The following is a 42104-nucleotide window of genomic DNA, read 5'->3' on the forward strand; positions in this document are numbered from 1 at the left end:
GCTAAATTGCCAAGCTTCGATGCTGCCTGGCACGGATTTTTTGCTGGGGTTTGTCATGGTGTTCTCCTAATTGGTGTTGAAAAATTACTGAACGGTGTTGGGTTTCTCGGTGGCTGCCGCCCGCTCAAACGACGCAACCAATTCTCTGATTTTAAGCTCGATCTGCCGCCAGTTTTTCAACAAATTAAAGTCAAATTCATAGCGGACATAAATCTCATCGTTATATCTTAAAAAACTTTCGCAATGTTGGCTTGTTCATGGCGAATGATCGCTTTCTGCTCCATCACATCTAACAGAATAAAGGCAATGTCCCTTGTCTATAACCGCATATTTATTAGTCCGTAGTAAGGTTGAAACCACCGTAAGCGCCGATGTGGTTGCCGCTATCCGTAGCGAGATTTTAGGGGTTGCCGGGTAATGTCTGAATTACCATCCGCCCTTTTGCCTTACCAACAACGTTGGATTGCCGACACTGCGCCCTTCAAGATCGCCGAAAAAGGCCGCCGCACGGGCTTGACCTGGGCGGAAGCGGCGGATGATGTGCTGATTGCCGCCGCTGCCAAATCAGCCGGAGGCCAAAACGTGTATTACCTCGGCACTGACAAGGAAATGACCGAAGAATACATTGATGCTTGCGGCATGTGGGCCAAGCAATTCAACCGCGCGGCCTTGGCGGTTGAGGAAGGCTTATGGGCCGAAGATGCCGAGGATAAGCACATCAAAATGTTTACTATCCGGTTTCCTGATTCGGGTCATAAGATTATTGCTTTGGCTTCGCGCCCTCGCAAATTGCGGGGGCGGCAAGGGGTTTTGGTGGGTGATGAATCGGCGTTTCAGGATGATCTGCCTGCCTTAATAAAAGCCGCGATGGCTTTTTTGATTTGGGGCGGCAAGGTACGGCTGATTTCCACCCATGATGGTGACGATAACGCCTTTAACCAACTCATTCAGGAAATCCGCGCAGGCAAGCGTAAGGGCAGCATCCACCGGATACCTTTTCGTGAAGCGGTTAAGGAGGGTTTATACCAGCGCGTTTGTATGCGGATGGGCAAGGTCTGGACGCAAGCCGATGAAGATGCGTGGGTGGATGAAACCTATGATTATTACTCGGAAGATGCCGACGAGGAGCTGGACTTGATCCCCTCAAAAGGCGGCGGGGTGTATTTGTCGATGGGCTTGATCTTATCGCGCATGGCGCACGGCATCCCGATTGTACGGGATAGCTGGAAGCCTGAGTTTGCTTATGAATCGGAAGAATCGCGTTATCTGACCATTAAAGATTGGTGTATTGAAAACTTGTTGCCGCATTTGCAAGCCCTAGACCCGACTTTGTATACCGCGATTGGCGGCGACTACGGGCGGGTGGGCGATTTGACGGTGTACCCGATTTTGCAGGAAGGCAAGGATTTGGTGCGCCGTTGCAAGCTGTGGGTGGAGCTAGGGCAATGCCCCTACCGCCAGCAAGAGCAGATTTTCAATTTCATTTGTGAGCGTCTGCCTAAGTTTAAAGGGGCTGGACTAGATTCCTTGGGTATTGGTTCGGCCTTGGCGGAATTTGCGCGGCAAAAGTATGGCTCGATCATTGAAGAGGTAAAATTGTCTGAGACGTTTTATCTGGAGAACATGCCTAAGTTTAAAGCGGCGTTTGAGGATGGTTTGCTGGATGACATCCCTCAAGATGACCAAATCCGTGATGATTTACGCGCTATCAAGAAAATCAATGGCGTCCCTAAAATGCCCAAGGAAAAAAGCCAGCAAAAAAGTAAGGATGGCAAGCGTATACAACGGCATGGCGACGGGGCGATTGCGTTGTTTTTGGCGGATCGGGCATTATCGTCTGAGGTGGTGCCAATAGAGTTTGAGTCTAGCGGGGCTAGGGCGTCTTGTCGGTATTTGGAGGATGTCCGCAAGTTACATGAGGACAGAGGTTATGGCTCAGTGTCGGGCGGCAATGATTTTAGGGGTTGGTGATGGCTAGATTTGTCCAGTTAAACAGCGGTATTGTTATCCCTGAAGCACAGTATAGCGAGGCAATCGGCACCAAGCCCAGCCTGAACGAAATCGCCACATCAAACGATGGCCGCGACATCACGCGCGGTTTTATCCCACAAGATTTGTTGATGCAGCCATCTGATTCGGTATTGATGAGCAAAGGCAGTGGTAATTTTAAGATTTATGAAGAGATTGCCCGTGATGACCAAGTAAAGACGTGCCGCCAACAACGCGAGTTGGCGTTGATCGGCAAAGAATGGAAGGTAGAACCTGCCGATAACACCCGCAAGGCCAAAGTTGCCGCTGACCGTTTAAGGACGGTGCTGGAACGTATCTGTTGGGATGATAAAACTCAAAAGATGATGGCGGCCTTGCTCTACGGCTATGCGGTGGCCGAGGTGATTTGGGCGACGGATGGTTCGGAAATAACCATTGATGCCATCAAAGTCCGTAACCGTTCACGTTTTGGCTTTTTGCCGACCGGCGAGTTGCGGATGATGACCTCTGGCGAGATGACCAAGGGCGAAGCCTTGCCCCCTGCTAAGTTTTGGGCGTTTGCCTGTGGTGCTGACCACGATGACGAACCGCATGGTTTGGGGCTTGGGCATTATCTGTATTGGCCGACATTTTTTAAGCGCAATGGCATTAAGTTTTGGCTATATTTTTTGGAGAAGTTCGGACAACCGACCGCATTGGGTAAGTATCCGGTCAATGCTTCGGAAACCGAGAAAAAGCGGTTGCTGCAAGCGTTGATGGCCATCCAAATGGACAGCGCCATCCGTATCCCTGATGGGATGCAGGTGGAACTGCTGGAGGCGGCACGTTCCGGTACCGCCGATTACACGGCGTTGATTGACCGGATGAACGCGGCGATATCTAAAGTTTGGCTGGGGCATAGCGGGGCGGCGGACAGTACGCCTGGCAAGTTGGGCGGAGAGGACAACGCGGGCGAGGTGCGTGAGGATTTGGTCAAGGCGGATGCGGATTTGGTTTGCGGCTCGTTTAATGAGTCGGTATCGCGTTGGTTGACGGCCTATAACGACCCGACCGCGCCGCCGCCTAAGGTTTGGCGTAAGGTTGAACCGCCCGAAGACCTGAAAGCCGCCGCCGAGACCGATAAGGTTATTTTTGATATGGGCTATCGCCCGACGTTGAAATACGTTAATGAGCGGTATACAGGCGAGTATGAGCCTAATCCCTCCGCTGCTGAGCCGTCGGCAATGCTTCAGGGTGCAAGCCAGGGTAATACTGCAACGGCCGGTGATGCGGATGGGGAGGCCCCGGTGGTGGATAATCCGCCGGGTCCGGCTAATTTTGCCGAGGCGGGGCAGGATGCCAATGTGGATGTTACGCCCATTTCTTCACAAGTTGACCAACTAGCGGCAGATGCGGCGCCCGCCATTAAAAGCTTGGTGGATGTGATCAAGGCCAAAGCCGATAAAGCGGAAAACTTGGAGGCATTACGGGATGATCTGCTGGCAAGTTATGGGGATTTGGATGCGTCTGATTTGGTTAAGGTGATGACCTTTGGCTTCGCGGCGGCGGATTTGGCTGGTCGGTTTGATGTTAAAAATGAGTAATGGAATGAATAAGAAATTGAAAACAATAATATCTTTTTTGTTACGTTTGTTTTTATTTACTCCATTTTCACTTGCAGCGTACTTTTTTGATGGGTTGGGCGATTTTTTTAAACGGTTGGCAGATGGTTTGTTCGATATTTCTACCGCCATGCGAGAAATTACCGAAGCACCTTATATAAAGGATATTTCCCGCAAAATAGATGAATTAAAAGCGGATAATAAACTAAAGATTATGGAAAATATGCGGGAACATTTGAAATAAGATGCCGTTAATCCTATCCCCCTCTCAATTAGCATTCAACGCCCGTGGTGACGGCAAATTCAATAAGCCGTTTGAAGAACAACAGGCGTTCTTTCGGCAAAAAGAGAACCTGCCTACCCAATGGTGGGATGATATTCTTTCTTCAGCCCATGACCGCGCCTTTATTGTCGCCGGTGCGGCTAAAGCGGATTTGCTGGCGGATTTTCGCGGCGCGGTGGATAAGGCGATTGCGGAAGGGAAGTCTATCCAAGCGTTTAGGCAGGAGTTTGACAGCATTGTTGAAAAGCATGGCTGGCAAGGGTGGACAGGCAGCGATACCCAAGCAGGGCGAGATTGGCGGACGCGGGTGATTTATGACACCAACATGCGCACCAGTTATGCAGCAGGGCGTTACGCGCAATTGACCGACCCTGATCTGTTAAAAAACCGGCCATATTGGAAATATATCCACAGTGACTTGGTGGCGCATCCGCGCGAACTGCACCAAAGCTGGAACGGTGCGGTGCTGCGTTATGACGATCCGTGGTGGCAGGCGCATTATCCGCCGAACGGCTTTGGTTGCCGTTGCCGCGTTAAGGCGGTTACCGCTGATGAGTTTAAAGGCCATGCTGCTCCAGATGATGGCGATTATACGAAAACTGTGCGGGGCGAATCCGTTGTGCTGCCTAAAGGGGTGGATTATGGGTGGGATTATGCGCCTGGACAGGCCAATGCCGAGTTGGTTCGGCAAGTTATCAATAAGCAAGAGGGGGCGGCGTGGCAATTGGCACGGGCAAATACCCAGTATTTGGTCAATAGTGAGGTTTTTACTCATTTTTTTAACGGTAAATTGGCAGGTGAATTTCCGATTGCGGCATTGGATGATGCGGAACGGTCACTGCTGGGTTCTGACAGTAATACGGTGTTGCTGTCCAGACAATCCATCGATGATCATATTGCCAAGCACCCTGAAATTACGGTGGATGATTACCGCAAAGCCCAAGAAATAATAGACCGTGGCGACATTTATCAAGTGGGTGATAGCCGTTTGGTTTATTTGCTGATGGATAAGGTATGGTACAGGGCGGCGTTAAAGCGGACGGGCGATGGGAAGAAAAACTATTTTTTGACGCTATTCAAAAATGAACGCGGAAAGCCGCCAGGCGGTGCAGTAAAAATTGATCGGTGACCCACCGCACGGAAGGCATCCGCGCTTGCCCTCATCAACCGCACAAGCGGAAGGGGTCGGCAGCCGAGCCGATGGTGGGTATCTGAAGTATAGTTTTAAGGGGTTGGTATGGCAAGTATTGAAATTGATGATGCCGAGATACTGAGGGTATTACGCCGCCTACAGGATGCAAGCAGTTATTTACGGCCCGCGCTTTTAGAAATTGGCGAGGATTTGGTTGAATCGACTAAGCAACGGTTTGAAACGTCAACAGCACCGGATGGCAGCGATTGGTTATTAAATAGCGCGTTGTCCACCTTATTATATAAGGCCGGTGACAAACCGCTGGTGGATGGCGGAACCTTAAGCCATCAAATCAATAAAGATGTGACTGGGGATACGTTGGAAGTCGGCAGCACGATGGAATATGCCGCTATGCAGCAATTTGGTGGCACAAAAGAGGAGTTCCCATATCTATGGGGAGATATTCCAGCAAGGCCGTTTTTGGGCGTGTCGCAGGAAGATAAAGATAATATTTTGGCTGTTTTGAATCGCCATATTGAAGCAGTATTGCGGTAAAAAAGAGAGCGTCACGGATATGTTAGCGCATACCCATGACCTCAATACACAGTGAAGTTACCACCGTGAACCGAGCAAGGCTCCCTGCCAGTCGACCGGCAGTGTAAGCCTAGCAGTTTTTTTATAAACTTAAAGGTGTTCACATGATTAAAAGTCCGTTGTCAGGATGGATTGGTGGTAAATATCAGTTATCAAAACAGACTTGTGATTTGATTCCGGCTCATGAATGTTATTGCGAGCCGTTTGCGGGCGCAGCGTGGGTGTTTTTTCGGAAAGACCGTTCAAATGTGTAGGTATTGAATGATATCAATACCAATATCATCACTTTATATAGAGTGGTGCAGCATCATTTAGAAGAGTTTATCCGTTATTTTAAGTGGGTTTTGGTTAGCAGAAATGAGTTTGATCGGCAGCTTAAATCAAAACCTGAAACTTTGACGGATATTCAAAGGGCGGTCAGGTTTTTTTATTTACAGAAAACGTCGTTTGTAGGGCGTATCGATAAACCAACGTTTGGCTATGCTCCATCTAGTGCGTCAAGGCTAAATTTGCTTCGGGTTGAAGAGGATTTATCTCAGGCGCATTTGAGGTTATCACAGGTTTATATCGAAAACCTTGGCTATAGTGATCTGATCAAACGCTATGACCGGGATAAGACGTTTTTTTATATTGATCCTTCCTATTACGATTGTGAGAATTACTACGGTAATGGGGTTTTTGCTAAAGCGGATTTTTATTTGTTGGCGGTTCAATTAGCTAAGATCAAAGGTAAGTTTTTATTAAGCTTGAATGACACCCCAGAGGTGCGGAGTATTTTTTCTGAATTTATTATTGATCCTGTTTCTCTTCGCTATTCGTGCGGAAAAAAGAACACGATTGCAAGAGAGGTGTTGATTCGTAATTACGAACTCGAAGTCGCTTAATGATATGAGAAATGGTGGTAATTAATACCGCCATTTTATATTTTATATTTTGAAAATTATTTTTATTTTACCGTTTCGTTTTATTTCTATTTGTACCTTTTCATTTCATTTATGTCACCGTTGCTGGTTTAAATATCTCACTCCCGTTTACCACCGACTTTTAGTCGGTCAGATTTATCTATGATTTTTTGACGTATGATATTGCCCTGAATCGAAAAGAAGGGGGGGCTTATGGATTACCGTTATGGAAGCCATACAGTATTTAAAATTCAATATCATTTTGTCTTTGTCACAAAGTATCGCTACAAGGTATTGAAAGGTGATGTTGGCTTGAAAGTTCGTGAGCTGATTAGGCAGACGTGTGAAGCCTTTGAGATAGGGATTCTGAAAGGGGTTGTCAGCCAGGGCCATGTCCAGTGTTGGTTTCTGCGCCGCCCAATCTGGCACCGAGTGAAATAATGAGGCGGATTAAGGGAAGAAGTTCGAGAGTTTCCCGGATTTGAAAAAACGCTATTGGGGGCGTCACTTCTGGGCGCGGGGCTACTTTTGCGTGACTTCTGGTGAATTGACAGAAGAGATGATAAAAAATTATCTGGAGCATCATTTCGAGCCCAAAGGGGATGATAATTTTAGGGTAGTCCTGCAATCGGAATGATTTGTAAAAAGTCAAGCCTACCGATTTATTGGGTCGAATGCCCGTACTTCAAGGCGTACAGTCATCGCAATATTTTATTGACAAATCTATTATCATTCCGATTGCAGGACTACCCGCCAGCGAAAGTTTAGCCCGCGCTTATAGTGATGAAGCGCCTGAATATTCGCCCGCACCGGGGCATATCCTGGCCTTGCCGCTGTACCTGAGCTTTTTTGAGTTTGTCCATAATGTCAGGATGCGGTAAAGGCTTACTTTCTTCGTCACCGGCTGTTTTGGTTAAAAAGACCCCGAAACCCATATAGAGCCTTGAGTTTAATTAGTCGTAGCCTGTATGAAGCGCGAGCGGAATACAAGTTACACCAACAAATTCACCAAAATCTGCTCATAAATCGCCGACAACGTTTCCAAATCATCCAGGCCGATATGCTCGTTGATTTTATGGATGCTTTCGTTCAACGGCCCCAGTTCAATGACTTGTGCTCCGGTCGGTGCGATAAAACGCCCGTCTGAAGTGCCGCCGCCCGTGTCATCTTTAGGTCCGTAGCCCGTGACGGTTTTAATCGCGGCATGGGTGGCGGCAAGCAGTTCCCCGGAAGCGGTCAAAAACGGCTGGCCTGATAATCGCCAAGCCAAGTTATAGTTGAATCCAAAACGGTCAAGTATCGCATGGGTGCGTTGTTGGATGGTTTCGGCATCGAGTTCGGTGCAAAAACGCAGGTTGAACTGCACTTCCAGTTTGCCAGGAATAATGTTTTCCGCGCCTGTGCCGCCGTTGATGTTGGAGACTTGCAAACAGGTGGGCGGAAAAAACGCATTGCCGTGATCCCAGATTTCGTCGGTCAAGGCTTTCAACGCCGGGGCAAACGTGTGAATGGGGTTTTCCGCCAATTCAGGGTAGGCGACATGACCTTGGATGCCGAAGACCGTCAAACAAGCACATAAAGACCCACGCCTGCCGACTCGAACCACATCGCCGATGCGTTGGTCGCTGGAGGGTTCGCCCACTAGGCACCAAGCAATTTTTTCCCCACGTTTCTCCAGCACGTCCACCACTTTAACCACGCCGTGCGTTGCGATGCCTTCCTCATCACTGGTCATCATGACCGCAATCGAGCCTTGATGGCCTGGGTGCTTGGCGACAAACCGTTCCACAGCGGTGACAAACGCCGCGATGCCACCTTTCATATCCGCCGCGCCGCGTCCGTATAATTTGCCGTCTTTTATGGTGGGTTCAAACGGTGGCGAATTCCAAGTTACTAAAGGACCTGGCGGCACCACATCGGTATGCCCCAAAAAAGTGAATAAGGGTTTTGCTTGTCCACGCCTGAGCCATAAATTTTTGGTATCGGCAAAATCCAGGTGTTCGATGGCAAAACCTAATGACGCTAAACGTCCAGCCAGAAGTTCTTGGCATCCGGCATCTTCGGGGGTGACTGAGGGGCGGCGGATCAGATCTTGCAGTAACGCGAGGGTATCGGTCATAGTGCGCTGGCGTAACGTTCGGGGGTAAAACCGACTAGCAATTGCCCGCCCGTGTCCAGGACAGGGCGTTTCATTAGGGTAGGGTAGGCCAAAAGTAAAGCCATTGCCTTGTCTTGGTCAAGATCGGCTTGTTGTTCGGGGGACAATTGCCGCCACGCGGTGCTGCTGCGGTTAAGCAGCAACTTCCAGTCAGTACGGGCGACAAAATCGTCGAGGTGTGCAGAAGTCAAACCATCCACGCGGACATCGTGGTAACGGTAAGCTTTGTCGTGCTGTTCTAGCCAGGCCCGCGCTTTTTTTACGGTTTGGCAAGTTTTAACGCCATATAAGGTGATCGTTGTCGTCATAGTAGGGTGTTTAAAGCTGGCTGTTGAGTAATTCATCAAGCGTTGGCAATTCAGGGTCGGCGTTGCAGCGTACTTTGTAAATATCAATAAACTCCATAAAAGCCTGTTCCAGATCAGCCAAAATGTCTTCTTCATTTTCGCGTTCATCTTCAGGAACATCATCGGATTCCAGATATTCGCGTTGTAAGGCCACTTCACTGTTCAGGGCGAGGGTCGCATAAATGACGGCGTTATTTGAGATAGTGTCGCTCATAATCGTTAGCTCCAAGGTTGGGAAGGTGATTTATCGCATTAGTGTAGCGTAACTGGGTATTTTTAGTATGAGTTTATTGGTGCAAATTCGGGATATGCGGCATTGCCCGGTTACAACATCTGCTGTAGCGGTTGAAATCAACCGGCTATCGGTGGATTTGCCCGTAAGTTTTCTTTTTTACCAGATAATGATACGGAATTTATTAAAAATACTATTTAAAATCATGTTGTTAAAAAAATAATGACAATTGGCACATAAATCGCTTATTGCACAAGTGACATTTTATAAATGAGGAAACAGTCATGAGTGAAGTTAATTTATCCGTTTTACCCAAAACCGGTTTGGCCGGTTTGAAAGAAAATTGGCGCAGTGATTTGCTGTCGGGTTTTCTGGTTTTTTTGATTGCCATGCCTTTGTGCCTTGGCATTTCTATGGCTTCCGGTTTTCCGCCGTCGGCAGGCATCATTTCGGCGGTGATCGGTGGTGTGTTGGTTTCGCGTATCAACGGCTCGTTCGTCACCATCAATGGCCCGGCGGCGGGTTTGATCGTCGTGGTGTTGGGTGCGGTGCAAGAGTTGGGCGAAGGCGATGCGATGGCGGGTTACCGCTATACCTTGGCGGCGATTGTGATAGCCAGCGCGTTCCAAGTTTTGATGGGCTATTTTAAATCAGGCCGCCTCAGTTCGTTTTTTCCGGCTTCGGTAGTCCACGGTATGTTGGCGGCTATCGGCATCATTATCATGGCGAAACAAATCCATGTGGTGTTGGGTAATGCACCGGAAAAAGGCAGCAGTCTGTTTTCGACGATTGCCCAAATACCGCATAGCCTGATCAATATGAACCATGAAATAGCCATTATCGGTTTTTCGGGGTTGGCTATTTTGATCCTTTGGTCTGTTGTAAAGAACAAGTATTTAAAAATGATTCCCGCGCCGCTGATCGTCGTGTTGGTGGGTATCGGCCTGGGTAAACTGTTCGATCTTGACCACGAGCACATCTATCTGTTTTTGCCTGACGCGACGTTTTTGCCGCATCATGAAGAAACCGTCGGGCCGAAATTTTTAGTGTCCATTTCCGACAATTTTATGTCCAGCTTTTATTTCCCTGACTTTTCTAAAGTCGCCACCTTGGAGTTTTGGGAAGCGGTGGTCAGCATTTGCTTGGTCGGCAGTTTGGAAAGCCTGTTGAGTGCGATGGCGGTTGACAAGTTAGACCCGTATAAACGCCAATCAAATTTGGATAAGGACTTGATGGCGGTGGGTACGGGTAATTTGGCGGCGGGTCTGGTCGGTGGCCTGCCGATGATCGCAGAAATTGTCCGCAGTTCCGCCAACGTCACTAACGGCGCGAAAACCAGTTGGGCGAACTTCTTTCATGGCTTGTTCTTATTGATTTTTGTCGTGGTGTTCCCGCGTTTGATCCACAGCATTCCCTTGGCGGCTTTGGCTTCCTTATTGGTGTTCACGGGCTTTCGTTTGGCTTCGCCAAAAGAATTTGGCAAAGTGTTTGAATTGGGTAAAGAACAGTTTTTTATGTTCGTCATCACTATTATCGGCGTGATCGCCACCGATTTGTTGATTGGTGTTGCTATTGGTATTGTCGTCAAGTTGCTGATCCATATCAGCCGTGGCGTTAAGTTGAACAATTTGTTCAAAATCCATTTTGAAATCCAACAACCTGACAGCAACACCGTGTTGGTGAAAATCAGCGGGGCGGCCATTTTCTCCAACTTCATGGCGTTAAAAGATGCGATGATGGCTGTGGAACCAGGCAAGATGGTTATTTTCCAGTTAAACGATGCCTATTTGCTTGACCATAGCGTCATGGAATTCATGCACCATTTTCAGCACGACTATGAAGCGCAAGGTGGAAAGTGTGACTTTTACGGTCTGGAATATCATGATGCCTACTCAAACCATCCGTTAGCGGCACGCAAGCAAAAAATGGTTTCTGGATATAGCTAGAAACAAGGGATTGGGCTTTGATGCATGCATCAAAGCCCAATTCATCCGGTCTATGCCATCACAATTGTAGTGCCGGGGTCTTCCAAAGACTGGCTTATGAGATTCATATCCCGGCAATGCCCATACTCAGGGGCAAGCACTTCGTGTCGCCTTTCGTAAGCTTTTAAGCATACGCCATACGCCCCCATCACATCACTTAAGTAGTGAAAACCAGAAAAAAACAGGTAAAACCATATGAAAAAAATTAAACGTTTGGCAATGATCATTATGTGTTTGGACATAATGTTCTTATCATCTACAGCAATGGCGGATGATGGCAATTTAGTTGAAAATGACGGCAGTTGGCTGCAAATGGTCGGCGAAGGCAGTTTAAAAATCCTCGATCCAAGATTGGAAAAAACCCGTATCTGGCTGGAAGGGCAGTCCCGTTACGATGGTGATTTCAGCCATTGGTATCAAGGTTTGGCGCGGGCCGCCATCGGGTATTCGCTGAGTGAGCACGCCACAGTTTGGGCCGGTTATACTTGGTTGCCCACCCAAAACCTTCCTGCTAATAAATTTGTTTCCGAACAAGATGTGTGGCCTGGTTTCCGTTATGTGTTGCCGACCAGTTTCGGTACCTTGTCCTATAGGATACTGATTGAAAGCAATTTTTTACAGGATAGCAATGTGCGTGTCCGGCCACGGCAGATGTTGCGTTTCATGCACCCTATGGCATTTGAGCCGCGCTTGAGCCTGATCGCTTGGGATGAACTTTTTATCCGTGCCAATTCCACGCCTTACGGCGGCCAATCCGGTTTTGACCAAAACCGTGCTTTTGCGGGTCTGGGCTGGACGTTTAATAAAAACGTGCGTACTGAATTGGGTTATTTGAACCAATATTTGGATGATGCCTCGCATACCAACAATACCATGCACAATTTGGTCATGGGTTCTATCTTTATTAATTTCTAACAAGCTTAGGCGATTTCCAAGAATGAATGCACTGAATGCACTCAAATCACGCAGGTTTTTTGTTCATTTTCAACGACTGCAAGGATGCCACCACAAGGGTGGTTTATGGACGGAGCGGTTGCCGAGGCGTAAAAATAGGCGCATAGCAAGCTATGTAACTATTTTTACAACGCAGACGCTGTTCATGGATGAACAAGGATCGCGGGAGGCAGGACGCCGTAAGCGACAAATAAACAAAAAGACCAGTGAGTTGGGTATATTCTTCGCCGGAAATCGCCTTAGTGTTGGACACGGACAGAAACCTTGCGCATTCTCTGTATTTTAGTGCTAATTGTTATCACGCTACTCGAAATTGGCCCGATACCGATTTCTGGAATCATGTTGCTTTGGATTGTGCTGTTTCGGCCTAAGTGGTTTTATCAACTGGTGCAAAAAATATACAAAATAAAATAAGTCCGTGTCTGCCATACCCTCAGTGGTCAAGTTTTCTTTTTGGGGGCGAGGTCATCTTGACCGCAACCAGTAGGCAGGATGCCTTTATTAAGGGGGCGGCAAACCCGCCAAGCCGCCGACCAATCGGAGCGCGTACCCTTCAGTATCTTACTCACCATCATGGCTGGCACCCTCCAAATGTTCGGACAAGTTGTAGCAGGTGTAGTTGAGGGGGGGCTGATCAGGTATCCTATGTATCTTTGCTTCGTTATCATATCCCTTAAAATATGCTATTTTGCCCAGGGTAGCGAAAGTCTTATATTTATGTACACATAATTTGGAGTTAGAAATGATTCAGTTGAAAAAGAATCCGGCTTTTGCCGGCCCGGAAGGCCCGGTGGTATTGGTGATTATGGATGGGGTAGGCATTGGTAAAAATCCTGAAAGCGATTTTGTGAAACAGGCAAATACGCCGAATCTCGACTGGCTGCATGACAATGCCCTGTATACCGAGTTGCAAGCGCATGGCGTGGCGGTAGGACTGCCGGATGACGGGGATATGGGCAATTCGGAAGTGGGGCATAATGCCATCGGCTGCGGTCGTATCTTTGAACAAGGCGCGGCCTTGGTCGGCAAGGCGATAGCGTCGGGCGCGATGTATGCCGACGGTTCCGTCTGGCAAGAACTGATAGCTAACGTCAACGCCAAATCGTCTACCTTGCATTTTATCGGGTTGTTGTCGGACGGCAATGTCCATTCCAATATCAACCATTTGGAATCCATGTTACGCATGGCGAAAGCGCAGGGTGTAAAAAAAGCACGTATCCATGCCTTGATTGACGGACGCGACGTGCCGCCAACTTCCGCACTGGAATATATTGACCGTTTCGATGCGTTCTTGAATGACATCAATGCCGATGGCACTGTCGATTATTGCGTGGCCTCCGGTGGCGGGCGTATGAACATCACGATGGACCGTTATGATGCCAATTGGGATATGGTCAAACGCGGCTGGGCAACCCATGTCAAAGCTGAAGGCCGGATGTTTGCGTCGATGAAAACAGCGGTGGAAACCTTCCGTAGCGAAAATCCAGGCATTTTAGATCAGGATTTGCCCGCGTTTGTTATTGAACGCGACGGGCAGGCGGTAGGGCCGATTATGGATGGCGACAGCGTCATTTTCTTTAATTTCCGTGGCGACCGCGCCTTGGAAATTACCAAGGCTTTTGAAGCCGATGAGTTAAAAGAATTTGACCGTGGCGGCAAACCGGATGTGCTATACGCGGGCATGATGCAGTATGACGGCGATTTGGGCGTTCCAGCCCGTTATCTGGTTACGCCGCCAGCGATTGACCGCACCATGAGCGAATATCTCTCGAATGCAGGTGTCAAGCAATTGGCTATTTCAGAAACCCAAAAATATGGTCACGTCACCTATTTTTTCAACGGCAATAACTCTGGTAAATTTGCGACCGAGACATGGCAAGAAATTCCGTCCGATGTCTGTCCGTTCGAGGATGCGCCACGGATGAAAGCGGATGAAATCACCGATGCCGTGGTGCAGGCGATTGAAAGCGGCGACTATCAATTTATCCGCCTGAATTTCCCGAATGGCGACATGGTGGGCCATACGGGCGTGGTGGGCGCGGTCAAATTGGCGGTTGAAGCGGTGGATGAAAGTGTCGGCAGGATTATGGACGCGTTGAAGAAAGCCAATGGGATTATGGTTTGCTCGGCTGATCATGGCAATGCGGACGATATGTGCGAACTGGATAAAAAAACGGGCGCATTGGTATTGGACGGGCAAGGCAGATGTAAACCCAAGACGGCGCATTCGTTAAATCCGGTGCCCGGCATTGTTTACGATCCGTCCGGGGCAGCTAACGCCCGTTTGGCGGATGTGCTGGGAGCGGGCATTGCCAACCTGTCGGCGACCTGCATCACCTTGTTGGGCTTTGAACCGCCCGAAGATTATGCGGCGAGTATTGTGGAAGTCGGTTGAGACTTCCGGGTGGCGGGACCGACAAGGTGATTTTCGAGAAAGAACAGACCATCAAAAATCTGATTGGTAGAATAACTAAAGTCCACGAAAATCACGAAAGGCACGAAAACTTAACAACCACCTGCTAAAAGCAGGTGGGTTAGCGCGGGACACAGAGGACTAAAGTCCACCCAGATTGTGTCCCGCGCTGTCGAGTTGTTTTTTTGAACCTTGATGCTAAAGCTAACCGGCTAAAACCGATGGTTTTAACCTTAAGGATGGAAATAACTTGGAGACGTTTTTTTCGTGTTTTTTGTGTCTTTCGTGGACAGATTTTTTGGGTAAATTCATCGCAGCTCAGAGGTTGTGGTGAGGTAAGAACCCCAACAATCCCAAATGCAACCTTCGTTGGGGTTCCTGTAGTCACCCCAACCCACAGATCTTTTTATAGATAAAATACGGTGACATTTTGGACTTAAAACCCGATACCAGCATGATCATGAAATGCGTCGCTTATAAACACGGCGTCAGCCAGGGGGATGTCACCATTGAAGACATCAGCGAAGCCGTCAAACAACCGGATACGTTTGTCTGGCTGGGCTTGCGTGAGCCAGACACCGAATTACTGCTGAAAATCCAAGAAGAATTTAGCCTGCATGAATTATCCATAGAAGATGCCTGCACCGCGCATCAGCGGCCCAAAATAGAAGAATACGGTGATTCGATATTTATAGTGTTGCACACCGCCAGCTTGACCGAAGACAGTGTTGATTTTGGCGAAACCCATATTTTTGTCGGCACCCACTTTGTCGTGACGGTTAGGCACGGTTCCTTGCTCGACCACCATAAAATCAGGACAAAATGTGAAGCCATACCGCATCAGTTAGCCAAAGGTCCGGGGTTTGTGTTGTACGCGATCATGGATTTCATCGTTGACAATTATGTCCCGGTCATTGACGGATTGCAGGCACGTTTTGAACTGCTGGAGCTGGCGATTTTTGAGAACCGCCCCAGCCGTAAAACGATGGAAGATTTATACGAACTAAAGCGCGAATTGCTGCTGTTAAAAGGCGCGATCATGCCCGTGATTGATATTTGCAATGAATTGATGCGCTTCCATAGCGGCATCATCCCCAAAGACGTGCGGGTTTATTTCCGCGACGTCGCCGACCATATCAAACGCATAGACCAGGCCATTGATAGCACCCGCGAAATGCTGATCTCGGCAATGCACGTCCATTTGACCTTTGAAACTGTCAGGCAAAACGAAGTGGTCAAACGGCTGGCGGGCTGGGGGGCGATCCTCGCCATCCCGACGATGGTGTTCAGTTGGTACGGCATGAATTTCAAACACATGCCGGAACTGGATTGGGAATATAGTTACCCCTTGGTCGTAGGTGGTGTCATCGTTGGCAGCGCACTGTTATTCCTGCGTTTGAGGCGGGCCAGATGGTTGTGATTGGCCGCTTTGAACGTCGCTGACTGATGCTATGTCCGAATAAAACCGGACTTTTCCCGTTTCTATGTCGTACATGCCGCCAACAATACCAATTTCCCCGCTTTCTAACATGCCATTGAGCAAGGGGCTGCGGGTTTTAATGTGCTCGACGGTCAACAACACATTTTTATCCGCCACTAACTGCACCAATCCGTAATCGTCCGCCGTAATGTCACAACCCGTTTCGGCTTGCACCGCCGCCACGGCGGGTTGGATTTTCTCCAGCAAGCCCGTGAGATGGTCGAGCTGGACATGGTTGCAAGCCCCTTTGATCGCACCGCAGTGTGAGTGCCCCAATACCACAATCAGTTTGGAACCGGATATTTTGCAGGCAAATTCCATGCTGCCAAGGATGTCGTCGTTGATGATATTGCCCGCCACCCGTGCGCTGAATATGTCACCTAAGCCTTGGTCGAAAATCAGTTCGACCGAGGTGCGTGAATCCATACAACTTAAAATAATCGCGATGGGGAATTGGCCTTGGCGGGTGTCGTTGACTTGTTCCAATAAGTTGCGGTTGGATTCCAGGTTATTGACGAAATGTTCGTTGCCCTCCTTGAGTATTTCCAGCACTTTGGCAGGGGTCAACGATTGCTGCGAATCTAGCGTCTGTGGCCTGGCGTTGGTCACCGGCGGCAATGGGCCGTAACCGCGCAGGTTTTGCAAGGTCAATTCGATGTGCCTAAGAGGTGCTTCCTGGCGGAAGTTTTCGATCATTTCATAAACGTCATAATCAATGTATTTTGAGCGCGTGGCGTCAATGACGACTTGTGAATATGCCGGCAAGTCTTGAAAAGTTTGCTGGATATTGGCTTTGTTCAGGAAGGAGACGTGTTCGGACAAGCGCAGGATGATCTTATTGCCGATGCGCATTTCTTGGAAATATAGCGAGCTTTTATAGTTTTCCAGCAGTATCGAAATCAGTGCGGTACTTAAACCAATGGCTAAACCGAGCAAAATATCCGTCAACACCATGCCCAGAATCGTCGCCCAAAAGGGGATGAAATGGTAAACACCGGCGCGGTACATATTTTTAAAAATTTGCGGACGCGCCATTTTGTAAGCGACAACGATCAGGATCGCGGCAAGGCAGGCCAGCGGGATTTTATGCAGCAATTCGGGGATCAGGATCACGGTCAGCAACAGCAAAAGGCCATGCAGGAAAGCCGAGGCTTGGGTCTTCGCACCGGATTGGAGATTGAAAGAACTGCGGACAATCACCTGGGTCATCGGCAAACCTCCCATCAAGCCGGCGCTGATATTGCCTATGCCTTGCACGATCAATTCGCGGTTGGCGGGCGTGGTGCGTTTATAGCTATCGAGTTTGTCGATGGCTTCCGTTGCAATCAAGGTTTCCAGGCTGGCGACGATTGCCAGCGTGAACGCAACCAAATACACTTTAGGTTGGGTGATTGCGCCAAAATCAGGGGCGTTGAGTTGTTTGATAAAATCCTGCATGCTGTCCATGATGGGCAAAATGACTAAATGACCACCGCTTAAGGCCAATTCTGGCGAATGTTCCAGCAAGATTTGGTTAATGGCGACGGCGGCAATAACAGAGGCTAAAACCCCTGGGAACAACTGGAAAAAGCGGTGACGTTTGATGAACGGCAATTCCCAAGCAATCAGGATCACCAGCGAGATGAAAGCAATGAACATCGCGGTGGGCGAAGTGAATTCGAGCATGTGCAACAATTCACTGAACGATGAATAGTTATCCGACTGCACGAACCTGAAATCACCTTCAAAATCACGGTCATAACCTAGGGCATGGGGGATTTGTTTAAGAAACAGGATAATGCCGATGCCGGACAACATGCCGTTGATGACCGAGGACGGGAAATAATAAGAAATGACCCCCGCCCGAATCACGCCCATCAGGATTTGCAGGCAGCCTGCGAGGATGACCGCCAGCAAAAACGCATGGAATCCTAAATCTTGTATTGACGACAGCACCATGACCGCAAGCCCCGTAGCGGCTCCGCTGATGCCCAGCGCGGAACCGCTCAATGGTGCGACGACCATGCCGCCGATGATGCCGGTGATCAAACCGGAAAACAGCGGTGCGCCAGAAGCCAAGGCGATGCCCAGCGATAGCGGCACGGCGACCAGAAATACGGCGACCCCGGCGGGGACGTCATCTTTCAGATTGGCGAAGACATTGCCATTGAATGTGGCGCGGTGTTTGTCAAGCATGGTGCGGTATCCTTTTCCAGATGTCGGATCAACTTTTGATAATGATGGTTTGATGTTCACGTATTTTTTCTTTTCCATATAAATCAACCAGCTCTACACTGATATTGTCGTCTGTTGCGGCGATCAGGAACTCCTCCAGGGTTTCCATAATGTCATGGTCGATAAACTGGGCCCTGCTGGCATCAATGGTGACGTTGCTATTGGCGGGAATATGCAAAATCAGTTTTCTGAGCAAAGCCTTATTGATGAACGACACGTCTTTGTTCAAGCGTAAAGTGAGCTTGCCACCCTCTTGAATCAAGGTGATGGCGGTGTGGTAATCGGCTTTGATGACAAAAAACAGGCCAATGACCAAACCTATCGCCATGCCTATCAACAAGTCCGTAACCAAAATCGCCATGACGGTTATGGCAAAAGGTAAGAATTGGTTCATGCCTTTTTGGTAAAAATGCTTAAAAATACTGGGGTTGGCAAGTTTAAAACCGGTATGTAGCAAAATCGCCGACAAACAGGCCAGCGGGATAAAGTTTAAATAGTAGGCCAGATAAACGATGCTTAACAACAAAAACAGGCCGTGGCTGAAACTGGCAATGCGGGTTTTGCCGCCCGCATTGATATTGGCGGCGCTGCGGACAATCACCGCCGTGATCGGCAATCCGCCCAGCAAACCGCTAAGGATGTTGCCGACACCTTGCGCCTTTAGCTCACGGTTAGTCGGCGCCAGCCGTTTCATCGGGTCGAGCTTGTCGGTCGCCTCCAGGCTTAATAAGGTTTCCAGGCTGGCGATGATGGCGATGGTGGCCGCCGTCATATAAACCTTTGGATTCACCAAATGCACTAAATAGCTGCTGTCGGGCAGTGCCAAATAAGTGAAAAAATCACTGGGTTTTGCCGATATGGGCAAATTGACCAAATGTTTATCAGTCACCGCCCACTCAGGTGCATACTGGGTGCTGAGCAAATGGTAGCCCACGCCCCAGACGACGGCGACCAATGCGCCGGGTATTGATTTTAAAACTGGCAGGCGTTTTATCAACGGTGTCGTCCACAGGATCAACAGCAATAAAGCGACGGAACTGATGATAACCGCGCCCGGGGTGACGCCATTGAATGCGGCAAAAAATTCTTGCAAGCTAGACCTAGCGGTTTCATTCATATAACTTTCATCGCCCTCGAAGCTGGTATCGTAACCCGTGGCGTGGGGCAACTGTTTGATAATCAAGATTAAGCCTATCGCCGCCAACATGCCTTCAATGACGGAGACAGGGAAAAAAGCCCCGATGATGCCCGCCCTCAAATACCCCAAGGCGAGCTGGATCATGCCCGCCAACACCCCGGCGACCAGCAGGGCCTGGAAGCTGCCCAAGGTTTCGATGGCGGTCAAGACAATGACGGTAAGGCCAGCCGCCGGGCCGGACACGCACAATTGCGAGCCGCTCAGCCACGACACCACCAAGCCGCCCACCAAACCTGCAATCAGGCCGGAAAATAAGGGTGCACCGGAAGCCAGGGCGATGCCTAAGCACAGCGGCAAGGCGACCAGAAACACGACAATACCTGCCGGAATATCGTCTTTTAAATGCTGTAAATAATACCGGGTGTGTTTGTGTATCATGTCATCGCTCCTGAAATGTATGGGGGATTATGTCCGTTGCGGGACAGACCATTGCCACCGAGTGAAATCATCTTAATGTGTAAACCTTTCAAGTACCTTTCAACCCATGAACATTTTATTGATAGAAGACGATGCCGTATTAACCGATGGCTTGTTGCACACGCTAGGGCGTGGCGGTTATTCGGTCAGTTGCGCCACGACGGCAATGGCTGCCGGGCAACTTGTCGAGAGCCAGGATTTTGACCTTATCGTCATGGATTTGGGTTTGCCGGATATGGACGGCTTGCAATTGTTGCGTAATTTCCGGCATCGTAAATTGTCGCTGCCTATCCTCATTCTGACGGCAAGGGATAGTGTCAATGACCGGATAGATGGCATCGAACAAGGGGCGGATGATTATTTGACCAAACCGTTTGAATTGCGGGAGCTGGAAGCACGAATCCAGGCTTTGATCCGGCGTTGTTACGGGGGGTTTGACCGTCATATCCGCATCGGGCGTTTGAGCTTGGACACGCTACAGCAAACGATTTTAGCGGATGGCAAGGCTTTTATCTTGTCGGCGCGGGAATATGGGGTGCTGGAAATACTGATGATGCAGGCGGGGAAAGTCGTTGCCAAAGACCGGATAGCCCAACGCTTGTCCAATGACGGCGAGGGTTTGAGTGATAACGCCATTGAAATCAACATCCATCGGCTGCGTAAACATCTGGAAACTTATGGTGTGGTGATACGCACGCTGCGTGGTTTGGGTTATTTACTGGAGTGCGCCGATGGATAAGCTGCAAATGCATAAGACCAAAAGCCTGAAAACCGAAATATTGTCCCGTCTGGTTATCCCGCTGATTTTTTTTGTCATGGTCGATGCCGTGCTCTCGTATTTTGTCACCGTGCATTATGTCGATCAGGCGTATGACCGCTGGTTGCTCGATTCAGCCCGTTCGTTGATCCAGGAAATCAAAGTCCGGCAAAACAAGGTCGTGGTTGATTTGCCCCAGGAAGCGTTGGAAATTTTCAAATGGGACGAACAAGACAAAACCTATTTTAAAATCATCTCGTCCGGGCAGGAGATGCTGGCAGGTGATGCCCAAGTGCCGGAACCCTTGTCAGTAGCAACCGATTGGTCGTTGCCGGTCTATATTGATGAGTCCATGTATGGCGAACCGGTGCGGGTCATATCGATGCGGGCCAGTCCTAGCGGCACCCAGGAACAAGTATTTATCCATGTCGCTGAAACCTTGAATAAACGCCGTGCCATGATGACCGATATATTGTTGGCGGATTTGATCCCGCAAATCGTGTTTGTGGTACTGACGGGGATTTATTTGTTGTCAGGTCTAAAACGTGGCTTACACCCCTTGCATACCCTAGCCCAACACATCGCCGGACGTTCTTCCCGAGATTTAAGCCCTATCCCTGAAAGCCATGTGTTTTTGGAAGTGCGCACCTTGACCGACACCATCAACGATGTTTTGGAACAATTGACGCTGGCGATAGCCACCCAGCAACGTTTCATCGCCAATGCCGCCCATCAATTGCGTACGCCGTTGGCGGGTTTGAAATTACAAGCGGAACGGGCCTTGCGTGAGCAGGATATTGCCGCCATGCAACCCGCTTTGATGCAGGTGCAAAGCAGTGCCGACCGCATGTCGCACCTGACCGCCCAACTTTTGGTGCTGGCCCGTTCTGAACCTATTGGTGGCGAGTATGAATTAAGTCCGGTTGATTTATGCGCCTTGGCTAAAAAAACCTGCATCGATTGGGTGCCCAAAGCCTTACAACGGGATATGGACATCAGTTTTGAATCTAGCGAAGAGACATTGTGGGTGCAAGGCGATGAGGTGTTGTTGCGCGAATTGTTGGTCAATTTATTGGATAACGCTGTGGCCTATGGACAAGGCCAGATCACGGTCAGTTTGCAGCGGGAACCGGAACCGGGTTTGACGGTGAAGGATGAGGGGCCGGGCATACCCGATACTGAAATCGCCAAGGTGTTCGAGCGTTTTTACCGCATTCCCGGCAGCCCTGGTAACGGTTGCGGTTTGGGCCTGGCAATCGTCAAGGAAATCGCCGAACTGCATAATGCCCAATTGAAATTGGCTGGGGCAGGGGGGACGAGTGTCCAGTTGCTGTTTAATTGTTCTTAACGCATTTTACGCTAACAATACTTCGGACAGTTTTTGAAAAGATAGGGGGAAAATGTCACTGGCTTTAAATATACTTTAAACGGTCAAGTTTTCGGCTTTTAAGTAGGTGTGCATAAGTCTTTTAACATTTTTAAAAAGAAGCCGTCATTCCGGCAGGGATTGCCGGAATCCAGATTACAGGGATGTATACGCGTGTAGATTGCCGTCCGTGGCCCTTGGATTCCGGCAATCCCTGCCGGAATGACGATGCTTTTCTTGGCTTTATGGTGAAGGTGTAGGCACCGGATTTTACAAATTGTAATGTTAAAAGACTTTTGCACTACTACTTATTAAGGAGGGGGGCAAACCCGCCGACCAATCGGAGCGCGGGCATCCTGCCCGCTGTGCGGTCAAGAGACCTAAGCTCCAAAAACCGAAAACTTGACCGTTCAGAGTATCATTTTAAGTCCCCCCAGCTTTGCTGGAGGGTAAAGATTGGCTTTACGCAGTGATTCTTGCGAAATTAAGAACCATGATAATAACCACCAGATGAACCCTTACGGTTTTGCACCTGTTTGATACTGGTAGGTTTAACCGCTGTTTTGGCTTTGGTCAGTTTTACCGCTGGAGCTTTGGTGTTGCTTGGCTTGGTTTTTGCTTTTTTAGCGGTAACGGATGCGGTAACGGATTTCGTTGCAAGGGCCTTGGCTTTTGCTGGTTTGACGGCAACAGCTTGGTTTTTTGCAAGTTTGGCTGTCTTCCCCAGTTTGGCTACCGCTGGTTTAGAGGCGGGAATAGATTTGGCTTTGACCGGCAAAGGCTTGGCTGGTGCTGGCTTCACTGGAGGCAATGTAACCGGCAAGGGTGCGGTAAGGCTATCTGGAGCGGATGGCATGACTTCTTCCAGCGGCGGTAAGCGTTCGAACAACGCGACCGGATCGCCGTCCAGTTTTTTCAGTGCTTCGTTGAGGATGGTTTGGTCGAAGTCGGGTATTTCGTTGTTATTGGCTTTTTGGATCAAGTCCAATGCCACGGCATAACGTTGGTCCAAGGTCATTTCTTCGCCTTCCAGATCAGGATGGGCTTCGATATACAGCACATTATCCAGCCAGCCGACTTTAATCGGTTGCTTGACCAGATAAACCGGAGTCCCTACCGATACGGTTTTGTACAATTCTTCAATATCTTCAGGATACATACGCACACAACCGTGGGTGATCTGCATGCCAATACCGTAGATTTTGTCGATGTCCGTACCGTGGATACGATATTCGCCAGGCAGGTTCAGATACAGCGCGTAAGCACCGAGCGGATTGTGCGGGCCGGGCAACACGGTTGCCGGGAGTGGGTCGCCATTAGCCGCGTGTTCGCGGCGGATGGATTCTGGCGGATGCCAAGCCGGGTCTTTGACTTTGCGGGCGACACTGGTTTTGCCTAAAGGTGTTTTCCAATCTTGCCTACCTACGCCATGCGCAAATGACATCACGACCCCAGGTTGGCCCGCTGGATAATAATACATGCGGTATTCGGAAATGTTCAGCGTGATGCCTTCGTGCGGGGTATTTGGCAAGATGCGTTTGTTGGACAAACGCACTATTTCACCTTTTTTGACATGCCAACGGTCCAGATCCTGGTTAAGCCTGACGATTTCGGTTTGGCCTAACAAAAAGCGTCTGGCGAAATCCAGCAGGGTTTCATCCTGATTAGCGCGTGCCAAGGGCACATCGTCATGGTATTGCGTAATTACGGTGTCACCTGGTGTGGGTGGCAACGTGTAAGTGGACGCATAAGTATTGCCGACGGTGACGCAATAAAATAGCGCACAGGCAAAAAGTTTGCATATTTTCATCAAGATAGTTTCTCAAGTGGTGGTGAAGATAACATTAGCCGGGTGGCCTGTGTTGTTGAAAAGTGTTGAAGAAGCGTTAGCTAATTGAAAGGCTTACATTTTATCATGGGTCAACGTATTTAACCATTACCGATAGTGGCAGGGTATTTCGTACCGGTTGCCAAAACCAACATTCGATTTTATATACGTTATTACAATCCCATAAGTTCTTGCACTACATCCTAATAATACTAAAGCAAGAACTTATGGGATTGTAATATCCATTCAATAAGTTATGTGTGTTTCATAAGTGCTTGCCTCAAAAGTTTGGTTAATAAATATTATGCCCAATGCAATCACTTATGAAACAATCAATATAATCGCTTAACTTCAATTCACAGGGATTTACCATGTCTTTGCAATCTTTCCGCGCGCTACAGATTTTCCGCACCAAGCATATTTCATACGATCTGCCTGAACATGGGCTGAAGCGTTGCCTTTCTTCCTGGGATTTGGCTTTTCTGGGCATAGGCGCGATTATCGGTACGGGCATTTTTGTGTTGACCGGGATTGCCGCCGCTACACAGTCCGGCCCTGCGATTGTTTTGTCATTTTTTATCGCCGGTTTTGCCTGTGCCTTTGCCGCCTTGTCTTATGCGGAACTGGCGGCTGCCGTGGGTGGTTGCGGCAGTGCTTATGGTTACAGCTATGCGGCTTTTGGTGAATTGGCGGCGTTTATCATCGGTTGGGATTTGTTGCTGGAATATGCCATTTCGGTAGCCGCCGTTGCCAATGGCTGGTCGGGTTATCTCAACAACGCCTTGACCAATATGGGTTTTGGCCTACCAGACGTATTGACCAAAGCGCCGCAATTGGGCGGCATCATCAACCTGCCGGCGGCGGGGATTATTTTATTGCTGATGTGCGTGTTGATCATGGGGGTGAAACAGAGCGCCAAAGCGAACAATGCGATGGTCGCCGTCAAGCTGATCACCATCCTTATCTTTATCTGCGTCGCCGCGTTTAACGTCAATCCCGACTTGTGGCATCCCTTCATGCCGTTCGGTTGGTTCCAAACCTTACCCGATGGCAAAACCACGGGCGTATTGGCGGGGGCGTCGCTGGTTTTTTTCGCTTATGTCGGCTTTGATGCCGTTTCAACCGCCACCGAAGAAGCGCAAAATCCACAACGGGACTTGCCGTTTGGCCTGATTGGTTCGCTGGCTTTTTGTACGTTCATTTATATTGTGGTTTCCGCTTTGTTGACCGGTGTCGTGCCCTATACTGATTTGAACGTCTCTTCGCCCGTTGCCCATGCCCTGACTTTGCTGGGTTTTACTTGGGCGTCGGCATTAATTTCCACCGGCGTGATCGCCGGGTTGACCACCGTGATGTTGGTGTTGTATTACGGTTTGACGCGGATTATTTACGCCATGTCGCGTGATGGTTTGCTATCACCGTTTTTTAGCCAAGTTCATGAGAAAACCCAAACGCCAGTGCGGGTGATCGTCCTTTGCGGTGTGCTCATTTCCTTGATTGCGGGCTTGATTCCCTTGGGTGAATTGGCTGAATTGGTCAATATCGGCACCTTGGCGGCGTTTGTGCTGGTTTGTTTTGGCGCGATTGTCTTGCGTATCACCCAACCGGATTTGCCGCGCCCGTTCCGCACCCCGTTCAGCCCCTTGCTGCCGGTGTTGGGCATGTTGTCCTGCGGGGCATTGATGGCATTTTTGCCAGCGATAACGTGGTTGCGTTTTGTGGTTTGGCTGGTGATTGGCCTGATCGTGTATTTCGTGTATTCCATCCATAACAGCAAATTGGCGAAAGCGTCTTGAGCCACGTCTGGCGCGGTTTGCTATCATAGCCAGCTTTTACTTTTATCAGGAACATTTATGCACAACCGCGTTGACCGTCAACAATTGCAAACTGATCTTAGGCTGCCGTGGCTGCTTGTGGCGGTTATGGCAGTGATGCTGTTAGTGTCAGTGACCATTTGCCAAACCCAGGGTGAAAGCTTGCAATACGCCTTGCCGGACGCCTTGTCGGATTCCCGGCGTGAACTGATTAGGACGCTGCTGTACAGTGTCGCCATCGTAACCTTCCCTTTCACCAATTTGCTCCGGCATATCCAGTTGCGCTTGAACCAAACCATGCCGATAGGGCAGGTGGCTTACGATAAAGCCGCCAAAAACCGTTATCTAGTCACGGTATTGGTTTCCATGTCATTAATCCAAAGCCCTGGCATCTATGGTTTTGTCATGTTCCTGCTCGGCGACCAATTTAACACCTTAACTATCTTCACCCTGATGTCCGTCTTGGGCTTGTATTTGTACCGCCCCAAACTGGACGAATATACACAAATCATGGACGCACTCGCCAATCAACATCATGAATGATTTACTGAAAGACGCGGATCTATGCGTGAAGTGTGGCTTATGCTTGCCGCATTGCCCGACTTACACGCACACGCAGAACGAAAACGAATCACCACGCGGGCGTATCGCCTTGATCCAGGCATGGGCGGGGCAAAAATTGGCAAGCTCGGAAAAACTGGTCGAACATATCGATAATTGCCTGTTATGCCGGTCTTGTGAACGGGTGTGTCCGGCTGTCGTGCCATACAGCCGTTTGATCGACAATTTCCGCAACCAAATCCAAACAGGGCGCAAAAGCTCGGTGCGGGTGTCGCTGATAAAAAAAGTCGCGCATAATCAAAACGCCAGGCGTTTGCTGCAAAAATCCTTGCGGTTTTATCAAACCAGCCATTTGCAATCCAGCGCACGCTGGTTGAAACTGCCGCAATTATTGGGCTTCCAGCCAATTGAACGCCTGTTGCCTGAAACTAAGCAGCCCGCCGTGCTAGCAAACTTTTATCCGGCAAGCGGTGAAAAACACGGCAATGTCGGCCTGTTTGTTGGCTGCATGGGCGCATGGCTAGATCAAAAAACCATCCATGCCGCCATCCAGGTTTTGACCACTGTCGGTTGCGATGTGTATTTGCCCAAGCAACAGACTTGTTGCGGTGCCTTGGCTTTGCATGACGGCGACCAAACCATCGCCGCACAATTGGCGGAAGACAATGTCCGCAGTTTCGGCGGGCTGGAATTGGATGCAATCATCAGCATCGCCAGCGGTTGCGGTAGCCAGTTGCGTGAATACTCAAATAGTGGTTTTGCCGGTAAAGTCATGGACATCAGCCAATTTTTAAGCCAATTCGCCAGTGATTTATCGAAACGGCTTAAGCCCTTGCCCAAAACCGTCTGTGTACACACGCCTTGTTCCTTAAAAAATGTCCTGCGTAGCGAGCAAAGCGTTTTCAAACTATTAGGGCAAATCCCTGGCCTCACCCTCGCCCCCTTGCCGGAAACCGTGCAATGCTGCGGTTCGGCGGGCAGTTATATGCTCGACCATCCCAAGATGGCGCAAACCTTGTTGAACGATGTGTTGGAGAGTGTTTTGCAAAAGCAGCCGGACATCTTGGTCAGTTCCAATATGGGTTGTGCTTTGCATATCGCGGCAGGATTGCGGGAGCGGGGAATTAAACTGGACGTGGTGCATCCGGTGGTGTTGGTTGCCGGGCAGTTATGAGTTGAGCTATGTAAGGAATGTGCATGGAATAAATTCGCGGATCAAGACCTGCCAGGTTTTTTGTGCCCCAGAGATACAGCGTACCCTACTTAAAAAAACCGAAAACGTGATGGAAAAATTAATAATAACTGCGGTTAAGTTATGAACGGCTACCTACTACTTCTACTCCGCCTTGGATTGTGACCCGTGTCCATCAAACCACCCCCAGCATCTGAACATAGCGCCCGGAATCCCCGTAAATTAATGTCTCGTCTGGTCATGGCGGGTGTCATTGTCCTGATGATTATTGGCTTGGCGGTCTGGTGGAAGCGTTCGTTTATGATGCAGTTGGCATTGCAGCAATTTCTCGACCGGACGGCTTTGTTATCGCCGAAAATTTCGGGTTTCCAGTTGGGTTTTACCCAGGCTGGACTGTCAGAAATGGAATTCGGCATTGAGACGGGGGCAGGGTTGTTGGTTGCCAGGCTGGAAGATGTAAAGATTGGCTACCACTTCAATGTCTATGACTTCAGTGTTCCCAAAGTAAAGGCTATTTCCGTGGGCCATGCACGGCTGAGGTTGGCATTCCCGTCGGCTGGAAAGCCTGCCGCTAAAGGCGGTAACGGGTCTGGTGCAATGGTTTTTCCGCTCGACCAATTGACCATCGAAAACCTCGATTTTGAAGCCAGCACCGCATTGGGTTTGACCCGCTTTGCCGGAAGTGCACAAATCAAGCGCGGAACAGCGGAGGTGATCGAAGCAAAATTTGAAGATGCCAAACAATCCATCCAAATTGAACTGGAATCCGGTTTCCGCACCGCCAAGGTAGTTGTCGAACAACCACCGGGCGGCAAGGTTTTTGAGTTAATTACCGAACAGTTGGATCAACCCGTCCAGCAAGCCAGGGTACATGCCGGCGTTGGCGCACTCGTCCAATGGTTGGGCACAAGTTCCCTGCTACCGGAGACTTTGCAAGCGGCAATAACAACATCGGTTAAACCCTGGATAATGCCCAACATAGCGATGATGCAACTGGATTTTAACGGCAGGGCATCTGACCATTTCGGTATTGTGCAAGGTAAGGCATTCCTGTCCCGGGACAACCGCTATCTCGCCAACACGGACTTGTCGATGGCTAAATCCGGTGCAGTTGTTGTCGATGGGCGACTGGATATGGCTGCTACGGAAGTGCTCGAATTGGTGCAGCCGTGGTTGCCCGAAATGACCCGTGAGTGGCATCTTTCCAGCGGACAAATCCAGGGCGTGATCAAGTTGCGCTGGCAAACTGGGCGCATCGTTTCAGGGGCGGCGCACTTCAAAGCTTTTGATGTGGCTTTGGCAACGGGTTCGGTGCAAATTGAAAATGGCACTATCAATGTCGATAGTGATGACCTTGCCAGCCGTTCCGTGGCTTTGTTTGCGGATGTCCCCAGCCTTGCCATCGGCAAGGGGATGACCGCCCGCAATCTGATTGCCAAAGTACGCTATTCGGGGCACGAATTGACGGTGGAACAAGGTATGCTGTCGATTTATGATGGTCTTGTGGAGGTGTTGCCAGCTACGGTCAATGTCGGTCAACGTCCGGTATTGTTGACGTTGCGGGTGAGGAACGTCGATTTGTCGCAATTGTTGTCCAGCCTTCACTACAAAGATTTGACCGCCACGGGCACGGTCAATGGGGAACTGCCGTTAAAACTCGGCGTGGATTCCATTGAATTGCTGGCCGGCTCATTGAACGGAACGCGCCCCGGCGTGTTACGCTACCAAGGGCCGGTTGCCGATAAGGAAAATCTGGCTTTTAGGGCTTTGCGCAATCTGGAGTACCATAGTTTGCAGGCCAAGGTAAATTATCGGCCCAATGGCGACTATCATCTGGGTTTACGCATGGAGGGCGGCAATCCTGAAGTGTTATCAGGGCATCCGCTCGCATTCAACCTGAACCTTAGCGGGCATTTGCCGGAGCTTCTACAAAGAGGCTTTATGGCAGGCGATTTCGAGCGGGTCATTTTGGAAGAGGCGAAACCTAAGCCGGCCAAGACTAAAAAATCAGCAAAACCGCTGCTGAACCCCCCGGTCGGGGAACAACAACCTAAGCCGCCGCCAGCGGATCGGAGAAGTCAATGAACTGCAATGCAATAAAGTGTACAGGCATCTTATGGAGTGTTTGTTACCTGTCAGGATGTACGCCATCCGTCAGGTTTGAAGCACCGGAGAAACCCATTGAGATTAATATGAACATAAAAATCGATCACGAGATCCGCTTGAAAGTGGAAAAAGACGTGGATGAACTGATTTCCAACAAGAAAGGGCTGTTTTAGGAGAGATTGATGAACAACAAAAAGTTGATGGGGTTTCTGGCCCCGCTGTTTCTAGGCTTAATACTGGTCTCTATGGATGTCCTTGCGGTCGATCTGGCCCAGGCTAAATCCTCTGGTATAGTGGGCGAGCAGATGAACGGTTACTTGGGGCTGGTTAATCCTGACGCGCCTGCCGATGTAAAGGTGCTGGTACAAGACATCAATGCCCAACGGCAGGCGGAATACCAGCGCATAGCCGCCAAAAATGGCGCATCTGTGGAAGATGTCGCACGGCTCACCGCGCAAAAAGTCATAGGACAGACGCCGTCAGGGCAATATGTGCAGACCACTTCCGGTTGGCAGAGGCGTTGATTTTGTCCGCGCGGTTGGAGCGCAAACTTCCAGTCCGCCTAGTGTGGTCAGGATGACCGCGATTCAAACCCAAACCTGATAAGCACAGACTCGGGGTCGAAACTAAAAATCATGGTAAACAAACCTTTTTCGTTTTTTTTCGCGCCTTTAAAACACGTTCTAAGTCTCAGCTACTAAACCAAGGTCCCCCATGCGCAACTTACTGCTATTTTCCCTGTTATTGTTGCTGGCAAGTTGTGCAGCTTATACCCGCCACCTACTCGACCAACAATACGGCGTTGCCGATCCCGCCCGTTTCGACCATCCCATCACCAGCCTTACCACCGTCAGCTACCGACGTGATGTCAAACCCATCACCGATAGCCGTTGCGCGGTCTGCCACGGCTGTTTCGACGCGCCTTGCCAATTGCAAATGGGCAGTTACGAAGGCATCACCCGTGGCGCGAGTAAAGAAAAAATTTATGATGAAGTAAGATTGTCGATGATGACACCGACACGGCTGTTTACCGATGCCCAGGACAACAGCCAATGGCGGCTAAAAGGCTTTGGCCCGGTACTTAATGAACGCAACGACGATCCGGCCACGAATCGGGAAGCCAGTGTCATGGCGAAAATGTTGCAACTGAAAAAGCAGCATCTTTTCCCGAAAGCAGGCTTACTGCCCGCCGAGCATTTCGATTTTGACTTGTACCGGGACGAATCCTGTCCGGTGCTGGAAGAATTTGCCGATTACGCCGAAGACCATCCAGAATGGGGGATGCCTTATGGTTTGCCCGCACTGACCAACAAGGAACAGCAAACCTTGGTGCGTTGGCTGGAAGCGGGTGCGCCTATTGAAAAACCTCAGCCCCTGGCAAAAAAACAACGTGATCGCGCCCTTAAATGGGAAGTGTTTTTAAACGGCGATAGCCTCAAAGCGCAATTGATGGGCCGTTATATTTACGAACACTGGTTCCTCGCGCATTTATATTTCGATGAGCTGCCAGAACACAATTTTTTTGAACTGGTGCGTTCGAAAACGCCGCCAGGCCAACCCATCCAATTGATTAACTCACGACGACCGTTTGCCAATCCGCAAGTGGCACAGGTTTACTACCGTCTGCGTCCGGTGCGGGGTACGATTTTGGCAAAAACCCACATGCCTTACGCGCTGAATGATGCCAGGATGCAGCGTATCAAAAGCTGGTTTCTTGACGCACCTTACGAAGTCACGCACTTGCCCTCCTATCAACCGGAAGTCGCCACTAATCCGTTTGTCGCCTTTGAACAAATCCCGGTGCGTTCGCGTTATCGGCTGATGCTCGATGAGGCCCAATTCACCGTGATGGGGTTTATCAAAGGCCCGGTTTGCCGTGGGCAAGTGGCGATCAATGTCATCAATGATTATTTCTGGATAGGTTTTGTCCATCCCGACCATCCGGCTCAAGAAAGCCAAAATTTTTTGGCGAGCGCACTCAAGCAAGTTGACCTGCCGATTAGCGACCAGGATTTGACCAGTTTGTTGAAATGGCAATCGTTCGCGGATCAAGAGACACGCTATCTCCGTGCCAAAAGTCAATTGTTAAATAAAGTGCTGGTCGGGCAAAACCTGCCCAATCTTTCCCTGTTATGGGATGGTGACGGCAACAACCAAAATGCCGCGCTGACCGTGTTTAGAAATTTCGACAATGCCAGCATCGTCCACGGTTTGGTGGGCGAACAGCCACAAACCGCGATGATTCTCGGCTACCCCTTGCTGGAGCGCATCCATTACTTGCTGGTGGCGGGTTTTGATGTCTTCGGCACGACCGCCCATCAATTGCAAGCCCGCTTGTACATGGATTTTTTGCGCATGGAAGGCGAACAAAATGTCCTCGCATTTTTGCCGATGTCAATGCGGGAGACGGTACAGAATAAATGGTACCGCAATGCCCCCGATACCGTGTTTGAGCATTTGCACGATAGCCAGCGTTTGTATTTTCAAAACACGGGCATCCTCTATAAAACCCAAGACCCGTGGCTTGAATTTACCGGACTGTGGAAACAGCATCTCAAACCCGTGCTGGATAACCGTTACGAATTGACGGAAACATCGTTGCCAGACGCATTGGGTTTGCTAAAACAGCTCGCCAGTCTTAAAGGCAAAGCCGTTTCGTACCTGCCTGAAACCGTGTTCATCACCCTCATCGACACGCAACAACAAAGCCACCACTTCACCTTGTTACGCAATAGTGCGCACAGCAATGTATCTGAATTATTCAAAGAAGAAGACCGCCGTTTGTTGGACGAAGATACCTTAACGCTAGTGCCAGGTTTTCTGGGAGCTTACCCGAACGCGTTTTATCGCTTGGGTGTTTATCAATTGCCAATGTTTATCGAGACGGTGAAAAAGCTAAATTCCAAAGCGGCTTATACCGATTTGAGCGCACGGTTTGCAATTAGGCGGACGAACCCGCAATTTTGGGCGCATACCGACACGCTACATGCGGCGTATCGCAAGAAGTTTCCGATTGAGGCGGGGTTGTTTGATTTGAATCGGTTTGAGAATAGGTAAGTCTTTGCATTTTGCATGGCAAAGTGGATTGCTGCAACATGCCGTTTGAAGGCAGTTGGATTGATTATTTGAACCTGGGCTTCCAATCCTGGGAATTGACTGACACCTCCGTTCAAGCCTATTCCGTCGCCGAATACGGGTCAGAAGCAGTGGCCAATGGGACACTAACAATGCCCAGCCGTATTCTGTGGCATCAAAATATTCCCTAACAGTAATATTGTTTTGTGAAAGTTAAGTTATTCTATAAAATATTACTTATCGGTAATAATCGTAGGCATTAACATGGATTCAGATAATAAAATACCTTACGGGAAGGTCTCAACGGCGGAAGAATTAGGGGCGCTGATACGCCGTCATCGTAAAAGCCAACAGGTACGCATTAACGACGTGTCTGAAATTTCCATGCTGGGCGAACGGTTTATTGGCGAATGTGAACGCGGCAAAGCCACCTGCCAAATTGGCAAAATATTCAAATTATTGGCCTGCCTTGGGCTTGAAATACGCGTGGTGCCGAGGGGCGGCAAGTAATGGATGATGAGCTGAATGTATGGTTTGAAGATCAGTTAGTCGGCTATTTATGGCGGAATAGCTTTAATATCATGGCCTTCCGCTATGCAGAAGAATGGCTTGCCAGCGGTTTTCCCCTATCTATCAGCTTGCCGTTGCAAAATGCAGCCTTTTCAGCCCAAGCATTCATTGCCCATCGTTTTTTTGCCCATTTGTTACCGGAAGGGCAGGCGCGGGAACGGCTTGCGTTAAGCATCGGCCAGCAGAAGAATCCTGATAATATGGGCATCACAACCGTTTCTAGCAGGGAATTTAACCAAGATGCGAGCAGGGTAAAACGGGCTGTCGTGAATGGGCCTGTCTTTATTACCGACCGGGGTCATCCGTCGCATGTTTTAATGACCATTGAAGACTATCAAAAAATCACGGGCAAGCAGGAAAGCATTGTCGAGCTACTGGCAATGCCGGACGCTGCCGACATTGATTTTGAACCGCCACGCTTAAATAAAGGGCTTCATCTGCCAGCGGACTTGTCTTAATGGTCATGTATTAATTGTTTCATAAGTGCTTGCACTGGAAATGGTCTGTGTTCGCTAAATTTTTTGGCAAGCACTTATGAAACACACATAACTTATTGAATGGGTATTACAATCCCATAAGTTCTTGCTAACAGTACCATCAACATACTGTGCAAGAACTTATGGGAAAATTAATACTTGCTGGACACCCACATCGTTTCTGAATTGAGAAAAGCGAAGTCAGGTAAAGCGGATAAAAACGTGGTGGCGTGGGCCAATACTGTTTCGGCAGCCAGCCTTTTTCTATCGGTGATTTCTATTTTGGGAATCGAAACAGGTTTGCTTTTGGTTGAACGGCGGGATCCGGCACAAGGGGCAATGCTCCGTTCCTGGCTCAACAGCCAGGTATTGCCGGCGTTTTCTGAACGCATTCTTGCGTTTGACACCGCTGTCGCATTTTGTTGCGCCAAACTTCATGTGCCTGATCCCCGCTCAGACCGAGATGCCATCATCGCAGCCACGGCGCTGGTTCATGGGATGACTGTGGTGACCCGAAATGTGGGTGATTTTGAGTCTACCGGTGTTGGACTCTTGAATCCCTGGGAATTTATCGGTTCCGTCGAATAGGTAAAGCAAGTCCTGGCAGTTCAAGTATCTGGTAAGGATAACGCTGGAAACCGTCCGGCTATTTGGGTCGAATCCAACTAAAAGCCAACAAAACCCATTCTATTTTTCTGTTTTACGCATTCATGAATATCATCCATGGCATCTGGTTGCCACAAGCCACTCAAGATTTTATCCAATCCGGCGCGTTTTATCTGTGGATAGAAAGCGACGAGGTTCGCACCAAAGTCCCCGATACCGAACATCCCCAGCATTTAAAAGAAAAAGCCTGCCTGGCGTATTTAACAACCGAACTGGCGGTGGTTGGCGTCAAGCCGAATCTGGGGGCGATGGTGCCGCTGTTATTGCCGACTTACGCAGGCAAACCTTTGCCGTCGCCTGAATTGCAAACTGTCGATAGTGATGGCGCAATCACTTTGCAAGCGTGGCAGGTCTACGCCTATCCTTTGTCCAACCCGCTGAAGACCATCAACAACATCCATTTCTTGTCCTGTTACCAAGTCAGCAATGTCCGGCTGGGTAGTGATTTTTTATTTTGGTATTGGTTTAGCCAATCCTTGAAACCATTTCTGGCAAAAGACCAATACCTGCCGATGCTACTGAGCCAGAAATCGGGCAAAAACATCAGCTTCTATCGGCGCTGGCAAATCGTATCCAGCGGCTACGAAAGCCTGATCCAAAGAGCGGTTGCTTCCATGCCTTTGGTTTGCAGCCAACAACTCGAACCCGAATCCCTGTTGCGGCATTTTGCCGAGGTGCTGGTTGACGACATACTGGCGGCTGCCGCTAAAGACATGCCGGACGTGTTTGTGAAAAAAGTCCGCTATGACTTTTTGGAAACGATGTTGTTTCATAAATTAAGCGAGGGAACTATCAAGACCTGCCAGCAAGTGCCGGATGAGTTTACGGCATGGCGGCAATGGCAACAAAAACTGCTGGGGACACCGTCGCAAAATACTTTGCAGCTAGGTTTGCAATTAATGGAAGCGGATGCCGAGCGCGTTGACCACTGGAGTTTGGGGTTCTTTTTGTCTTCGCAGCAAGACCCATCCCTGAAAATCGATTTGGCGGATTTTTGGGCGCATAAAAGCCACTTTTATCAATTCTTGCAACCAGCTTCCGGGGCAACGCTTGAACAACAGATATTGGTCAATTTGGCGCAAGCCGCCCGCATCTATCCCAAACTCTGGCAAGGCATGGAAGGCAGCGAACCGGACAGCGTGCAACTGACTTTGGATGAGGCGTTTGAATTTCTGCAAGAAAGCGCGTGGCTACTGGAAGATGCCGGATATAAAATCATTATTCCGGCCTGGCTCACGCCCAAAGGCCGCCGCCGCGCCAAGATCCGGCTGCGTACCGGGAAAAGTACAAGCAAGCCAGCGGCGGCAAAGGGCTATTTTTCCATGGACACCCTGACCGACTACCAGTACGAGCTGGCTTTAGGTGATGAGACCTTAAGTCCCGAAGAATGGCAACAATTGGTCGAGTCCAAAACGCCGCTGGTGTATTTCCGTGGCCAATGGATGCAATTGGATAGGGATTCCATGCAGGAGATGCTGGCGTTTATGCAGCAACCTCAAGATAGGCCGGATTGGGCTATGCAGGATTTGCTCAAAAAATTGGCGGAAGAGGCCGATAGTTTTGAATTGGATGTCCATGACAGCTTGGCGCAAATGCTGGCGAAATTGTCCGACACCAGCCAGTTGGAGTTGATAGACAATCCGGCAACCCTCAACGCCCAGTTGCGCGATTATCAAAAGCGCGGTGTGGCGTGGTTGCGCTATTTAGAGAGTTTAGGGCTGAATGGTTGCTTGGCGGATGACATGGGCTTGGGGAAAACCATGCAAGTCATTAGTTTATTGCTGTTAGAGCGCGAACAAGAGCAAGATAAACCCGCCCCGTCCTTGCTGATCGCCCCCACTTCGGTGATTGGCAATTGGCAAAAAGAACTGGAAAAATTCGCCCCGCAGTTGACCGCTCTGATCCACCACGGCAGCCGCCGCGAACAAAATACCGCCGCTTTCACGGAATTATGCGGGCAGCATGATGTGCTGATCACCTCGTACACCTTGGCCCGTAAAGACAACAAACTGCTGGAAGCGCAGAACTGGCGGCGGATCGTCTTGGATGAAGCGCAAAACATCAAAAACCCCACCGCCGCGCAAACCAAAGCCATCTTAAAACTGCCCGCCAAATCGCGTCTGGCCTTAACGGGTACGCCTGTGGAAAACCGCCTGATGGATTTATGGTCGATATTCAACTTCCTAAATCCCGGCTATTTGGGCAAACAGGCGCAGTTCCGCAAAATCTATGAATTGCCCGTGCAGCGTGACAATGACCCTATCCAATCGGCGGTACTGAAACGGCTCATCCAGCCATTTATTTTACGGCGTTTGAAAACCGATAAAAACATCATCAAAGACTTGCCGGACAAAATCGACAATAAAATTTACTGTAACCTCAGCAAGGAACAGGCTTCGTTGTATGAAGTGGTGGTGCAGGACGTGGTCAAACAATTGGAAGCAAGCGAAGGCATCCAACGCCAGGGCTTGATGCTGTCCACCTTGATGAAACTGAAACAAATCTGCAACCATCCCATGCAGTTTTTACAAGATGGCAGCGCGTTTACGCCGGAGCGTTCGCATAAACTGGAGCGCATCGGCGACATGCTCGAAGAAGCGATGGCGGAAGGCGACAGCGTCCTGGTATTTACCCAATTCACCGAAATCGGCGAGCATCTGAACCGTTACCTGAGCCGCGACAAACACCATAAAACCTATTATCTGCACGGCGGCACGCAACGTAACAAACGTGAACAAATGATAGCCGACTTCCAAAACCCCGACAGCGAGCCAGCGGTGTTTATCCTCTCGCTGAAAGCGGGCGGCGTGGGCATCACCTTGACGCGCGCCAACCATGTCTTTCATTTTGACCGCTGGTGGAACCCCGCCGTCGAAAACCAGGCCACTGACCGCGCCTTCCGTATCGGCCAGCAAAAAAATGTCTTCGTGCATAAATTCATCACATTAGGGACGCTGGAAGAACGCATCGACCAAATGATCACTGACAAACAAAAAATGGCGGACAGCATCGTCGGCAATGACGAAAGCTGGCTGACCAAGCTCGACAACCGGGCCTTTAAAGAACTGATCGCCCTTAATAAACACAGCATTATGGAAGACTGACATGGGCAAAGCCGCAAAAACCTGGTGGGGACAAAAGTTTATCGCCGCCCTAGAAGATTTTACCGACAGCGGACGCTTGCAGCGCGGACGTTCCTATTCCACCGACAACCGTATCAAACACTGGCTGGTGCACGACGGAAAAGTAGAGGCCAACATACGCGGCAACGTCAATCCCTATTTTGGCGTGTATAAAGAGCCGACCTATAAAGTCAGCGTACAAATGTTGCATTTGAGCGCTGCGCAATGGCAAGCGATTATCCAAAAGCTCACGCAACGGGCGAGCTTTATCGCCAAATTGTTATTGGACGAAATTCCCGAAAACATCGAAACCGTGTTTGCCGAAACGGGCGTGCATTTATTGCCGAACAGCTATAAAGATTTTAAAGTGGCTTGCAACTGCCCTGATTATGCCGTGCCGTGCAAGCATATCGCCGGGGTCTGTTACCGTCTGGCCGGGTTATTTGATCAAGCCCCGTTTTTGCTGTTTGAAATGCGCGGCCTGGCACCGGAAAAACTGGTGCAAGAACTGGCGAAATCGCCTTTGGGCAAGGTGCTAAGTGACGCTAAAAGCGGTGCGGAGGCAGAACTGGTCCCTGTGGACAGTTATTACACCCGCCCCGTTCCCACTGATCTTCCCCAAGCCATAGCCATTAAACAGTTCTGGCAAGGCCAACAGCCGCTACCCAATAGCATAGACCCCGCCCAAGCCGCGCTTATCCCCGCCATGCTGGTCAAAAAAGGTGGTGATTTTCCGGCTTTTTGGCAAAAACAAGGTTCATTTATTGACGTGATAGAAGATTTTTATCTCAGGATGCGCAAGAGTATTTTGAAAGGTTTGTGATTTTTCAGCGGGATACGGGATGAACAGCCGTGTCGTAAATATTTCAAGCTTGAGAGATAATCAGCCAATTTGAAAAGACATGAGTTATTTAATTAAAAAAACTCTAAAATCTGGAAAATATCTGGGGAAGCATTCAGATTATGGCAGGCTCGCTGCTTCAATGAGGCATTCAGATTTAGGGTTTACATTAGATGATTTTATTGAAGTTACCCCTCATGTCAGCAAATCAAAGACAGCTAAGGATGCCAAAAGGGCATGGGACAAATGGGATAGATATTCAGCCGTTACAAAAGGGACGCTGATGTATTTGATTAATAATAGGTAGTGGAGCGGAAGTATAGGTGGGAATGTCCTGAGAAGTTCAAAGAAATACAGTTACAGCTAGAATACTAACTAGGACTAAATTGATAAAAATTAACGATAGACATAAAAATGCCTAGGTGAAAACGCCTAAGCCTTTGAATTCTTTGGAGCCGTAGATGGGGCTAGAACCATCGACCGGCTGATTACAAATCACATTATTACAGCGTAGCTAATTGTTTTTATTGGTATTATATTATGGTTTTTTGCGTGATTGGCATAACTGAGCACCACGAAATACAAGCGTTACACGCATATTTCACGCAAGAATCACGCAGTCACTGATGGTATATGGTGTTTACCATTCACTATCATGGTCAATCAGTGTCGAATTATCACTATGTTATAATCACACACAGAGCTAATTTCCATGCCCATTCATAGACCTCGCCCAAAAACATGGAAATTGGTAGAACCAGTCAACGCCTTTAAGTCGATTCTTTGGTAACAGCAACCATGACCCCTGGTTATCTGTTTGATACAAAATTTGGGCTATCTGTTTAATAAAAGGTTACTTGTTTTATAAGGATAATCATATGCAATTAGCGATAGAGTTACCTGATGAGTTAGGTCAAGAGTTATTACAACATCCAAATGCACAGGAATTTGTATCCCAAGCCATACGGAAAATGTTATCGGAAGAAAAAAAGCAACTACAAGCCAAGCAGGAGCTATTGTCGCTTATGGCAACCATCCCAAAAACAGTCAGTTTGGCGGATGAGTTGATTCAGCAAAGAAGGGTTGAGGCGAAAGCTGAGCAAATGGATAACATCCAATGATCTTGGATGCCTCTGCATTACTGGCTTATTTACAGCAAGAACAAGGTTGCTTGCTGGTAGAACACGTTTTGCCAGTGGCTTTTATGTCAACGGTGAATTGGTGCGAGGTTGTCCAAAAATTACACGCTAGGTCAATCGATGATAAGGCCATATACAAAAACCTAGAAATTTTAGGTCTTCGGTTTGTCGCCTTTAATATGCAACATGCGGACACAGCAGGTGAATTATGGCCGATGACTGCGCCTTTTGGCCTATCGTTAGGCGATAGGGCTTGTTTAGCAACGGGGTTGATCGAAAAAATGCCGATTATGACCGCTGATAAAATTTGGCAAAATTTGCCGTTGTCTTTAGAAATTCAATTGATTAGATAAAATAGCCAATCCACTGCTCCCTCCATCCTAACTTAGTTTTTTGGTGGTCATTGAAAGGCGAATTCAACTCATAAATGCAACACCCAGCAAATCATCGGTCTTAAGTGAAGCCATTTCACAAAACACTTCCCAGGGTGTTTTGTAATTTAATTTTTTTCTAGATCGTGGGTTTTGCCCCGCTAAGGCTTTGTTAGCGTCGTCTTGGGTCACCTGATCCAAGGGTTGATTCTTAGGGAAATATTGCCTCGGTAAGCCGTTATGATTTTCATTCAAACCCCGTGCCCATGAATGATAAGGCTTAGCGAAATAAGTCTTATAATCCAATTACTTGGCTATCTCGCTATGCCGACAAAACTCACGGTCATTATCAGCAGCAAAAGGCTTTAGGGCTTGAATAATAGCGTCTTTGGTCAGCTCGGCTTCCTTACGGATAATAGGGATAACCAGATTCAATTTGGAGACTCGTTCCGTCAGGGTTACCAAAACCCCTTGATGGCCTTTACCTATGACGGTATCGGCCTCCCGCCTAAGCGGTTTTTTTCGTCCACTATAGCGGGGCGCTCATCAATGTCCACGCGGGCAGGAATGGTGCCTCGGTAGCCATTTTTACCATAGTGCTTACGATAAGGCTTGGCCTGATGTCTCAGGTGGGTATATGATCGCACGGAACTATACATCTAGCCTTAATGTGCCGCGTTTGCTGTCGTATTGCCAGCGGCCGATTTGATCGAATTGATTGGACGCCGGTTTGTCCAGGTAGGTTCTGCGCAACTGGTACTCGCCACGGGGAAGCAAGTCCAGGTGCCAGCGGATCAGGCTGTTCGCCCCCGGAACCTCGTGTTCGTAGGAGGCGGGCAACCGCGCGAAGAACGCCGGCGGCTTCAGGTCGGCCGCGGACACCAGCATTATTTGGAGGGGAGCCTCGACACAAGTAAAGACCAGGCGTCTTTGGCGAGTGGTGAAAAGCAGGCGCCCCCCGCGTTTGATGGTGGCGGTTACGGTATAGTGCGTATCCGGCTGTACGGCTGCTTCGTCGTAGCCTATCTGGAAATGGAACGGCGACTGCCCGGCGGGATCGACGATTGTCCGGCCCAGCACTTGCGGTTGCGCATCGGCTCCCGGAATATCCTGTAGTACGGCCTCGAACACCGCATCGGGCGGTAGCGCGATGCGTTCGCGGTAAGCGGCCGTTCCTTCCAGTGTGGCGGCCCGCGCCACCACGTTGCAGGTCAACGCCAGCAGGATCGGCAGCGCAAATAGGGCGGGAATGCCCTTTAGGAGGCGCATCTTTATGGCGGGTAAATACGGTTGTTGTTGAGGAGTCATTTCTTCTCCTTTGGTCAAGGTTTTATGGATTCATTGCGTTGTTGTAGTTGCTTCTTTGGCTTTGGGAATGGAAGCGAGAAAAGCGAGCATCCCCTTCAGTGCTTCCTGCCCGGCGGCCGTATCGAGGTTGAACTGGTATTCATGCCCAAGCGCCGGAGCATGGCTCGGAAAGAACAGCGTATCAACTCGAACCCCTAGGGCATCGAGCTGCCTCGCCAACGCAACCGCCTGCGGTTCGAGCGGATCACCATTGCCACTGGAAATGAAGCTCGGCGGGAAGGCCGTGGTGACATGAGGAGTGACCGACATCAGTCGGAACCGCTGGTCTTCCAGGAATTTCTCCGCGCCAGCATGGCGCCAAGGCCGCCTGCCTGATTGCCAAGCTACACCGGGACGGCCCGACAGTCCTTGGCACGAGCTGGAAGATGCCGGGCGGGCATTGCATGCGGCGTGAAGATGAGCTGCATCAAAGTCAGTACCGGTGCAACCTAAACCGTTTGGAAGCGGCGTTGAGCCGGAACTGCTGGCGTTATTGTCCATTGGTCAACGTCACGCTGGGAAACCGGCTACTGCATTGACCCAGCTAATTGGTGTACCGAACTCAACCGCACGGATTCGCCCTCGGCCATCGCCGCCGCCCAAAGTACGATAGGCCAACCGTGCCTGAACTCTAAACGCCTTTATTGTTAAGCCTTGGCGGCAGAATTACGTCACCGCCGCCAGCATTGCTAAACCGCTAAACAACACAACGCCGCCAGCATTGCTAAACCGCTAAACAACACAACGCCGGGGCGTCGAACGTTCTTCCGTCTGGTTGGAGAAGTGCCGTAGGCTTTGGAAAAATACCGAACGTCAGCTCAACGCCAGTCTATAGTGTTTAGTCCCACATTTAAATGGTTTACTATATCCTAAACTCAAGGAGCAAAAGCTATGGGGCAACTACTACACGGAACAGCCACGACCACGCACGCCGTCCGAGAAAAAATACAAAACGCTGAAGGGAGCCTCGCAAA

The 42104-nt window shown here is 49.4% G+C and carries 39 protein-coding genes and 3 pseudogenes (1 of these 42 cut by a window edge); 30 read left to right on the forward strand and 12 right to left on the reverse strand.

Features of this window, described 5'->3' with window-relative positions:
* A protein-coding gene (locus PHH59_RS06000; protein ID WP_300012710.1) for a hypothetical protein crosses the window boundary here: on the reverse strand, window positions 1–57 show its 5' portion. It extends 540 nt beyond the left edge of the window; only the first 57 of its 597 coding nucleotides appear in the window; the start codon lies at window positions 55–57; the stop codon falls past the left edge of the window.
* 360 nt (window positions 58–417) lie between these two features.
* Here PHH59_RS06000 and PHH59_RS06005 point away from each other — a divergent pair, with 360 nt between their 5' ends.
* The 8 genes and pseudogenes from PHH59_RS06005 to PHH59_RS06040 all read left to right on the forward strand — a co-directional run bounded on the left by PHH59_RS06005 (window position 418) and on the right by PHH59_RS06040 (window position 7382).
* Complete coding sequence (locus PHH59_RS06005; RefSeq protein WP_300012713.1) at window positions 418–1971, forward strand: hypothetical protein; 1554 nt, start codon at window positions 418–420, stop codon at window positions 1969–1971.
* Window positions 1971–3572 (forward strand): DUF935 family protein, encoded by a 1602-nt coding sequence (locus PHH59_RS06010; protein WP_300012716.1) that lies wholly within the window; start codon window positions 1971–1973, stop codon window positions 3570–3572. The genes PHH59_RS06005 and PHH59_RS06010 overlap by 1 nt, the downstream gene beginning before the upstream one ends.
* Window positions 3573–3576: 4 nt before the next feature.
* The gene (locus PHH59_RS06015) at window positions 3577–3834 is read left to right on the forward strand and encodes a hypothetical protein (RefSeq protein ID WP_300012719.1); all 258 of its coding nucleotides are present in this window, start codon (window positions 3577–3579) and stop codon (window positions 3832–3834) included.
* A gap of 1 nt (window position 3835) precedes the next feature.
* Window positions 3836–5002: a phage minor head protein gene (locus PHH59_RS06020; RefSeq protein ID WP_300012722.1), complete on the forward strand. Its 1167-nt coding sequence runs from the start codon at window positions 3836–3838 to the stop codon at window positions 5000–5002.
* A 108-nt stretch (window positions 5003–5110) separates the two neighbouring features.
* Window positions 5111–5560 (forward strand): phage virion morphogenesis protein, encoded by a 450-nt coding sequence (locus PHH59_RS06025; RefSeq protein WP_300012725.1) that lies wholly within the window; start codon window positions 5111–5113, stop codon window positions 5558–5560.
* A gap of 143 nt (window positions 5561–5703) precedes the next feature.
* Window positions 5704–6483: pseudogene (locus PHH59_RS06030) on the forward strand (DNA adenine methylase).
* Between the two features lie 231 nt (window positions 6484–6714).
* Window positions 6715–7138 (forward strand): annotated as a pseudogene (gene tnpA / locus PHH59_RS06035) (IS200/IS605 family transposase).
* Between the two features lie 37 nt (window positions 7139–7175).
* Window positions 7176–7382 (forward strand): hypothetical protein, encoded by a 207-nt coding sequence (locus PHH59_RS06040; RefSeq protein WP_300012728.1) that lies wholly within the window; start codon window positions 7176–7178, stop codon window positions 7380–7382.
* A 110-nt stretch (window positions 7383–7492) separates the two neighbouring features.
* Here the strand turns inward: PHH59_RS06040 and dapE are convergent, their stop codons facing one another.
* The 3 genes from dapE to PHH59_RS06055 are packed head-to-tail and all read right to left on the reverse strand — an operon-like array spanning window position 7493 to window position 9220.
* Complete coding sequence (gene dapE / locus PHH59_RS06045) at window positions 7493–8620, reverse strand: succinyl-diaminopimelate desuccinylase (protein WP_300012731.1); 1128 nt, start codon at window positions 8618–8620, stop codon at window positions 7493–7495.
* A complete protein-coding gene (locus tag PHH59_RS06050; protein ID WP_300012734.1) occupies window positions 8617–8967 on the reverse strand; it encodes an arsenate reductase in 351 nt (116 codons plus the stop codon). The genes dapE and PHH59_RS06050 overlap by 4 nt, the downstream gene beginning before the upstream one ends.
* A gap of 10 nt (window positions 8968–8977) precedes the next feature.
* Window positions 8978–9220, reverse strand: a complete 243-nt coding sequence (locus tag PHH59_RS06055; RefSeq protein ID WP_300012737.1) for a hypothetical protein — start codon at window positions 9218–9220, stop codon at window positions 8978–8980.
* Window positions 9221–9522: 302 nt separating this feature from the next.
* Between PHH59_RS06055 and PHH59_RS06060 the strand changes: the two genes are divergently transcribed.
* Both PHH59_RS06060 and PHH59_RS06065 read left to right on the forward strand, forming a co-directional pair.
* The gene (locus PHH59_RS06060; RefSeq protein WP_300012740.1) at window positions 9523–11184 is read left to right on the forward strand and encodes a SulP family inorganic anion transporter; all 1662 of its coding nucleotides are present in this window, start codon (window positions 9523–9525) and stop codon (window positions 11182–11184) included.
* A gap of 234 nt (window positions 11185–11418) precedes the next feature.
* The gene (locus PHH59_RS06065; protein ID WP_300012743.1) at window positions 11419–12138 is read left to right on the forward strand and encodes a DUF2490 domain-containing protein; all 720 of its coding nucleotides are present in this window, start codon (window positions 11419–11421) and stop codon (window positions 12136–12138) included.
* Window positions 12139–12617: 479 nt separating this feature from the next.
* On the opposite strand, the gene PHH59_RS06070 is transcribed toward PHH59_RS06065, so the two are convergent.
* Window positions 12618–12752 carry a hypothetical protein gene (locus PHH59_RS06070; RefSeq protein WP_300012746.1) on the reverse strand — a complete coding sequence of 45 codons (135 nt, stop codon included), beginning with the start codon at window positions 12750–12752 and terminating at the stop codon, window positions 12618–12620.
* 167 nt (window positions 12753–12919) lie between these two features.
* On the opposite strand from PHH59_RS06070, the gene gpmI reads away from it, so the two are divergent.
* Window positions 12920–14572, forward strand: a complete 1653-nt coding sequence (gpmI, locus tag PHH59_RS06075; protein ID WP_300012749.1) for a 2,3-bisphosphoglycerate-independent phosphoglycerate mutase — start codon at window positions 12920–12922, stop codon at window positions 14570–14572.
* 448 nt (window positions 14573–15020) lie between these two features.
* Window positions 15021–16010, forward strand: coding sequence for a magnesium/cobalt transporter CorA (gene corA / locus PHH59_RS06080; protein WP_300012752.1), 990 nt, complete (start codon window positions 15021–15023; stop codon window positions 16008–16010).
* On the opposite strand, the gene PHH59_RS06085 is transcribed toward corA, so the two are convergent.
* On the reverse strand, window positions 15975–18245 hold the full coding sequence (locus PHH59_RS06085) for a bifunctional SulP family inorganic anion transporter/carbonic anhydrase (RefSeq protein ID WP_300012755.1): 2271 nt from the start codon (window positions 18243–18245) through the stop codon (window positions 15975–15977). The genes corA and PHH59_RS06085 overlap by 36 nt on opposite strands.
* 28 nt (window positions 18246–18273) lie before the next feature.
* Complete coding sequence (locus PHH59_RS06090; RefSeq protein WP_300012758.1) at window positions 18274–19860, reverse strand: SulP family inorganic anion transporter; 1587 nt, start codon at window positions 19858–19860, stop codon at window positions 18274–18276.
* Window positions 19861–19966: 106 nt separating this feature from the next.
* On the opposite strand from PHH59_RS06090, the gene PHH59_RS06095 reads away from it, so the two are divergent.
* Window positions 19967–20638 carry a response regulator gene (locus tag PHH59_RS06095; protein ID WP_300012761.1) on the forward strand — a complete coding sequence of 224 codons (672 nt, stop codon included), beginning with the start codon at window positions 19967–19969 and terminating at the stop codon, window positions 20636–20638.
* A 7-nt stretch (window positions 20639–20645) separates the two neighbouring features.
* Window positions 20646–22004 (forward strand): sensor histidine kinase, encoded by a 1359-nt coding sequence (locus PHH59_RS06100; RefSeq protein WP_300012824.1) that lies wholly within the window; start codon window positions 20646–20648, stop codon window positions 22002–22004.
* A 502-nt stretch (window positions 22005–22506) separates the two neighbouring features.
* On the opposite strand, the gene PHH59_RS06105 is transcribed toward PHH59_RS06100, so the two are convergent.
* Entirely contained in the window at window positions 22507–23832 is a 1326-nt protein-coding gene (locus tag PHH59_RS06105) for a L,D-transpeptidase family protein (protein ID WP_366904652.1), read from the reverse strand.
* 389 nt (window positions 23833–24221) lie between these two features.
* Between PHH59_RS06105 and PHH59_RS06110 the strand changes: the two genes are divergently transcribed.
* The 15 genes from PHH59_RS06110 (at window position 24222) to PHH59_RS06180 (ending at window position 39765) form a co-directional block, all read left to right on the forward strand.
* Window positions 24222–25646, forward strand: a complete 1425-nt coding sequence (locus PHH59_RS06110; RefSeq protein ID WP_300012764.1) for an amino acid permease — start codon at window positions 24222–24224, stop codon at window positions 25644–25646.
* Between the two features lie 57 nt (window positions 25647–25703).
* Window positions 25704–26207, forward strand: coding sequence for a hypothetical protein (locus tag PHH59_RS06115; RefSeq protein WP_300012766.1), 504 nt, complete (start codon window positions 25704–25706; stop codon window positions 26205–26207).
* Complete coding sequence (locus PHH59_RS06120) at window positions 26200–27399, forward strand: (Fe-S)-binding protein (RefSeq protein ID WP_300012769.1); 1200 nt, start codon at window positions 26200–26202, stop codon at window positions 27397–27399. Before PHH59_RS06115 ends, PHH59_RS06120 begins: the two co-directional genes overlap by 8 nt.
* A gap of 243 nt (window positions 27400–27642) precedes the next feature.
* Complete coding sequence (locus PHH59_RS06125; protein WP_300012772.1) at window positions 27643–29502, forward strand: YdbH domain-containing protein; 1860 nt, start codon at window positions 27643–27645, stop codon at window positions 29500–29502.
* On the forward strand, window positions 29499–29696 hold the full coding sequence (locus PHH59_RS06130) for a YnbE family lipoprotein (RefSeq protein WP_300012775.1): 198 nt from the start codon (window positions 29499–29501) through the stop codon (window positions 29694–29696). Before PHH59_RS06125 ends, PHH59_RS06130 begins: the two co-directional genes overlap by 4 nt.
* Window positions 29697–29705: 9 nt before the next feature.
* Window positions 29706–30047, forward strand: a complete 342-nt coding sequence (locus tag PHH59_RS06135) for a YdbL family protein (protein WP_300012778.1) — start codon at window positions 29706–29708, stop codon at window positions 30045–30047.
* A 190-nt stretch (window positions 30048–30237) separates the two neighbouring features.
* On the forward strand, window positions 30238–32580 hold the full coding sequence (locus PHH59_RS06140; RefSeq protein WP_300012781.1) for a fatty acid cis/trans isomerase: 2343 nt from the start codon (window positions 30238–30240) through the stop codon (window positions 32578–32580).
* Window positions 32581–32862: 282 nt separating this feature from the next.
* Window positions 32863–33108, forward strand: coding sequence for a hypothetical protein (locus PHH59_RS06145; RefSeq protein WP_300012784.1), 246 nt, complete (start codon window positions 32863–32865; stop codon window positions 33106–33108).
* Window positions 33108–33626: a type II toxin-antitoxin system prevent-host-death family antitoxin gene (locus tag PHH59_RS06150; RefSeq protein ID WP_300012787.1), complete on the forward strand. Its 519-nt coding sequence runs from the start codon at window positions 33108–33110 to the stop codon at window positions 33624–33626. The genes PHH59_RS06145 and PHH59_RS06150 overlap by 1 nt, the downstream gene beginning before the upstream one ends.
* 177 nt (window positions 33627–33803) lie before the next feature.
* Window positions 33804–34232: a type II toxin-antitoxin system VapC family toxin gene (locus PHH59_RS06155; RefSeq protein ID WP_300012790.1), complete on the forward strand. Its 429-nt coding sequence runs from the start codon at window positions 33804–33806 to the stop codon at window positions 34230–34232.
* Window positions 34233–34354: 122 nt separating this feature from the next.
* A complete protein-coding gene (locus tag PHH59_RS06160) occupies window positions 34355–37414 on the forward strand; it encodes a DEAD/DEAH box helicase (RefSeq protein ID WP_300012793.1) in 3060 nt (1019 codons plus the stop codon).
* Between the two features lies 1 nt (window position 37415).
* Complete coding sequence (locus PHH59_RS06165; RefSeq protein ID WP_300012796.1) at window positions 37416–38255, forward strand: SWIM zinc finger family protein; 840 nt, start codon at window positions 37416–37418, stop codon at window positions 38253–38255.
* Window positions 38256–38334: 79 nt separating this feature from the next.
* Window positions 38335–38580, forward strand: a complete 246-nt coding sequence (locus tag PHH59_RS06170; RefSeq protein ID WP_300012801.1) for a hypothetical protein — start codon at window positions 38335–38337, stop codon at window positions 38578–38580.
* 571 nt (window positions 38581–39151) lie between these two features.
* Window positions 39152–39394 (forward strand): hypothetical protein, encoded by a 243-nt coding sequence (locus PHH59_RS06175; RefSeq protein ID WP_300012804.1) that lies wholly within the window; start codon window positions 39152–39154, stop codon window positions 39392–39394.
* Window positions 39391–39765, forward strand: a complete 375-nt coding sequence (locus PHH59_RS06180; protein WP_300012806.1) for a type II toxin-antitoxin system VapC family toxin — start codon at window positions 39391–39393, stop codon at window positions 39763–39765. Before PHH59_RS06175 ends, PHH59_RS06180 begins: the two co-directional genes overlap by 4 nt.
* A 63-nt stretch (window positions 39766–39828) precedes the next feature.
* Here the strand turns inward: PHH59_RS06180 and PHH59_RS06185 are convergent, their stop codons facing one another.
* From PHH59_RS06185 to PHH59_RS06200, 4 genes are all read right to left on the reverse strand, one after another.
* Window positions 39829–40038, reverse strand: a complete 210-nt coding sequence (locus PHH59_RS06185) for a hypothetical protein (protein WP_300012809.1) — start codon at window positions 40036–40038, stop codon at window positions 39829–39831.
* Between the two features lie 51 nt (window positions 40039–40089).
* The gene (locus PHH59_RS06190) at window positions 40090–40218 is read right to left on the reverse strand and encodes a hypothetical protein (protein ID WP_300012812.1); all 129 of its coding nucleotides are present in this window, start codon (window positions 40216–40218) and stop codon (window positions 40090–40092) included.
* 216 nt (window positions 40219–40434) lie between these two features.
* Entirely contained in the window at window positions 40435–41109 is a 675-nt protein-coding gene (locus PHH59_RS06195) for a YbaY family lipoprotein (protein ID WP_300012815.1), read from the reverse strand.
* 12 nt (window positions 41110–41121) lie between these two features.
* Window positions 41122–41631 (reverse strand): hypothetical protein, encoded by a 510-nt coding sequence (locus PHH59_RS06200; protein WP_300012818.1) that lies wholly within the window; start codon window positions 41629–41631, stop codon window positions 41122–41124.
* Window positions 41632–41872: 241 nt separating this feature from the next.
* On the opposite strand from PHH59_RS06200, the pseudogene PHH59_RS06205 reads away from it, so the two are divergent.
* Window positions 41873–41965: pseudogene (locus tag PHH59_RS06205) on the forward strand (IS5/IS1182 family transposase); the annotation flags it as partial.
* Window positions 41966–42104 lie beyond the last annotated feature (139 nt).

It is taken from the genome of Methylovulum sp. (genome assembly GCF_028687615.1).
Lineage (GTDB): Bacteria > Pseudomonadota > Gammaproteobacteria > Methylococcales > Methylomonadaceae > Methylovulum.

Excerpts from the sequence above, each read along its gene's own strand:
- PHH59_RS06145 (WP_300012784.1), top strand. The coding sequence starts at position 32,863 with ATGGATTCAGATAATAAAATACCTTACGGGAAGGTCTCAACGGCGGAA.
- dapE (WP_300012731.1), bottom strand. The coding sequence starts at position 8,620 with ATGACCGATACCCTCGCGTTACTGCAAGATCTGATCCGCCGCCCCTCA.
- PHH59_RS06200 (WP_300012818.1), bottom strand. The coding sequence starts at position 41,631 with ATGGACAATAACGCCAGCAGTTCCGGCTCAACGCCGCTTCCAAACGGT.
- PHH59_RS06140 (WP_300012781.1), top strand. The coding sequence starts at position 30,238 with ATGCGCAACTTACTGCTATTTTCCCTGTTATTGTTGCTGGCAAGTTGT.
- PHH59_RS06085 (WP_300012755.1), bottom strand. The coding sequence starts at position 18,245 with ATGCTTGACAAACACCGCGCCACATTCAATGGCAATGTCTTCGCCAAT.
- PHH59_RS06180 (WP_300012806.1), top strand. The coding sequence starts at position 39,391 with ATGATCTTGGATGCCTCTGCATTACTGGCTTATTTACAGCAAGAACAA.
- PHH59_RS06130 (WP_300012775.1), top strand. The coding sequence starts at position 29,499 with ATGAACTGCAATGCAATAAAGTGTACAGGCATCTTATGGAGTGTTTGT.
- PHH59_RS06060 (WP_300012740.1), top strand. The coding sequence starts at position 9,523 with ATGAGTGAAGTTAATTTATCCGTTTTACCCAAAACCGGTTTGGCCGGT.
- PHH59_RS06055 (WP_300012737.1), bottom strand. The coding sequence starts at position 9,220 with ATGAGCGACACTATCTCAAATAACGCCGTCATTTATGCGACCCTCGCC.
- PHH59_RS06110 (WP_300012764.1), top strand. The coding sequence starts at position 24,222 with ATGTCTTTGCAATCTTTCCGCGCGCTACAGATTTTCCGCACCAAGCAT.
- gpmI (WP_300012749.1), top strand. The coding sequence starts at position 12,920 with ATGATTCAGTTGAAAAAGAATCCGGCTTTTGCCGGCCCGGAAGGCCCG.
- PHH59_RS06125 (WP_300012772.1), top strand. The coding sequence starts at position 27,643 with ATGTCTCGTCTGGTCATGGCGGGTGTCATTGTCCTGATGATTATTGGC.
- PHH59_RS06090 (WP_300012758.1), bottom strand. The coding sequence starts at position 19,860 with ATGATACACAAACACACCCGGTATTATTTACAGCATTTAAAAGACGAT.
- PHH59_RS06040 (WP_300012728.1), top strand. The coding sequence starts at position 7,176 with ATGCCCGTACTTCAAGGCGTACAGTCATCGCAATATTTTATTGACAAA.
- PHH59_RS06095 (WP_300012761.1), top strand. The coding sequence starts at position 19,967 with ATGAACATTTTATTGATAGAAGACGATGCCGTATTAACCGATGGCTTG.
- PHH59_RS06120 (WP_300012769.1), top strand. The coding sequence starts at position 26,200 with ATGAATGATTTACTGAAAGACGCGGATCTATGCGTGAAGTGTGGCTTA.
- PHH59_RS06010 (WP_300012716.1), top strand. The coding sequence starts at position 1,971 with ATGGCTAGATTTGTCCAGTTAAACAGCGGTATTGTTATCCCTGAAGCA.
- PHH59_RS06070 (WP_300012746.1), bottom strand. The coding sequence starts at position 12,752 with ATGATGGTGAGTAAGATACTGAAGGGTACGCGCTCCGATTGGTCGGCG.
- PHH59_RS06105 (WP_366904652.1), bottom strand. The coding sequence starts at position 23,832 with ATGAAAATATGCAAACTTTTTGCCTGTGCGCTATTTTATTGCGTCACC.
- PHH59_RS06135 (WP_300012778.1), top strand. The coding sequence starts at position 29,706 with ATGAACAACAAAAAGTTGATGGGGTTTCTGGCCCCGCTGTTTCTAGGC.
- PHH59_RS06170 (WP_300012801.1), top strand. The coding sequence starts at position 38,335 with ATGAGTTATTTAATTAAAAAAACTCTAAAATCTGGAAAATATCTGGGG.
- PHH59_RS06020 (WP_300012722.1), top strand. The coding sequence starts at position 3,836 with ATGCCGTTAATCCTATCCCCCTCTCAATTAGCATTCAACGCCCGTGGT.
- PHH59_RS06175 (WP_300012804.1), top strand. The coding sequence starts at position 39,152 with ATGCAATTAGCGATAGAGTTACCTGATGAGTTAGGTCAAGAGTTATTA.
- PHH59_RS06005 (WP_300012713.1), top strand. The coding sequence starts at position 418 with ATGTCTGAATTACCATCCGCCCTTTTGCCTTACCAACAACGTTGGATT.
- PHH59_RS06065 (WP_300012743.1), top strand. The coding sequence starts at position 11,419 with ATGAAAAAAATTAAACGTTTGGCAATGATCATTATGTGTTTGGACATA.
- PHH59_RS06115 (WP_300012766.1), top strand. The coding sequence starts at position 25,704 with ATGCACAACCGCGTTGACCGTCAACAATTGCAAACTGATCTTAGGCTG.
- PHH59_RS06050 (WP_300012734.1), bottom strand. The coding sequence starts at position 8,967 with ATGACGACAACGATCACCTTATATGGCGTTAAAACTTGCCAAACCGTA.
- PHH59_RS06150 (WP_300012787.1), top strand. The coding sequence starts at position 33,108 with ATGGATGATGAGCTGAATGTATGGTTTGAAGATCAGTTAGTCGGCTAT.
- PHH59_RS06025 (WP_300012725.1), top strand. The coding sequence starts at position 5,111 with ATGGCAAGTATTGAAATTGATGATGCCGAGATACTGAGGGTATTACGC.
- PHH59_RS06160 (WP_300012793.1), top strand. The coding sequence starts at position 34,355 with ATGAATATCATCCATGGCATCTGGTTGCCACAAGCCACTCAAGATTTT.
- PHH59_RS06100 (WP_300012824.1), top strand. The coding sequence starts at position 20,646 with ATGCATAAGACCAAAAGCCTGAAAACCGAAATATTGTCCCGTCTGGTT.
- PHH59_RS06015 (WP_300012719.1), top strand. The coding sequence starts at position 3,577 with ATGAATAAGAAATTGAAAACAATAATATCTTTTTTGTTACGTTTGTTT.
- PHH59_RS06165 (WP_300012796.1), top strand. The coding sequence starts at position 37,416 with ATGGGCAAAGCCGCAAAAACCTGGTGGGGACAAAAGTTTATCGCCGCC.